Origin of the sequence: Methylobacterium dankookense, from assembly GCF_902141855.1 — a bacterium.
GTDB lineage: Bacteria > Pseudomonadota > Alphaproteobacteria > Rhizobiales > Beijerinckiaceae > Methylobacterium > Methylobacterium dankookense.
In genome coordinates this window covers 1-55,757 of sequence record NZ_CABFVH010000002.1, presented here as the reverse complement: position 1 = coordinate 55,757, position 55,757 = coordinate 1, and the positions used below count along the sequence as shown (strand labels likewise).

Annotated in this window: 49 protein-coding genes (1 of these 49 running past the window's edge); 22 read left to right on the top strand and 27 right to left on the bottom strand. The window is 72.2% G+C overall.

The window, feature by feature from the left end:
* Positions 1-826 carry the 3' portion of a prephenate dehydratase gene (locus MTDSW087_RS02390; protein ID WP_144759671.1) on the top strand. 29 nt of this gene lie to the left of the window's left edge, so the window shows 826 of its 855 coding nt (coding positions 30-855); its start codon lies beyond the left edge, outside the window; it ends in the stop codon at positions 824-826.
* A gap of 9 nt (positions 827-835) precedes the next feature.
* Here MTDSW087_RS02390 and MTDSW087_RS02385 read toward each other — a convergent pair whose 3' ends face one another.
* The 3 genes from MTDSW087_RS02385 to MTDSW087_RS02375 all read right to left on the bottom strand — a co-directional run bounded on the left by MTDSW087_RS02385 (position 836) and on the right by MTDSW087_RS02375 (position 4,364).
* The gene (locus MTDSW087_RS02385) at positions 836-1,876 is read right to left on the bottom strand and encodes an aldose epimerase family protein (RefSeq protein ID WP_144759668.1); all 1,041 of its coding nucleotides are present in this window, start codon (positions 1,874-1,876) and stop codon (positions 836-838) included.
* Between the two features lie 105 nt (positions 1,877-1,981).
* Positions 1,982-3,748: an ABC transporter ATP-binding protein gene (locus tag MTDSW087_RS02380; RefSeq protein WP_144759665.1), complete on the bottom strand. Its 1,767-nt coding sequence runs from the start codon at positions 3,746-3,748 to the stop codon at positions 1,982-1,984.
* 70 nt (positions 3,749-3,818) lie between these two features.
* The gene (locus tag MTDSW087_RS02375; RefSeq protein ID WP_144759663.1) at positions 3,819-4,364 is read right to left on the bottom strand and encodes a Spy/CpxP family protein refolding chaperone; all 546 of its coding nucleotides are present in this window, start codon (positions 4,362-4,364) and stop codon (positions 3,819-3,821) included.
* Positions 4,365-4,578: 214 nt separating this feature from the next.
* On the opposite strand from MTDSW087_RS02375, the gene MTDSW087_RS02370 reads away from it, so the two are divergent.
* Positions 4,579-5,520 carry a metal ABC transporter substrate-binding protein gene (locus tag MTDSW087_RS02370; RefSeq protein WP_144759660.1) on the top strand — a complete coding sequence of 314 codons (942 nt, stop codon included), beginning with the start codon at positions 4,579-4,581 and terminating at the stop codon, positions 5,518-5,520.
* Between the two features lie 16 nt (positions 5,521-5,536).
* On the opposite strand, the gene MTDSW087_RS02365 is transcribed toward MTDSW087_RS02370, so the two are convergent.
* From MTDSW087_RS02365 to MTDSW087_RS02355, 3 genes are all read right to left on the bottom strand, one after another.
* Positions 5,537-6,454, bottom strand: coding sequence for a DMT family transporter (locus MTDSW087_RS02365; protein ID WP_238179147.1), 918 nt, complete (start codon positions 6,452-6,454; stop codon positions 5,537-5,539).
* Between the two features lie 100 nt (positions 6,455-6,554).
* Positions 6,555-6,842, bottom strand: a complete 288-nt coding sequence (locus tag MTDSW087_RS02360; RefSeq protein WP_144759657.1) for a hypothetical protein — start codon at positions 6,840-6,842, stop codon at positions 6,555-6,557.
* 405 nt (positions 6,843-7,247) lie between these two features.
* Positions 7,248-8,681 (bottom strand): aminotransferase-like domain-containing protein, encoded by a 1,434-nt coding sequence (locus MTDSW087_RS02355; RefSeq protein WP_144759655.1) that lies wholly within the window; start codon positions 8,679-8,681, stop codon positions 7,248-7,250.
* A gap of 140 nt (positions 8,682-8,821) precedes the next feature.
* On the opposite strand from MTDSW087_RS02355, the gene MTDSW087_RS31165 reads away from it, so the two are divergent.
* The 3 genes from MTDSW087_RS31165 to MTDSW087_RS02345 all read left to right on the top strand — a co-directional run bounded on the left by MTDSW087_RS31165 (position 8,822) and on the right by MTDSW087_RS02345 (position 11,626).
* Positions 8,822-8,950: a hypothetical protein gene (locus tag MTDSW087_RS31165; protein WP_280525247.1), complete on the top strand. Its 129-nt coding sequence runs from the start codon at positions 8,822-8,824 to the stop codon at positions 8,948-8,950.
* A 4-nt stretch (positions 8,951-8,954) separates the two neighbouring features.
* Positions 8,955-9,848, top strand: a complete 894-nt coding sequence (locus tag MTDSW087_RS02350) for a DMT family transporter (RefSeq protein WP_144759653.1) — start codon at positions 8,955-8,957, stop codon at positions 9,846-9,848.
* A 218-nt stretch (positions 9,849-10,066) separates the two neighbouring features.
* Positions 10,067-11,626, top strand: coding sequence for a caspase family protein (locus MTDSW087_RS02345; RefSeq protein WP_186383709.1), 1,560 nt, complete (start codon positions 10,067-10,069; stop codon positions 11,624-11,626).
* 151 nt (positions 11,627-11,777) lie between these two features.
* Here the strand turns inward: MTDSW087_RS02345 and MTDSW087_RS02340 are convergent, their stop codons facing one another.
* A complete protein-coding gene (locus MTDSW087_RS02340; RefSeq protein ID WP_144759647.1) occupies positions 11,778-12,683 on the bottom strand; it encodes a hypothetical protein in 906 nt (301 codons plus the stop codon).
* Between the two features lie 167 nt (positions 12,684-12,850).
* Here MTDSW087_RS02340 and MTDSW087_RS02335 point away from each other — a divergent pair, with 167 nt between their 5' ends.
* Together MTDSW087_RS02335 and MTDSW087_RS02330 are read left to right on the top strand one after the other, a co-directional pair.
* Positions 12,851-13,414 (top strand): nitroreductase family protein, encoded by a 564-nt coding sequence (locus MTDSW087_RS02335; RefSeq protein ID WP_144759644.1) that lies wholly within the window; start codon positions 12,851-12,853, stop codon positions 13,412-13,414.
* A gap of 140 nt (positions 13,415-13,554) precedes the next feature.
* Positions 13,555-14,172, top strand: coding sequence for a flavin reductase family protein (locus tag MTDSW087_RS02330; protein WP_144759642.1), 618 nt, complete (start codon positions 13,555-13,557; stop codon positions 14,170-14,172).
* On the opposite strand, the gene MTDSW087_RS02325 is transcribed toward MTDSW087_RS02330, so the two are convergent.
* The gene (locus MTDSW087_RS02325; protein ID WP_144759639.1) at positions 14,157-14,747 is read right to left on the bottom strand and encodes an aldolase/citrate lyase family protein; all 591 of its coding nucleotides are present in this window, start codon (positions 14,745-14,747) and stop codon (positions 14,157-14,159) included. The two genes, MTDSW087_RS02330 and MTDSW087_RS02325, sit on opposite strands and share 16 nt — an antisense overlap.
* A 158-nt stretch (positions 14,748-14,905) precedes the next feature.
* On the opposite strand from MTDSW087_RS02325, the gene MTDSW087_RS02320 reads away from it, so the two are divergent.
* From MTDSW087_RS02320 to MTDSW087_RS02310, 3 genes are read left to right on the top strand one after another with little or no spacing between them, the layout of a single operon-like run.
* Positions 14,906-15,958, top strand: a complete 1,053-nt coding sequence (locus tag MTDSW087_RS02320) for a lytic transglycosylase domain-containing protein (protein WP_144759636.1) — start codon at positions 14,906-14,908, stop codon at positions 15,956-15,958.
* Complete coding sequence (locus MTDSW087_RS02315) at positions 15,955-17,382, top strand: DUF2336 domain-containing protein (RefSeq protein WP_144759633.1); 1,428 nt, start codon at positions 15,955-15,957, stop codon at positions 17,380-17,382. The genes MTDSW087_RS02320 and MTDSW087_RS02315 overlap by 4 nt, the downstream gene beginning before the upstream one ends.
* Positions 17,383-17,410: 28 nt before the next feature.
* On the top strand, positions 17,411-17,809 hold the full coding sequence (locus MTDSW087_RS02310) for a DUF1801 domain-containing protein (protein WP_144759630.1): 399 nt from the start codon (positions 17,411-17,413) through the stop codon (positions 17,807-17,809).
* A gap of 38 nt (positions 17,810-17,847) precedes the next feature.
* On the opposite strand, the gene MTDSW087_RS02305 is transcribed toward MTDSW087_RS02310, so the two are convergent.
* Positions 17,848-18,543: an RluA family pseudouridine synthase gene (locus MTDSW087_RS02305; protein WP_144759627.1), complete on the bottom strand. Its 696-nt coding sequence runs from the start codon at positions 18,541-18,543 to the stop codon at positions 17,848-17,850.
* 61 nt (positions 18,544-18,604) lie between these two features.
* Here MTDSW087_RS02305 and ftsY point away from each other — a divergent pair, with 61 nt between their 5' ends.
* Complete coding sequence (gene ftsY / locus MTDSW087_RS02300; protein WP_144759624.1) at positions 18,605-19,960, top strand: signal recognition particle-docking protein FtsY; 1,356 nt, start codon at positions 18,605-18,607, stop codon at positions 19,958-19,960.
* A 93-nt stretch (positions 19,961-20,053) separates the two neighbouring features.
* Positions 20,054-20,662, top strand: coding sequence for a septation protein A (locus tag MTDSW087_RS02295; protein ID WP_144759621.1), 609 nt, complete (start codon positions 20,054-20,056; stop codon positions 20,660-20,662).
* Positions 20,663-20,793: 131 nt separating this feature from the next.
* On the opposite strand, the gene pyk is transcribed toward MTDSW087_RS02295, so the two are convergent.
* Positions 20,794-22,230, bottom strand: a complete 1,437-nt coding sequence (gene pyk, locus MTDSW087_RS02290) for a pyruvate kinase (RefSeq protein ID WP_144759618.1) — start codon at positions 22,228-22,230, stop codon at positions 20,794-20,796.
* A gap of 199 nt (positions 22,231-22,429) precedes the next feature.
* Between pyk and MTDSW087_RS02285 the strand changes: the two genes are divergently transcribed.
* From MTDSW087_RS02285 to MTDSW087_RS02275, 3 genes are all read left to right on the top strand, one after another.
* Complete coding sequence (locus MTDSW087_RS02285; RefSeq protein WP_144759616.1) at positions 22,430-23,671, top strand: acyl-CoA dehydrogenase family protein; 1,242 nt, start codon at positions 22,430-22,432, stop codon at positions 23,669-23,671.
* 117 nt (positions 23,672-23,788) lie between these two features.
* Positions 23,789-24,043 (top strand): DUF4258 domain-containing protein, encoded by a 255-nt coding sequence (locus MTDSW087_RS02280; protein WP_144759613.1) that lies wholly within the window; start codon positions 23,789-23,791, stop codon positions 24,041-24,043.
* The gene (locus MTDSW087_RS02275) at positions 24,040-24,237 is read left to right on the top strand and encodes a DUF2283 domain-containing protein (protein ID WP_144759610.1); all 198 of its coding nucleotides are present in this window, start codon (positions 24,040-24,042) and stop codon (positions 24,235-24,237) included. Before MTDSW087_RS02280 ends, MTDSW087_RS02275 begins: the two co-directional genes overlap by 4 nt.
* Before the next feature lie 2 nt (positions 24,238-24,239).
* Here MTDSW087_RS02275 and coaBC read toward each other — a convergent pair whose 3' ends face one another.
* The 3 genes from coaBC to ubiE are packed head-to-tail and all read right to left on the bottom strand — an operon-like array spanning position 24,240 to position 27,831.
* On the bottom strand, positions 24,240-25,457 hold the full coding sequence (gene coaBC, locus MTDSW087_RS02270; RefSeq protein WP_144759607.1) for a bifunctional phosphopantothenoylcysteine decarboxylase/phosphopantothenate--cysteine ligase CoaBC: 1,218 nt from the start codon (positions 25,455-25,457) through the stop codon (positions 24,240-24,242).
* Between the two features lie 11 nt (positions 25,458-25,468).
* Complete coding sequence (gene ubiB, locus MTDSW087_RS02265) at positions 25,469-27,025, bottom strand: 2-polyprenylphenol 6-hydroxylase (protein WP_144759603.1); 1,557 nt, start codon at positions 27,023-27,025, stop codon at positions 25,469-25,471.
* A gap of 32 nt (positions 27,026-27,057) precedes the next feature.
* Entirely contained in the window at positions 27,058-27,831 is a 774-nt protein-coding gene (gene ubiE / locus MTDSW087_RS02260; protein ID WP_144759601.1) for a bifunctional demethylmenaquinone methyltransferase/2-methoxy-6-polyprenyl-1,4-benzoquinol methylase UbiE, read from the bottom strand.
* Between the two features lie 335 nt (positions 27,832-28,166).
* On the opposite strand from ubiE, the gene mutM reads away from it, so the two are divergent.
* The 3 genes from mutM to MTDSW087_RS02245 all read left to right on the top strand — a co-directional run bounded on the left by mutM (position 28,167) and on the right by MTDSW087_RS02245 (position 32,630).
* Entirely contained in the window at positions 28,167-29,066 is a 900-nt protein-coding gene (gene mutM, locus MTDSW087_RS02255; RefSeq protein WP_144759599.1) for a bifunctional DNA-formamidopyrimidine glycosylase/DNA-(apurinic or apyrimidinic site) lyase, read from the top strand.
* Positions 29,067-29,304: 238 nt separating this feature from the next.
* A complete protein-coding gene (gene rarD, locus MTDSW087_RS02250; RefSeq protein ID WP_144759596.1) occupies positions 29,305-30,159 on the top strand; it encodes an EamA family transporter RarD in 855 nt (284 codons plus the stop codon).
* An 83-nt stretch (positions 30,160-30,242) separates the two neighbouring features.
* Positions 30,243-32,630 (top strand): hybrid sensor histidine kinase/response regulator, encoded by a 2,388-nt coding sequence (locus MTDSW087_RS02245; protein ID WP_144759593.1) that lies wholly within the window; start codon positions 30,243-30,245, stop codon positions 32,628-32,630.
* 829 nt (positions 32,631-33,459) lie between these two features.
* Here the strand turns inward: MTDSW087_RS02245 and MTDSW087_RS02240 are convergent.
* Positions 33,460-33,675 (bottom strand): hypothetical protein, encoded by a 216-nt coding sequence (locus MTDSW087_RS02240; RefSeq protein ID WP_144759590.1) that lies wholly within the window; start codon positions 33,673-33,675, stop codon positions 33,460-33,462.
* 212 nt (positions 33,676-33,887) lie between these two features.
* Between MTDSW087_RS02240 and MTDSW087_RS02235 the strand changes: the two genes are divergently transcribed.
* Entirely contained in the window at positions 33,888-35,627 is a 1,740-nt protein-coding gene (locus tag MTDSW087_RS02235; RefSeq protein ID WP_144760205.1) for a heparinase II/III family protein, read from the top strand.
* 88 nt (positions 35,628-35,715) lie between these two features.
* The gene (gene purH / locus MTDSW087_RS02230) at positions 35,716-37,320 is read left to right on the top strand and encodes a bifunctional phosphoribosylaminoimidazolecarboxamide formyltransferase/IMP cyclohydrolase (RefSeq protein ID WP_144759587.1); all 1,605 of its coding nucleotides are present in this window, start codon (positions 35,716-35,718) and stop codon (positions 37,318-37,320) included.
* A gap of 137 nt (positions 37,321-37,457) precedes the next feature.
* On the opposite strand, the gene MTDSW087_RS02225 is transcribed toward purH, so the two are convergent.
* The 5 genes from MTDSW087_RS02225 to MTDSW087_RS02205 all read right to left on the bottom strand — a co-directional run bounded on the left by MTDSW087_RS02225 (position 37,458) and on the right by MTDSW087_RS02205 (position 45,068).
* Positions 37,458-39,194, bottom strand: a complete 1,737-nt coding sequence (locus tag MTDSW087_RS02225) for an MFS transporter (RefSeq protein ID WP_144759584.1) — start codon at positions 39,192-39,194, stop codon at positions 37,458-37,460.
* Positions 39,195-39,445: 251 nt separating this feature from the next.
* The gene (locus tag MTDSW087_RS02220) at positions 39,446-41,125 is read right to left on the bottom strand and encodes a cation acetate symporter (protein ID WP_144759581.1); all 1,680 of its coding nucleotides are present in this window, start codon (positions 41,123-41,125) and stop codon (positions 39,446-39,448) included.
* Positions 41,122-41,499 carry a DUF485 domain-containing protein gene (locus MTDSW087_RS02215; RefSeq protein WP_144759578.1) on the bottom strand — a complete coding sequence of 126 codons (378 nt, stop codon included), beginning with the start codon at positions 41,497-41,499 and terminating at the stop codon, positions 41,122-41,124. Before MTDSW087_RS02215 ends, MTDSW087_RS02220 begins: the two co-directional genes overlap by 4 nt.
* A gap of 373 nt (positions 41,500-41,872) precedes the next feature.
* On the bottom strand, positions 41,873-43,822 hold the full coding sequence (acs, locus tag MTDSW087_RS02210) for an acetate--CoA ligase (protein ID WP_144759576.1): 1,950 nt from the start codon (positions 43,820-43,822) through the stop codon (positions 41,873-41,875).
* 217 nt (positions 43,823-44,039) lie between these two features.
* The gene (locus MTDSW087_RS02205) at positions 44,040-45,068 is read right to left on the bottom strand and encodes a P1 family peptidase (RefSeq protein WP_144759573.1); all 1,029 of its coding nucleotides are present in this window, start codon (positions 45,066-45,068) and stop codon (positions 44,040-44,042) included.
* A gap of 148 nt (positions 45,069-45,216) precedes the next feature.
* Here MTDSW087_RS02205 and MTDSW087_RS02200 point away from each other — a divergent pair, with 148 nt between their 5' ends.
* A complete protein-coding gene (locus tag MTDSW087_RS02200; protein WP_144759570.1) occupies positions 45,217-45,579 on the top strand; it encodes a hypothetical protein in 363 nt (120 codons plus the stop codon).
* A gap of 141 nt (positions 45,580-45,720) precedes the next feature.
* Positions 45,721-47,289 (top strand): helicase HerA domain-containing protein, encoded by a 1,569-nt coding sequence (locus MTDSW087_RS02195; RefSeq protein WP_144759567.1) that lies wholly within the window; start codon positions 45,721-45,723, stop codon positions 47,287-47,289.
* Positions 47,290-47,316: 27 nt separating this feature from the next.
* On the opposite strand, the gene cysC is transcribed toward MTDSW087_RS02195, so the two are convergent.
* From cysC to miaB, 8 genes are all read right to left on the bottom strand, one after another.
* Entirely contained in the window at positions 47,317-47,943 is a 627-nt protein-coding gene (gene cysC, locus MTDSW087_RS02190; protein WP_144759564.1) for an adenylyl-sulfate kinase, read from the bottom strand.
* Positions 47,944-48,074: 131 nt separating this feature from the next.
* Positions 48,075-49,253: an MFS transporter gene (locus tag MTDSW087_RS02185; protein WP_144759561.1), complete on the bottom strand. Its 1,179-nt coding sequence runs from the start codon at positions 49,251-49,253 to the stop codon at positions 48,075-48,077.
* Positions 49,250-50,956, bottom strand: coding sequence for an apolipoprotein N-acyltransferase (gene lnt, locus MTDSW087_RS02180; RefSeq protein ID WP_144759558.1), 1,707 nt, complete (start codon positions 50,954-50,956; stop codon positions 49,250-49,252). Before lnt ends, MTDSW087_RS02185 begins: the two co-directional genes overlap by 4 nt.
* A gap of 117 nt (positions 50,957-51,073) precedes the next feature.
* Positions 51,074-51,253 (bottom strand): hypothetical protein, encoded by a 180-nt coding sequence (locus tag MTDSW087_RS02175; RefSeq protein WP_144759555.1) that lies wholly within the window; start codon positions 51,251-51,253, stop codon positions 51,074-51,076.
* A gap of 88 nt (positions 51,254-51,341) precedes the next feature.
* Positions 51,342-52,436 (bottom strand): hemolysin family protein, encoded by a 1,095-nt coding sequence (locus tag MTDSW087_RS02170; protein ID WP_144759552.1) that lies wholly within the window; start codon positions 52,434-52,436, stop codon positions 51,342-51,344.
* A gap of 30 nt (positions 52,437-52,466) precedes the next feature.
* On the bottom strand, positions 52,467-52,970 hold the full coding sequence (gene ybeY, locus MTDSW087_RS02165; protein ID WP_144759549.1) for an rRNA maturation RNase YbeY: 504 nt from the start codon (positions 52,968-52,970) through the stop codon (positions 52,467-52,469).
* Positions 52,971-52,972: 2 nt separating this feature from the next.
* Positions 52,973-54,076 (bottom strand): PhoH family protein, encoded by a 1,104-nt coding sequence (locus tag MTDSW087_RS02160; RefSeq protein WP_144759546.1) that lies wholly within the window; start codon positions 54,074-54,076, stop codon positions 52,973-52,975.
* Positions 54,077-54,151: 75 nt separating this feature from the next.
* Positions 54,152-55,489, bottom strand: a complete 1,338-nt coding sequence (gene miaB / locus MTDSW087_RS02155; RefSeq protein ID WP_144759544.1) for a tRNA (N6-isopentenyl adenosine(37)-C2)-methylthiotransferase MiaB — start codon at positions 55,487-55,489, stop codon at positions 54,152-54,154.
* Between the last annotated feature and the right edge of the window lie 268 nt (positions 55,490-55,757).

Below are 55,757 nucleotides of genomic sequence, written 5' to 3'. Positions count from 1 at the left end.
GCCCGGGGCCAACTCGCACATCATCTGCGCCGAGGCCTTTCCCGGCTGGACCTACCTGCCGTGCCCGACCTTCGAGGACGCCCTCACGGCGGTGACGGAGGGGCGGGCCGCGCGCGCCATGATCCCGATCGAGAACTCGATCGCGGGGCGGGTGGCCGACATCCATCACCTGATCCCGACCTCGCCGCTGCACATCGTGGCCGAGCACTTCCTGCCGATCCACTTCCAGCTCATGGCGCTGCCCGGCACCAAGGTGGAGGATCTCCGCAGCGTGCACAGCCACGTCCACGCGCTCGGCCAGTGCCGCCGCATCATCCGGCGCCTGGGCCTCAGGGCCGTGGTGGCGAGCGACACGGCGGGCGCCGCCCGCGAAGTGGCCGAGGGCGGCGATCCGAGCCGGGGCGCGCTGGCGCCGGCCATGGCGGCGGGCGTCTACGGCCTCGACATCCTGGCCCGGGACGTGGAGGACGAGGCCCACAACACCACCCGCTTCGTGGTGTTCGCGCCCCAGGCCGAGCCGGCCCCGCAATCCGACGGCCCCTTCGTCACGAGCTTCATCTTCAAGGTGCGCAACATCCCGGCCGCGCTCTACAAGGCGCTCGGCGGCTTCGCGACCAACGGCATCAACATGTCGAAGCTCGAGAGCTACATGGTCGAGGGCCAGTTCACCGCGACGCAGTTCTACGCCGAGGTGGACGGCCATCCGGACGACCCGGCGCTCGCCCGGGCGCTCGACGAGCTCGCCTATTTCTCGCGCGAGTTGAAGATCATCGGCACCTATCCGGCCCATCCCTTCCGCGAGGCGGCGCGGCCCCCGGCGGAGTGACCTGGCGCTTCAGCCCGCGCTGAAGCGCCAGGTCGTCACCGCGGCGAAACGCTCGTCCGGCCGCAGCACGGCGGAGGGGAAATCCGGCCGGTTCGGCGCGTTGGGGAAGCCCTGCGTCTCTAAGCAGACCCCGTCGCCCGAGCGGTAGGTCCGCCCCGAGGGGCCGACGAGCGTGCCGTCGAGGGTGTTGCCGGTATAGAGCTGCAGGCCCGGCTGCGTGGTCGCGACCTCCAGGACGCGCCCGCTGCCCGGGTCGCGGCAGACGGCGGCGGGCCGGAGCGTCCCGGCCGCGCCCCGCAGCACGAGATTGTGGTCGTAGCCCTTGGCCCGCACGAGTTGCGGATCGGCCTCGCGGATTCGCGCGCCCAGCGGCACGGCCTCGCGGAAGTCGAAGGGCGTGCCGGCGACCGGCCGGATCTCGCCAGTGGGGATCTGCACCGCGTCCGTCGGCGTGAAGGCGTCGGCGAAGAGCCGGACCTCGTGGCCGAGCACGTCGCCCGCCCCCTCGCCGGCGAGGTTGAAATAGCTGTGGTTCGTGAGGTTCAGCACCGTCGGCCGGTCGGTCCAGGCGGCGTAGTCGATCCGCACCATGCCGTCCTCGGGCAGGCTGTAGGTGACGCTCACGTCGAGATTGCCGGGAAATCCCATCTCGCCGTCGCAGGAGCGCCGGGCCAGGACGAGGCGGGTCTCCTCCACCGCTTCCGCCCGCCAGAGCTGCTTGGCGAAGCCCTCGGGGCCGCCGTGCAGCGTGTTCGGCGGGTCGTTGACGGGCAGCGCCACGACGCGCCCGTCGAGGGGGAAGCGCCCGCCCGCGATCCGGTTGGCGAAGCGGCCCGCCACGGCCCCGAAATGCGGGCTCACCGTCTCGTAGCCCTGGAGCGCGTCGAGGCCGAGCACGACGTTGGCGGCGCGGCCCGCCCGGTCCGGCACCTCGAGACGGGTGACGATCGCGCCGTAATCGATCACCTGCAGGCGCAGGGCGCCGCGGGCGAGGGTGTAGCGGGTGACCGGCTCGCCGTCCCGCGTCCGTCCGAAAGCCTCACCCGCCATCGCCGTCCCCTGCACGTCCGGGACGGATCTTAGGGCGCGCTCCGCCGAAGGGGATTCCGGTCCGGCGCGGGCGCGCGTCACGGACCGGAGACGGCGTGCACCCGGTCAGGCCCCCGTCAGGATCCCGGGCTCGTCGCGCTGGATGCGGTGCAGGTGGGCGTAGGTGCCGTCGGCCGCGAGCAGATCCTCGTGCCGGCCGATCTCGGCGACGCGGCCGGCCTCCATCACCACGATCCGGTCGGCGGCGCGGATGGTGGAGAGGCGGTGGGCGATGACGAGGGTGGTGCGCCCGCGCATCAGCCGGGTCAGCGCCTCCTGCACGAGGCGCTCGCTCTCGGCGTCGAGGGCCGAGGTCGCCTCGTCGAGGAGCAGGATCGGCGCGTCCTTGAGGAAGGCGCGGGCCAGCGCGATGCGCTGACGCTCACCCCCCGAGAGGCGCTGCCCGGCGGGACCGACGCGGAAATCGTAGCCCTCGGGCAGGCGGGCGACGAAGTCGTGCGCCGCCGCCGCGCGCGCCGCCGCCTCGATCTCGGCCTGCGTCGCGCCGGGCCGGCCGAAGCCGATATTGGCGGCGACCGTGTCGTCGAACAGGGTGACCTCCTGCGAGACCACGGCGACCGCGGCGCGCAGGGAGGCAAGCGTCACCGCGCGCACGTCCTGCCCGTCGATGGACACGGCGCCGCCGGTCACGTCGTAGAGGCGCGGCACGAGGTTGAGCAGGCTCGACTTGCCCGAGCCCGAGCGGCCGACCAGCGCCGTGGTGGTGCCGGCGGGCACGTCGAGGTCGATCCCTTCGAGGGCCGGCGCGTCGGCGCGGTAGCGGAAGCGCACGTCCGCGAAGCGGATCGCGCCGGCCGTGACCCGGAGCGGCACGGCGTCCGGCCGCTCCCGGATGGTCGGGGCCTCGTCCATCAGGTCGAAGTAGCGGTGGAGCGCGGCGGCCGCCTCCTGCAGGATCGCGTTGAGGGTGCCCAGCGCCCGGGCCGGCTGGGCGGCGAGCAGGAGGGCGGCCACGTAGCCGGTGAAGTCGCCGACCGTGCGCTCGCCCGACATCACCCGGTTGCCCACCAGCATCAGCACGCCGGCGACCGCGAGGCCGCCGCCGATCTCGAGCAGCGGGTCGAGCCGGCCGCGGGCATTGGCCGCCTTCATCTTGAGGCGGCGCACCTCGTCGAGCGAGGTCCGGGCGCGCTCCTTGAGGTAGCCCTCCATGGCGTAGGTCTTGGCGACGCGCACGCCCGTGAGGCTCTCCGAGATCAGGCTCGCGGTCGCGCCCATCTGCTCCTGCGTGGTGGTGGAGACGCGCCGCAGCTTGCGGCCGATCCGCCCGATCGGCCCGGCCACGAAGGGCACGGTGACGGCAGCCACCAGCGTCAGCACCGGATCCATCCAGATCAGCGCCGCCACGAGCCCGACCAGCATCGCCACGTCGCGCAGGAGCACGGTGGAGATGCGGGTCAGCGCCTCCTTGATGAAGGCGAAATCGGTGGTGAAGCGCTGGGTGAAGGCGGCCGGGCTCTCGCGGCCGAGCTGGGCGAGGTCGGCCTCGATCAGGTGGCCGTAGAGGGCGGCCTGCATGTCCGCCTCGACGCGGGTGACGACGCGGTTCGTCAGCACGGTCTGGCCGAGCAGGGCGAAGCCGCGCACGGCGGTGACCACGATGACGACGACCGGCCCGTAGGCGAGCGCCGCCTCGTCCTTGTGATCGAAGGCGTCGAAGGCCGCCTTGATCAGGGCCGGGTAGAGGCCGGTGGCGGCGCCGACCACGGCGATCAGCACCAGCACCACGCCAAGCGTGGCTCGGTGGGGCGAGAGCCACTCGCGCCAGAGGCGTGCGAGGAGCGGGATCGTGTCGCCCTTCAGGCGCGCCATGGCTGTCTTCCGAATCCGCGGAGGTGGGCGGGGTTAACCGCCGGGACCCCCGCGGATCAAGGGAGGCGGGTCAGTGCGGGCCGCCGGGGCCTCCATGCGGGCCCTCGTCCGGGCCGCCGTGCCGGCCATGCCCGCGATGCCAGAAGCCCGGCCCGCGCATGGGGCGCGACAGCATCATGGCGCGGCGCTTCTGGTCCTGGTCCAGGGTGGCGTAGAGCGGGCCCGAGGCGTCGGCGAGCTTGCGCAGGGCGTCCGCCCGGGCGCTCGCGGCATCCGCCATGGCGCGCAAAGCCGCCGGCGCGTCGTCGATCATGCGGCCGCGCTCGCGGCGCGCCTCGCGCTGCTCCTGGCGCAGGCGCGAGAGGTCGCGGATCGCGCCCTCGACCGGCGGCCACAGCTTCTCCTGGTCGGGGGTCAGGCGCAGGCCCGCATGGAGGGCCGCGATGCGGGCATCGGCGAAGGCGGCCCGGTCCTCCTTCGAGAAATGGCTCCAGCGCTTGGGGCCGAACGGGGCGCCGAACGGATCGGCCCGCTCGTCGCGCGCCGCGGCGACGCCCGCGAGCGAGAGGGCGGCCACGCCCGCCAGGATGACACCCGAGATGACGCGTCGGGACATGATGGTCTCCAATCGTGTGCGCCAGGGGGCCTGCGGAGGGTCCTGCGCGCGATGCCAGAATGGCCGCGCTCGCATGGCCCGGTCCTGTCCGGCGCATGACAACTCCGTCATGTGCGCGGGCTGTATCCCGCTTGTGTCTGCAACATTGTTACACTACCTCCACGCCGGACGGATCGATGCGAGCGGGGAGGCGGGTTTGCGGGCGAGGTTCTGGATGTCCCGGGCGGCGGGCGGCATCGGCGCGCTGCTGATCCTCGTCGGGCTCGCCCTGCCGGCGGCCGCCGCCGAGCCGCTTCGGGCGGTGGCGACCTTCTCGATCCTGGCCGACCTCGTGCGGCAGGTCGGGGGCCCGCATGTGAGCGTGACGAGCCTCGTGGCGCCCGGCGCGGACGCGCACGGCTTCAGCCCGGCCCCGGCCGATTCGCGGGCCCTGGCCCAGGCCCAGGTGATCGTGGTGAACGGGCTCGGCTTCGAGGGCTGGATCGACCGCCTGATCCGCGCCTCCGGGGCGAAGGCGCCGGTGGTCGTGGCCTCGGCGGGGGTGCGCACCATCGCGGGCAATCCCGAGCACGATCACGACCACGGCGAGAAGGACGGCCACGCGCACGGGGCGGAGCACGCCTCCGAGATCGACCCGCATGCCTGGCAGAGCGTGGCGAACGTGAAGACCTACATCGCCAATATCCGCGATGGGCTCGCCAAGGCGGACCCGGCCCATGCCGAGGATTATGCCCGCAACGCGACCGCCTACACGGCCGCCCTCGACCGGCTGGAGGGCGAGATCCGCCAGACCATCGCGGCGATCCCCACGGAGCACCGCCGCATCATCACCACGCACGATTCCTTCGGCTATTTCAGCGCCGCCTACGGCCTCGCCTTCCTCGCGCCGCAGGGCGTCTCGACGGCGAGCGAGGCGAGCCCCCGGGACGTGGCGCGGATCATCCGCCAGATCCGCCGCGACAAGGTCCCGGCCGTCTTCCTGGAGACCATCGCCGACCCGCGCCTGATGCAGCAGATCGCCCGCGAGAGCGGCGCCCGGATCGGCGGCAAGGTCTATTCCGACTCGCTCTCCCCGCCGGACGGCCCGGCGCCGACCTATCTCGACCTGATGCGGGCCAATCTCGGCGCGTTCCGGGGGGCGCTCGGGGCGGAGTGAGGCAGGCTCGCGGAGGCTACGCCGGACCGGCCCGCGGCCGGCGCCGGGCTTCCTGCGCGAGCAGGTAGAGGCCGGAGCCGATCACCACGAGCGCGCCGGCGAGCGTCCAGCCGCTCGGCACGTCGCCGAAGACGAGGAAGCCCAGGGTCACCGACCAGATCAGCTGCGTGTAGATGAAGGGCGCGAGCACGCTCGCCGGGGCCCGGGCATGGGCGAGGATCAGGAGCCAGTGCCCGAAGGTGCCGAGCAAGCCGATCCCGATCAGCAGCGCCCAGACCTGCCAGCTCTGCGGCGTCGTCCAGAGCCAGGGCATGGCCGGCGCCATCACCGCGAGGCCGGCGAGGCCCGAATAGAACATCGTCGTCGCGGTGGAATCGTAGGCCGCGAGCTTGCGCGTGAGGATCACGTAGAAGGCGTAGCAGGCCATGTTGCCGAGGCTGAGCAGCACGGCCGGATGCACGTCGCCGACGCCCGGCCGCACGATCACCAGCACCCCGAGGAAGCCCACCGCGATGGCCGCGAGCCGCTCGCGCGAGGAGCGCTCGCCGAGGAGCGGCCCCGCCAGCAGCGCCACGGCCAGCGGCGCCGCGAACTGGATCGAGACCGTCTCGGCCATCTGCAAGTAGCGCAGGGCCAGGAAGTTGAGGGCGGTGGTGCCGAACAGGAGGAGCGAGCGCACCACCTGCAGGCCCAGGCGCCGGCTCCTCACCACCTCCGGCCGGCGCACCGGGTTCAGCACGAGGGTGATCAGCGCCACGTTCACCGCGTAGCGCATGAAGGTGGCCACCAGCGGGTCGACGCCGAGCCGGGCCAGGGTCTTGCCGCAGGCGTCGAGGCTCGCGAAGGAGACCACCGCCCCGCACATCAGCGCGATGCCGAGGAGCCGCCGGCTGCGGGCCGCGCGGGTATCGGTCTCGGCGTCTGCCTGGCTCACGTCTGAAAGGTCTCTCGGGCGAAGGCGCGCGCACCCGCTACCCGAGGTTGACGGCACAGGCGAGGCGGCCCGGCGCAGGTCTCACCTGCGTCGGCTCCGGTCAGCGCTGCTTCGCGGTCGTCTTCTGCACCTTGGCCGCGCCGCTATGGCTGGCGATGAGCGCGCCGAGATGCTGCTGGTCGAGGCCGCGGGCCGGGCTCTCGGCCACGCTCGGTCGCTCGACCTTGCGCGGCTCGATCGAGCCCGTGGTGGTCGGCTCCGGCAGGGCCGGGGCCCGTGCGACGGTGGGGGCGGGCTCCCGCTGCACGCGGAGGGCCCAATGGGCTGCGGTGGAGAGGGCGGCGATCGCCAGGATCGCCTTGATGCCGCCCGTGAGGAGGCGTCGCATGGTCGTCAGGCCCGAGGAAACGCGGTGGCACGCGGGCCGTTCCCGGCCCCGCCATCATCCTTACCAGGGAGCGTGAACGAAGGGACAACACCCGCGGGGGCTGCCGTCCCGGAACGGGGCAGGGCAATCGTTGTGGGCCATGCGCCGGATCCACGGTTCCTGTTCCCCGCGCCTCCGACACTCCTGCAGCGGCCCGGCCCACTGGGTCTCACAGGAACGGTCCAGAGAACTGGTCCGGGCCGCCCCGTCACTGCCGACCCCGCTACCATGCCGGCCCGAGCGGGCTCGCGAAACCTTCAGGCGCATCGGCCGCGGGGACCGCCGATGTAGAGGCCGCGTGGCCGGCCGGCAACTGTCCGGAAGCGAGCACGTGGCGATCGGTCCAAGCCGAATGCCTCAGGCGGATCAGGCCGCCGCGGGGCCGCAGGCGCCGGCCATCGCCCGCTCCAGCGCGGCAAAGCCCCGCGGGTCGGCGCATTGGGCCACGTTGAAGCGCAGGAAGCCCGCCGCGCCCTGGCTCAGGCTGAACACGTTGCCGGGGGCGAGCACCACGCGCTCCGCGAGCGCCCGGCGCGAGATCTCGGCGGCGTCGAGCCCGTCCGGCAGGCGCGCCCACAGGAACATGCCGGCCGGCGGCGTGTGCGGAACGGAGAGGCCCGCCGCGCGCAGGCGCGTGAGCGTCCGCCCCCGCGCCTCGGCGAGCCGCCCGCGCACGGCGTCCATGTGGTGGCGGTAGCTGCCCTCGGTGAGCGCCTGCAGCACCACGCTGGCGGCGAGGTGCGGGTCGCCGAGGCTCACCGCCACCTTCAGGTCCACGAACTGGTCGACCCAGTCCGGCCGCATGGCGACGAAGCCGATGCGCGCGGCCGAGGACAGGGTCTTGGAGAAGCCGCCGACCTGGATCACCCGCTCCAGCCCGTCGAAGCCGGCGAGCCGAGGCCCCGGCTCCAGCTCGAAATCGGCGTAGACGTCGTCCTCGACGATCAGGGTCCCGTGCTGCTCGGCGAGGCGCAGCACGCGGTGGGCGACGGCCGGGGTGAGCGAGCCGCCGGTCGGGTTGTGGAGGCCGGAATTCGTCAGGTAGAGGCGCGGCCGGTGCGTCGCGAGCGTGGTCTCGAGAACGGCGAGGTCCGGCCCCAGCGGCCCGAAGGGCACGCCCACCACCTTCACCCGCTGCGCCCGCAACAGGGCGTGGAAGTTGAAGTAGCAGGGATCGTCCACCAGCACCGTGTCCCCGGGCCCGGTGAGGAAGCGGAGCACGAGATCGACGGCCTGGGTCGCCGATTCCGTGAGCACGATCTGGTCCGGATGGGCGTCGATGCCGCGCTCGGTCAGGCGCCGGGCCAGATGCGTGCGCAGCGGCGTCAGCCCGATCGGCCGGTCGTAGGCGGTGAGCGCCGGCCCGCCCTCGCGGGCGACGCGGCGCAGCGCCCGCGACAGGGTCTCTTCCGGCATCCAGTCCGGCGGCAGCCAGCCGCAGCCGGGCTTGAGGGCGTCGGGATAGGATTCGAGGGTCTGCCGGCTGATCCAGAGCGGGTCAACCGCCCGGTCGAGGCTCGGCCCGGCGGCCGCGAGGCAGAACGGGGCCGGGCGCCCGGCGACGTAGAAGCCCGAGCCCGGCCGCGAGACGATGGCGCCCTGCGCGGCCAGCCGATCGTAGGCCTCGACCACCGTCGATTTCGAGACGCCCTGCGCGAGGGCGAAGGCGCGCACCGAGGGCAGCCGCGCGCCGGGCGCCAGCAGGCGGCCGGCGATGCGCGCCTCGATCACCGCCATCACCGTCTCGACCCGGGTGAGGACCGGATCGGGGGTCACGTGCCCCGGAAGCGGCTGGTCCATGGCTGATACCTCACCATACCGTACCGGCCTTCGTACCGGACAGTTCGTCGAAATCGTACTGCAACCGTCCCTGTCGGAAAAGCTCGCATCGCGGGAGAACGCGCCGCATCGAGACGATCGCGAACCGATGGAGAGATCCCATGCGCAGACCGGAATCCGTCGAGGCCAAGCCGGGCCGGAACGGCTGGATCGCCCGCCGCCTGGACGACGCGATCGTCTTCGCCGCGGGGCTCGGCCTCGCCCTGCCGCTGATCCTGCCCTTCGCCTGAGCCGATGCGCGCCGCCTCCGTCGGCGAGTCCGGCCTCCGCCGGACCGCCCCGCTCCGCCCCCTCGTCGACGGGCTGATCGGCATCACCATCTTCGCCGGCTCGCTGGTGGCGACACGGCTCGCGCTCGCGGGCTTCGAGCCGGTGCCGCTCACCCTGGTGCGGGCGGCCGTCGCCGGGCTCGCGGCGGGGCTGCTGCTCGTCTGCCTCCGCCAGCCCCTGCCGCGGCGGGGCGACCTCGCCCTCCTGTTCCTCGTCGTGCTCGGCGTCGTCTTCGGCTTCCCGCTGCTGACGGCGCTGGCGCTGCGCCATGTCGGGGCGGGCCATGCCACCGTGTTCGTCGGCCTGCTGCCGCTGACCACCGCCCTGTTCGGGGCGCTGCTCGCGGGCGAGCGGCCCTCGCGGGCCTTCTGGCTGCTCTCGGGGGCCGGCAGCCTGGTCACCGCCGGCTACGCCGCCCGCGGCGCCGGGCCGGGCTCGGCCCTCGGCGATGGATTGATGCTCGCCGCGATCCTGGTCTGCGGGCTCGGCTACGCGGCGGGCGGGCGGCTCGCCCGGCATCTCGGCGGCTGGCAGGTGATCGCCTGGGCGACCGTGCTCGCGCTGCCCGTGACACTCCCCGTCGCCCTGCTCATCGGCCTGCCCGCCGCGCCGCCCGGCGCCTCCGCGCTCCTCGGCCTCGGCTACGTCTCGCTGTTCAGCATGCTGATCGGCTTCGTGTTCTGGTACCGCGCCCTCGCGGCCGGCGGAATCGCGGCGATCGGCCAGCTCCAGCTCCTGCAGCCCTTCCTCGGGCTCGCCCTCGCGGCGCTCGTCCTCGGCGAGGCGATCGAGCCGGGCATGCCGCTGGCCGCCGCGCTGGTGGCCGCCTGCGTCGCCGGGGCGCGCCGATTCGCCTGAGCGCATCGCGCCGCCGCGCCACCGCGGATGTTTGATTCGGCACAGCCAAGCTGAGCCCGGGATGGCATCGCGGCAACGGGTCCGCGCAACGGCCGCGTAACCCCGGCTCGGCTGCGGTCCGGATATTGAACACCGCCCAGCTTTCGCCGAAACATGGTCGCATGAACGCGTCGGGGCCTGGCGGCCTTGGCGGAAAACGACGGGGGGCTTACTGGACCATGAGGCAGGCTCTGTTTCGTGCGCGTGCCGCGCTGGCGCGCTTCACCCTCTCCGCCACGGCGGGCCTCGCGCTCGTGGTGGCGATCGTGCCGGGCAGCGAGGCGGCGGCCGAGCGCCGCGTCGCCCTGGTGATCGGCAACGGCGCCTATCAGAGCGTGCCGACCCTCGACAATCCGCTGGTCGATTCGAAAGCCATGGCCGCCGCGCTCAAGCGGATCGGCTTCGAGGTCGTCGAGGGCTACGACCTGAAGCTCGACGGCATGCGCAGCCTCGTCGGCGAGTACGCGGCCAAGCTCGACGGCGCCAAGGTGGCCTTCGTCTACTATGCCGGCCACGGCGTCGCGGTGGCGGGTGAGAACTATCTCCTGCCCACCGACACCGTGCTGAAGAACGAGGCCGACCTCGACTTCCGCACCATGAACATCAACCTCGTCCTGCGGCAGATGCAGCGCGAGGACCGGGTCAACGTGGTGGTGCTCGATGCCTGCCGCGACAACCCCTTCGCCAAGGAGCTCGCCCGCTCGCTCAAGACGCGGTCGGCCGCGGTCGGGGCCGGCCTCTCCGAGATCCAGATCAACGCGGCCGCGGGCACGATGATCGCCTTCGCCACCGACCCGGGCAAGACGGCGCTCGACGGGGCGGCGGGCCAGAACAGCCCCTTCACCACCGCGCTCCTGAAGCACATGGAGACGCCCGGCGTCTCGATCAGCACGGTGATGGACCGGGTCCGCGAGGACGTCTGGCGCTCGACCAACGAGAAGCAGCGCCCCTGGGTCAACACCTCGATCATCGGCGAGTTCTACCTCAACCCGGTCGCCCCGACCGTGAAGGTCGCCGCGGTCGATTCGCCCGGCGCCCCGCTGCCCTCGGCCGTGCCCGGCGTCGCCGCCGGCGCCCTGCCGAACCCGCAGGCGCTGGAGATGAAGCTGTGGGAGGCCGCCGAGCGCTCGGGCGCCACGGAGGACTACAAGGCCTATCTCGAGGCCCATCCCAACGGCTACTTCGCCCAGATCGCCCGCAACCGCATCGCCCGCGCCGCCGCCGCGTCGCCGAGCGCCCCCGCCCGCACGGCGGTGAGCGAGGCCGAGTTGAAGGCCGAGACCGGCAGCGCCGCGACCGAGGACGCGCTGAAGCTCGCACCGAAGGACCGGACCGAGGCTCAGCAGCGCCTCAAGGCGCTCGGCTTCGATCCCGGCGGCACCACGGGCAAGTTCGGCCCGGGCACGCGCCGGGCCATCACCAACTGGCAGAAGACCCGCGGCATCCCGGAATCGGGCTTCCTGTCGAAGCTGCAGCAGACCGCGCTCTGGGAGCAGAGCGAGGAGGATTTCCGCAAGCTCGCCGCGGCCAAGCCCGTCGAGCGGGTCCGCACCGTCGCCCCGCGGCCGCCGCGCCCCGCGCCGGTCCACGGCGAGGCCCGCAACGAGGCCTATGCCCGCCCGGCCCCGCAGCAGGCGCCGCCGCAGCGCGGGGGCGGAGGCGGGGGCGGCGCCTCCCTCGGCGAGGTCGGCAACTTCCTCGGCGGCGTCGGCAACCTCGTGGGCGCCATCCGGCGCTGACCTGAACCGCGCTCTACTCCCCCTTGCGGGGAGGAGCCGGAGGTGGGGTGGTTCAGGATGGAGCGGGGCGGTGTCGTCTGCCCCCTCTGCTGATCGCTTCGCCTGCGTAACGAAGCGTCGTGTGACAAAGAGAGGCTCGCGCGGCCGGCCGTCAGGACGGCTTGGCGACCACCTCGATGTCGCGGTCCATGCCGCTCTCGACCTTGAACTCGCGGGTGAAGACCTGCCCGTCATGGCGGGCGATGAGGACGTAGTCGCCCTCCGCGAGCGTCACCTGCGGGAAGGCGCCGATCGCCTCGCGGATCGTGTCGCCGCCGGGCGTCAGCACGCTGAAGGCGGTGCCCGCGAAGGCCTCGGCGCCGGGCGCCGCGACGAGCTTCAGGGTGACCGTGGCGGCGCGGTGGTTGAGCGTCGCGTCGGTGATCTTGCCGTTCTCGACCTTGAGGTCGGCGCGCTGGATCGCGTTCGATTCCCCGTAGGTCGAGACCACGTGGTAGGTGCCCTCGGGCAGGCGGAGCAGGTCGCCGGCCTTCACGCCGCTGCGCACCAGCCGCCCCTCCGAATTGGTCCCCACCGGCACGAAGACCGAGAAGGAGAGCTGGGCGGGGGCGATCCGCACGTCCCCGACCGCGCCGGAGAGGCGCAGAGCCCCCGCGCTCACCCGCAGGGTGTCGCTGACGGGCTGCCCGGACATGGTCACCCGCTTGAGGGCGCTGGCGAAGCCGTAGGTGACGGTGACGACGTAGTTGCCCGGGGCGAGCTTGAAGCTGGGTTCCGCATCGGTCGAGCGCGCGACGATGTTGGGGCGGGTCCCGTCGCCGCGATCGTCGTAGATGCGCCAGGCGAGGCCCGCCTTCAGCGGCGTGCCGATGCCGGCGAGCAGGGCGGAGAGGGAGAGATCCGCCTCGGTCTCGGCCGGGGCCTGCGGAAAGGACGGCGCGGTGATCGAGGGCGAGGGCACGCCGCCGCCGAGGCGGTTGGGGAAGGCGTCGTCCTGCGCCGCCGCCGTGCCCGTCAGCGCCGCCAGGATCAGCCAGGGCATGAGCGTTGCGCGCATTGGAAAAAAGCCGTCTCCGATCGTCCCGCATCGAGGATGTGCCGCGCGACAATGGCGCCCTCAAGGCCGACCCGCACGCCCGCCCTTGTTAACCCCGCGCGGGCCGTGCCAAGTCCCGCTCGGGCCATGTCACGTCGGCCCGTCCGAATGCGAGCCCCCGCGCGCCGATGAACGCCACCCTCGACATGCTCCGCACCCGCCGCTCCGTGCCGCCGATTCAGCTCGCCGAGCCGGGCCCGGACGGCCCGACGCTCGATGCGATCCTGACGCTGGCCGCGCGGGTGCCGGACCACGGCAAGCTCGCGCCCTGGCGCTTCATCGTGATCGAGGGTGCGGCGCGGGCCCGCATCGGCGAGACCATCGCGGCGGCCTACGCGGCGGACAACCCGGAGGCCGACGCCGCCCGGCTCGACCTGGAGCGCCGCCGCCTCGGCCACGCCCCGACCGTGGTGGCGGTGGTCTCCCGCGCCGGCCCGCACGTGAAGATCCCGGAATGGGAGCAGGTGCTCTCGGCGGGCGCGGCGGCGATGAACCTCGTCGTGGCCGCCAACGCCGCGGGCTTTTCCACATCCTGGCTTACCGAATGGTTCGCCTACGACCGCCGCGTGCTCGACGCGCTCGGGCTCGCGCCCACGGAGCGGCTGGCCGGCTTCGTGCATATCGGCCGCGCCGACGCGGTGCCGAGCGACCGGCCGCGGCCGGACCTCGCCGACATCGTCACGCGCCTGTGAGAATGTGCGAAAGGTCCGGTCCCCGGACCTTTCGATCCGCCGCCCGCCGCCAAGTCCACGCCGGCTGCGCGAGAAGAGAATGCGGCGACGCGCAGTAGCGCTTGCGCCGTGCCGCCGCACGGCGGGAAGAGAGGCAAGGCATGCATTACGGCCCCGACAACCGCACCCTGCCGCACAACCCGCTGAAGGCGATCGTGGCGCCGCGCCCGATCGGCTGGATCAGCGCCATGAGCCGCGACGGCCGGCTCAACCTCGCGCCCTACTCGTTCTTCAACGCGGTGGGCGACGACATGGTGGCCTTCTCCTCGACGGGGCGGAAGGACGCGATGACCTTCGCGGAAGAGGGGGGCGAGTTCGTCTGCAACCTCGCGAGCTGGGACCTGCGCGAGGCGATGAACGATTCCTCGGCGCCCCTGCCGCGGGGCGAGAGCGAGTTCGACTTCGCCGGGCTCGCCACCGCGCCCTCGCGCCTCGTGCGCCCGCCCCGAGTCGCGGATGCGGCGGCGGCGATCGAGTGCAAGTGGCTGCAGACCGTGGCGCTGACGCCGCTCGACGGCTCGGAGGCCAAGAACTTCCTCGTGGTCGGGCAGGTGGTCTCGATCTACGTCGACGACCGCTACGTGAAGGACGGGCTCGTCGACACCGCCGCCATGGTCCCGATCATGCGCGGCGGCTATTTCGACTACTTCGCCGTGCGGCCCGAGAACCGCTTCACCATGCGGCGCCCGAAGGGCGCGGGGGATTACAAGGGCGGCTGAGCCGCGATCAGGGCGGCCTCGGCCGGATCCCGCACCGCGATCCCCGCGAATCCGTCCAGACGCGCCGCCTCGGCCGTCCCGGCGAGGGACGCAGAATCGCGGCGCACCGTCTCGAAGGCCGGAACCCCGGCCACCCGCGCCGCGAGCACCACCTGCCCCCGTGCCTGCGCGAGCGGGGCCGGCCACGCCCCCGACAGATCGAGGTCGATCCCGAGATCGTCGGCAAGCGCCTCGGCATCCCAGGCGAGGCCCGCGAGCCGCGGGCTCGCCCCCGCGAGGCCCGCCGCCCCGAGCACGCCCGCGGCGCTGCCGATCAGCGCGACGATCCGCGTCGCGCCGTCCGGCAGTCCCGCCTCGGCCTCGTGCACCGCGAGCCGGTTGGCGAGGCGCGCGAGATCGCCGGCCCCCGCGACCACCGCCGCGACCCCGTCCTGGGCGAGGGTCAGCGCAGGGCCGGGCACCTCCGCCGCGTCGATCCGGAGATGGATCCGGAGGTCCGGCGCGCGCGCCCGCAGGGCGGCGAGCGAGGCCGCGTCGGGCAGGGCGTCGGGTTCGAGGACCAGGAGGCATTGCATCGCGGAACACCGGAGGGTCTCGCCGCGCCGCGGGACGGGCGCAAGCGGCGGCACTTCAAGCTTTCTTTACCATAACGGCGACAGGTTCGCGGACGGGAAGGGAGCTTCCCGGCGCCGGATTCCGAAGGCCGGCGCGGATCGCGGATGCGGCCTCGCGGATGTTCCTGTTCACCACGCCCTCCCCCCCCCGCGAGCCGGCCCCGCCGGCCGCCGCGGCGACGCGCACCGCGCCACCCGGCGTGGTCGACGCGATCCGCGACGGGGCCAAGGCCAGCGGCGTCGGCTTCGACTACCTGCTCGCCACCGCGCAGCGCGAATCCGCCCTCGACCCGGCCGCCAAGGCCGGGACCTCCAGCGCCACCGGCCTGTTCCAGTTCATCGAGCAGACCTGGCTCGGGGTGATGAAGAACGCCGGCACCCGCCTCGGCCTCTCCACCTATGCCGACGCCATCACCGCCCGGCCCGACGGCACCTATGCGGTGGCCGACCCGGCCGCGCGGCAGACGATCCTGGACCTGCGCCGCGACCCGAAGGTCTCCGCGGCGCTCGCCGGCGCGCTCACCCAGAAGAACGGCGAGGCGCTCGCCGCCGCCCTCGGGCGCGAGGCCTCCTCCGGCGACCTCTACGCTGCCCACGTGCTCGGCGCCCGCGGCGCCACGGCGCTGATCACCGCCGCCCGCGACACGCCGGACCGGCCGGCCGCCCTCGACCTGCCGGAGGCGGCCGCCGCCAACCGCGCCCTGTTCTTCGACAAGGCCGGGCGCCCGCGCAGCGTCTCGGAACTCTACGCCAACCTTTCGGCCACGGCGCGGGGCGTCGCGGATGCCGCGCTCCAGAGCCAGGCGAGCGGCCTGCCCCAGGCCACCACCTCCTACGCGGCCTCCGCCTATGCCGCGGGGGCCGACCTGCGCAGCCTGTTCCAGACAGACCGGCGCGCCGGCCCCGTGGCGCAGGGGCTCACCCGCCTCTGGCAGGGCCGCCCGGACGGCGCGCCCGCACAGGCGCCCGCCGCCCGCTACTTCCCGCGCTCGGAGCCCGGGGCGGATTCGATCGTCGCGGCCGTGGCCGAGCCAGTCGCAGAGGGCGTGGCGGCGGCCGGCGCCGTCATCGTGAACCCGCCGCTGCCGCCCCGCCGACCGGCCGAGCTCGCCGCGGCGGCGACGGCCGCGAGCCTCAGGACCTCCCTCTATCTGACCCGGAGCGGCCCATGATCATCCGCCAGTTCCTGGCCTCGACCCAGCATTCCTCGGCCGGGCACCGGGCGGAGGCCGCCTCGGCCCTGGCGCGGGCCTATCTCTACGGCAACCTCGCCCCGGAGGCCGCCTGGGAGGCCAAGACCGCGCTCCTCGCCCTTCTGGACGACTCAGCCCCTATCGTGCGCCGGGCGCTCGCCGAGGCCTGCGCCGCCTCCACGCGGGCGCCGCGTCCCCTCGTCGTCGCCCTGGCCTGCGACCAGACCGAGGTCGCCTGCCTCGTCCTCGCGCGCTCGCCGGTCCTCACCGATGCCGACCTCGTCGACGCCGCCGCGATGGGCTGCGAGGCTGTGCGCGCGGCGATCGCCGGCCGCCACCATCTCTCGCATGCGGTGGCCGGGGCGCTCGCCGAGATCGCCGCGCCGGACACGCTCGCGGTGCTCGCCCGCAACCCGACCGCCCGCATCACCACGGGGCGCATGCTGCGCATGGTCGAACGGCACGGGGCCGATGCGACCCTGCGCGAGGCCCTGCTGGCCCGGGCCGAGCTGCCGATCGAAGTGCGCCATGCGCTGGGCGTGCGCCTCGCCGAGACCCTGTCGCACTTCGTCACCGGCTGCGGCTGGCTGAGCCCGGAGCGCGGCGCCCGCATGACCCGCGAGGCGGGCGAGCGCGGCGTGCTCGACCTCTGCGCCGGCGCGGGCCCCGCGGCCGTCGCGCGCGTGGTGCGCCACCTGCGCGGCACCGGCCAGCTCAATGCCGGCCTGATCCTGCGGGCGATCCTGTCCGGCCAGATGGGCTTCGCCGAGGCGGCCTTCGCCGATCTCAGCGGCCTCGACCATGTCCGCGTGGCGAACCTGATGCGCGAGCCGCGCGGCATCGCCGACCTGCACCGCCGCGCCGGCCTCGCCGAGGCCCTGCTTCCGGCGATCGCCGCCGCCCTCTCCGCCTGGCGCGAGGCGCAGGATGGGGCCACCAGCTTGCGCGGGGCTGGCCTCTCCCGCCGCATGATCGAGCGGGCGATCACCGCCTGCGAGGACATGCCCTTCGGCGAGATGCAGGCTGTGATGGCCCTGCTCGCCCGCTATGAGGCCGAGGCCGCCCGCGACGAGGCCCGCGAGGTCGCCCGCGCCATCGCCGAGGAGGCGCTGGCCCGCGAGGCCGCCCACCGCGCGGTGCGCGACGAGGACGTCGCCTGGCGCGAGGCCCAGAAGCGCGCGGTCGCGGCGCGGCCCGAAGAGCCGGCCGTGGCGGAGGCGCCGGCCGGCGCGGACGCGATCGACGCCGTGCTCGACGCCCTTCCGGACGCGATCCTGGCGAGCTTCCGCGAGGAGCAGGAGCGCCTGCGCCAGGAGGCTCATTTCGCCGCGGAGATCGCAGCGGAGATCGCCGAGCGGCGCGCGGTGCCGCCGATCGAGGAGGCGCCGCGCCTCGCGGCCTGAAAGGGCCGAGCGGACGGAGAGGGATGCCATGGGCGAGGACGCGCCCGCGGAGGGGAAGTCGCCCGCGCAGCACATCGACGACCGGATCGCCGAGCTGGCCGACTGGCGGGGCGACATGCTCGCCCGGCTCCGCGGCCTCGTGCGGCAGGCCGACCCGGACATGGTCGAGGAATGGAAATGGCGCGGCGTGCCGACCTGGTGCCATGACGGGATCGTCTGCACCGGCGAGACCTACCAGGCCGTGGTCAAGATGACCTTCGCCAAAGGCGCCGCGCTCGCGGATCCCGCGGGCCTCTTCAACGCCAGCCTCACGGGCAATACGCGGCGCGCCATCGATCTTCGCGAGGGCGACGCGATCGACGCGGAGGCCCTGATGGATCTGGTGCGCGCCGCCGTGGCGCTGAACCGGGGCCGCACCCGCGCCTGACCGGACGCCGCGGTCGCGCCGGGGCAGGGCCCGAAGGCTCACATCGAATCGGGAAGCCCGCAGGCCGAGAGCGCCGCACGCATATGCGCCGGCGCGGGCGCCTCCGCCCGCACGGGATCGCGCTTCGGATAAAGCGGGATCGACAGCGCGCGGGCGTGCAGGTGCAGGACACCCCCGCGCGGGCCGCCGCCATAGATCGGGTCGCCGAGGATCGGCCAGCCGGATTCCGCGCAATGCACGCGCAACTGGTGCGTCCGCCCGGTGACGGGACTCAGCTCCAGCCAGGTGCGGCCATCGCCGCGGCCGAGGACGCGCCAATGCGTCAGGGCCGGGTCGCCGGCCGGATCGGCCTTCATCCACCACGAGCGCGGATCGGGCGAGCGCCGGGCGAGCGGCATGTCGATGCTGCCGCTCTCGGCCGCGGGACCGCCCTCCACCACCGCCCAGTAGGTCTTCCGCACGGAGGAGCCGGCGAAGAGCTTGCCGAGCCGCGCGAGCGCCTTGGCGTGGCGGCCGAGGGCGAGGCAGCCCGAGGTGTCGCGGTCGAGCCGGTGCACGGCCTCGGGGCGCCGGGGCAGGCCGAAGCGCAGGGCGTCGAGATGGTCGGTGAGCGTCTCGCCGCCCTTCGGGCCCGGATGGACCGGCAAACCCGCCGGCTTGTCGATGACGAGCAGCAGGGCATCGCGGTAGAGGAGGCGCGCGCCTATGTCAGGCAGCAGGGTCGGGGCGGACATCCGCTCCGGCTAGATTATTTCTGCGCCTCAGGGAACGGGCGCGGCGAGCAGGGACCACACGATGAGCGAGGACAAGCCGGGCTGGTTCGGGCGCCTGTTCGGGCGCAAGGGATCGCACCCCGCGGATCAGCCGGCCGACCAGCCCGTCGAGCCGCCGATCGACTCGCCGGCCTCGCCCGCCGAAGGCCAGCCCGACTTCGCCACTGGCGCCGATGCGGTCGAGCAGGTGCCGCTGCCGCCGAGCGAGCCGGACCCGGACGAGTCCGATCGCAACGCGGTCCCCGACGCGATCGAGGGCGCCGACCTGCAACCGATCGCGGGCGAGCCCGAGCGCCCGCCGGCCGGCACCGCGGGCGACGACCCCGCGCGCGGCGCCGAGCCCGCGGACGAGACGGAACTCGCCCGCGAGCCCGTGATCGAGCCGCCGCCGGTCCAGCCCGTCGACGTGGCCGCCGCGCTCGCCCACGACGCCGCGGCCGAGCCGCAGCGCGAGGCGAAGGGCTGGTGGGGCCGCCTGACCTCGGGGATGAAGCGCACCTCCTCGGCCCTGTCCGAGCGGGTGACTGGGCTCTTCACCAAGCGCAAGCTCGACGCCAACACCCTGGAGGACCTTGAGGACGCGCTGATCCAGGCCGATTTCGGCGTCGAGACCGCGACGCGGATTTCGGAGGCCGTCGGCAAGGGCCGCTACGAGAAGGGCATCTCGCCGGACGAGGTCCGCGCCATCCTCGCCACCGAGGTGGAGCGCGCCCTCGACCCGGTGGCGCATCCACTGGTGATCGACACCGCGCGGAAGCCCTTCGTGATCCTCTGCGTCGGCGTGAACGGGGCGGGCAAGACCACGACGCTCGGCAAGCTCTCGCTGAAGTTCAAGGCGGAAGGCCGCAGCGTGATGCTGGCGGCGGGCGACACCTTCCGCGCCGCGGCCATCGACCAGCTCAAGGTCTGGGGCGCCCGCACCGGCACGCCGGTGATCAGCGGCGCGCAGGGAGCGGACGCGGCCGGCCTCGCCTTCGACGCCCTCAAGCAGGCGCAGGCAGCCGGCACCGACGTGCTCCTCATCGACACCGCCGGCCGCCTCCAGAACAAGGCCGGGCTGATGGCGGAGCTGGAGAAGATCATCCGCGTCATCCGCAAGGTCGACCCCGAGGCGCCCCACGCCACGCTCCTCGTGCTCGACGCGACGGTGGGCCAGAACGCGCTGAGCCAGGTGGAGCTGTTCTCGCAGGCGGCGCCGGTCTCCGGCCTCGTGATGACCAAGCTCGACGGCACGGCGCGCGGCGGCATCCTCGTGGCGCTCGCCGCGAAGTTCGGCCTGCCGGTGCACTTCATCGGCGTCGGCGAGAGCGTGGAGGATCTGGAGCCCTTCGCGGCCCGCGACTTCGCCCGCGCCATCGCCGGGCTGGAGAAGGGTTAGGGCGCCCTTCGCCGAAGCGGGCCGGGCGGTTCTGCCCGGCACCCGCGCGCCGCGCTCGATACAGACATGCCAGGAACGCTTATATCACGCCCCATGCAGATCGAATCCGTCCCCCCGCACCGCCACCTGCCGCCGCTCCTGAAGCTCGTCCTGGAGATGGGGCCGCTGGTGCTGTTCTTCCTCGGCAACGCCTATGCCGAGCGCTTCGGGGTGAGCCCCGACCAGAAGCTCTTCGTGGCGACCGGGCTGTTCGTGGCGGCGACCGTGGTCGCGCTGGCCATCCACTACGCCCTGGTGCGGCGCCTTCCGATCATGCCCCTGGTCTCGGGGGTCGTGGTGGTGGTGTTCGGCGGGCTGACCCTGCTCCTGCAGGACAAGACCTTCATCATGGTGAAGCCCACCATCGTGAACACCCTGTTCGGCGTGGTGCTGCTCGGCGGCCTCGCCTTCGGCAAGTCGCTGCTCTCGGTGGTGCTCGATTCGATGTTCGCGCTCACCGAGGAGGGCTGGCGCAAGCTCACCTTCCGCTGGGGCCTGTTCTTCCTGGCGCTCGCCGTCCTCAACGAGGTGGTCTGGCGCACGCAGACCGAGGATTTCTGGGTGAACTTCAAGGTGTTCGGCATCATGCCGCTCACCGTGGTGTTCGCGCTGGCCCAGACGCCGCTGCTCACGCGCTACGAGCGCAAGGACGCGGAGGCGTAGCACCCCGGTCCACTCCTCCCCCTTGCGGGGAGGAGCCGGAGGTGGGGGTGGGACCGAACAACGCTCGGCGCCCCATCCTGAGCCACCCCCACCCCTGACCCCTCCCCGCAAGGGGGAGGGGAATCGTGTCCTTAAGCCCGCTCGGCGTGCTCGCGGGTGATGAAGGCGATGCGCACGAGGTTCGTCGCGCCCGGCGTCCCGAAGGGCACGCCCGCCACCACGATGACCCGGTCGCCGATCTCGGCGAAGCGCTCGCGCACCGCGAACTTGCAGGCGCGGAAGGCCATGTCGTCCACGTCGCTCGCGTCCTTCGTCACGATCGGGTGCGTGCCCCAGGCCATGGCCAGCCGCCGCGCCGTCTCGCGCTTCGGCGTCAGGGCGATCACCGAGGCGTTCGGGCGCTCGCGGGAGAGGCGGAGCGCCGTCGAGCCCGAATGCGTCCAGGCCATGATCGTGTCGAGCTCCAGCGCGTCGACCATCTGGTGGGCGGCCGCCGCGATGGCGTCGGACGCGGTGTGCTCGGGCTTCGAGGATTGCGCGCGGATGATCGACCAGTAGAGCACGTCCCGCTCCACCTGCTCGGCGATGCGGCTCATCGTGGTGATCGCCTCCACGGGGAAGGCGCCGGACGCGCTCTCGGCCGAGAGCATCACCGCATCCGCGCCCTCGTAGACGGCGGTCGCCACGTCCGAGACCTCGGCGCGGGTGGGCACGGGGGCCGAGATCATCGATTCGAGCATCTGGGTCGCCACCACCACCGGCTTGCCGAGGCGGCGCGAGGCCCGGGTGATGCGCTTCTGCACGCCTGGCACCTGCTCCAGGGGCATCTCCACGCCGAGGTCGCCGCGGGCGACCATCAGGCCGTCCGAGATCTCGACGATCTCCTCCAGGCGGGTGAGCGCCTGCGGCTTCTCGATCTTGGCCATCACCAGGGCGCGGCCGGCGCAGACCGTCTTCACCTCGGCCACGTCCTCGGGCCGCTGCACGAAGGAGACCGCGATCCAGTCGGCGCCGGCGGCGAGGCCGGCCTCAAGGTCGGCGCGGTCCTTGTCGGTCATGGCCGGCAGCGGGATCACGGTGTGGGGCAGGGACACGCCCTTGCGGTTCGAGATGCGGCCGCCGACCTCGACGCGGGTCACGGCGCGCGCCTCCCCGACCTCGACCACCGTGAGGCGCAGCTTGCCGTCATCCACCAGGATGGCGTGGCCCGGCTCCAGCGCCTGCAGGATCTCGGGATGGGGCAGGTAGACGCGGTCGGCATTGCCGGGCGTCGGGTCGCCGTCGAGGACGAAATTCGCCCCGTTCTGAATCATCGCGGCACCCTCGGCGAAGGTGCCGAGGCGCAGCTTCGGCCCCTGCAGGTCGACGAGGATGGCGATCGGGCGCTTGGCCTCGCGCTCGACGGCGCGGATGACCTCGACCTTCTCCGGCAGCTTCTCGCGCGGCAGGTGGCTCATGTTGAGCCGGAATACGTCGGCGCCCGCGTGGAAGAGCTTCGCGATCATCTCGGGCGAGTCGGAGGCCGGCCCGAGGGTGGCGACGATCTTCGTGCGGCGGGAGCGTTTCAAAGGGGCCTCCTAGGCGCTCAATTTCCCGGCCGCTCCCTTGACGCGGCGGCCGTTCCTGGCGTCGCCGGCCAATGAGCCCGCACCCGGCCCGCCGTCAAGGCTGGCCCGCGGATTGGCCCCGGATTTGGCGGGGCGCGGGGCATGCGCCGCATCCGGAAAGGGTCAAGCTGCGCCCTATCTCCCCGGCCAGGAGGAGACCATGCCCAAACCCGAGACGAAGCCCGAGACCATCGCGCCGGCCCCGCCCGAGTTGCTCGCGCCCTGGCGCAGCGCGGCGCGCGCCGCGCTCCAGGCCGAGGCCCGCGCCTTCGCACGCGACGTGGTGCTGCCGCTCGCCGACGAACTCGACCCGCAGAAGGGCGAGATGCCCCGCTCCCTCATCGACGCCATGGCGGAGAAGGGCTGGTTCGGCATCACCATCCCCGCCGAGCATGGCGGGATGGGCCTCGGCGTGTTCGAGTACTGCCTCGTCTCGGAGGAGCTCGCCCGGTCCTGGCTCTCGGTCGGCAGCATCCTGGCCCGCGGCCAGGGCCTCGGCACCCAGACCCTCGACGACGCGCGCCGCCTCGACCTGCTGCGCAAGTCGGCCAGGGGCCGGTGGATCGGCAGCATCTCGCTCTCCGAGCCCACGGCCGGCTCCGACCTCGCCGGCGTGCAGACGCGGGCCGTGCGCGAGGGCAATGCCTGGCGCCTCACCGGTACCAAGCGCTGGGCCGGCTTCGCGCTCGCCGCCGACTTCATCGAGGTGCTGGCCCGCACCCGCGACCCCGAGCCCGGCGAGCCGCGCTCGGCGGGGCTGGAGCCCTTCCTCGTGGTGAAGGAGCCCGGCACCTTCCCCGCGGGCATGACGGGGCACGCCATCGACAAGGTCGGCTATCACGGCTTCCAGACCTACCAGCTCGAGCTCGACGGCGTGCGCGTGCCCGAGAGCGACCGCCTCACCGGCCTCTACGGCGATGTCGGGGCCGACGCCGATTCCGGCGGCTTCGCCGCCGTGCAGCGCGGCCTCAACATCGCCCGCGTCCACACCGCAGCCCGCGCGGTCGGCGTCGCCCGCGCCGCAGTGGAGGACACCCAGGCCTATCTCCAGGAGCGCGAGCAGTTCGGCCAGCCGATCGGCGCGTTCCAGGCGCTGCGCTTCGCCCTCGCCGACATGGCGGCGGAGGTGGCCCAAGCCCGCGCTTTCTGGTGCCAGGTGGCCCATCTCCTCGACCAGGGCGAGCCGGCCGAGAGCGAATCGGCGATGGTGAAGCTGCTCGCCACCGAGATGGCGGTGCGGGTGACGAACCAGGCGATGCAGCTCCATGGCGGCAACGGCTACACCACCGAGCGCCGCGTCGAGCGCTACTGGCGCGACGCCCGCCTGACCACGATCTTCGAGGGCACCAGCGAGATCCAGCGCCGGATCATCAGCGACCGGATGCTGCCGCGGGAGGGGTGAGAGCCGGCGTCTGATCGTCTCGCTGATCTATCCCGCGACGACGTCATTCCGAGACGTGCATCGGCACGAGATCGCGTATGAGATCTCGGCTCGATCGCAAGCGTCGCAGACTATCGGATGACGAGATTCAGCTATGGGCGTCATGCACTCGATGCCCTCGCCGAGAGAGGGATCGAACGTGCCTGGGTCGAACGCACGGTGCTGGAGGCAGAGAGTACCGAACCAGATCCGAAGCATCCCGAACGGATGCGGGCTTATCGGAGCGTCCCGGAGCGCGACGGCCGCGTGTTGCGCGTGGTATATGTTCCCGGACATGGAGCCTGTCACATCGTGACGGCTTTCCTCGACCGTGGTCGGAGGCGCAAGACGTGAAAAGCCGCTATGATGCCGAAGCGGACGCGCTCTATCTCCGCTTTGCGGATGTCGCCATCGTAGAGAGCGAAGAGGTGCGACCCGGTGTCGTGCTCGACTTCGACGCGGAAGGCCGGATCGTCGCCGTCGAGATCCTCGACGTGAGCGAGCACGTCGCACAGGGGGCTGATCTTCAGCGTCTGACGGCGGCCTGAACTCAGCCCGCGTCCAGGATCTGCGCGAACCGCGCCACCAGGCGGCGACCGACCTCGTCCTTGGCGAGCGTCGGCCAGGTCTCCACGGCGCCGTCGCGCGCGAGCAGGTGGACGGTGTTGGCCGCCCCGCCCATCACCCCGCCCGCGGGCGAGACGTCGTTGGCCACCAGGAGGTCGCAGCCCTTGCGGGCGAGCTTGGCGCGGGCATGGTCGAGCACCGCGTCGGTCTCGGCCGCGAAGCCGACCACGAGGCGCGGCCGGCCCTCGGACATCCTCGAGACCGTCGCCAGGATGTCGGGATTCTCGACGAGGGCGAGGGGCGGCGGCTCGGCGCCGTCCTTCTTGATCTTCGAGCCCTGCTCGGCGGCCGGGCGCCAGTCGCCGACCGCGGCAGCGAAGATCGCGAGGTCGGCGGGCAAGGCCGCCTGCACGGCGGCCAGCATCGCGCGGGCGGTCTCGATGCGCACCACAGCGACGCCGGGCGGATCCGGGATCGCGACCGGGCCCGAGACCAGCGTCACCTGCGCCCCGGCCTCGGCGGCGGCGGCGGCGATGGCGTGGCCCTGGCGGCCCGAGGAGCGGTTGGCGAGGTAGCGCACCGGGTCGATCGGCTCGTGGGTCGGGCCGGAGGTGACGAGGACGCGCCGTCCCGCGAGCGGCCCCGCCTTCGCGCCGAGCATCGCTTCGAGCGCGTCGGCGATCTCCTCCGGCTCGGCGAGGCGCCCCGGCCCGGTCTCGGCCTCGGCCATCCGGCCCACATTCGGGCCGACCACGCGCACGCCGTCGCGCTTCAGCGTCTCGAGGTTGCGCTGCGTCGCCGGATGCTCCCACATCCGCACGTTCATGGCGGGCGCGATCAGGATCGGCAGGGTGGTGGCGAGCAGTACCGTCGCGGCGAGGTCCGGCGCCTGCCCGGTCGCCATCTTCGCCATGAGGTTGGCGGTGGCCGGCGCCACCACCACCGCATCCGCCTGCCGCGCGAGCTTGATATGGCCGATATCGGCCTCCTCGGCGCGGTCGAACAGGTCGGTATGGGCCCGCTCGCCCGCGAGCGCCGCGGCGGCGAGCGGCGTCACGAATTCCTGCGCGCCCTGCGTCAGCACCGGGCAGACGCTCGCACCGCGCTCGCGCAGGCGCCGGATCAGGTCGAGCACCTTGTAGGCCGCGATGCCCCCGCCGATGACGAGGAGGATGCGGCGGTCGGCGAGCGGCAGGGTCATGGAGAGATCTTCTACCGGAAGGCCAGCACCAGCGCACCGACGGCGATGGCCCAGAGCGCGGCCGTCTGCAGGACGGCGCGGCGGCGCTCGTCGCGGGCGAAGCGCTCCAGGCGCCGCGCGTCGCCGGTCCCGGCCTCGTCGAGGCGGACCAGCACGCGCTTGAGGCGCTGGGCGAGGTCCGGCACCTCGGCCACCACGTCGGCGATGGTGCGCAAGGCCTCCGCGCCCTGCTCCAGGCGGCCGACGGGGCCGAGATTGCGGGCGATCCAGCTCCGCACCACCGGCTCGGCGGTGGTCCACATGTCGAGGCGGGGATCGAGGGAGCGGGCGACGCCCTCGACCACCACCATGGTCTTCTGCAGCATCACCAGCTCGGTCCGCGTGCTCATGTCGAACAGGGCGGTCACGTCGAACAGCAGGGTGAGCACCTTGGCCATCGAGATCTCGTCGGCCCGGCGCTGGTGGATCGGCTCGCCGATGGCACGGATGGCCTGCGCGAAATCGTCCACCGAGTGGTGCGCCGGCACGTAGCCGGCCTCGAAATGCACCTGCGCGACGCGGCGGTAGTCGCGCATGATGAAGCCGAGCAGGATCTCGGCGAGGAAGCGCCGCTCGTTCGGGCCGAGCCGGCCCATGATGCCGAAATCGACCGCCACCAGCAGGCCCTGCGCGTCCACGAACAGGTTCCCCTGGTGCATGTCGGCGTGGAAGAAGCCGTCGCGGATGGCGTGGCGCAGGAAGCTCTGGATCACCGCGCGGCCGACCGCCTGCGGGTCGTGGCCGGCGGCCACGATGTCGGCCTTGCTGTGCAGCTTGGTGCCGTCGATCCATTCGGAGGAGAGCACGTCGCGCGCGGTCAGCTCCCAATCGGGCTTCGGCACGCGGAAATCGGGGTCGTCCTTGGTGTTCTGCGCGAGCTCGGAGGCGGCCGCGGCCTCGAGCCGGAAATCCATCTCCATCATCACCGAGCGGGCGAGGATCTCCACCACCTCGCGCGGGCGCAGGCGCTCGGCCTGGGGCGAGAGGGCGTGCACCACCCGGGCGATGAAGCGCATCACCTGGAGGTCGCGCTGGAAGCGCTCGCGCACGCCGGGCCGCATGACCTTGACGGCAAGCGTGCGCTGGGTGCCGTCGGCATCCTGCACCACGGCCTTGTGGACCTGGGCGATCGAGGCCGCGGCGATCGGCTCGCTGAAGGCGACGAAGAGGGCCGAGAGCGGCTTGGCGAAGGCGGTCTCGATCACCCGGATCGCCTGTCCCTGCGGAAAGGGGGGCACCCGGTCCTGCAGCTTCTCCAAGTCGCGGGCGGCGGCCATGCCGACGATGTCGGGGCGCGTCGCCAGGAACTGGCCGAACTTGACGTAGCTCGGCCCGAGCCGGGTCATCGCCGCCGAGAGCCGCGCCGCGCCCTCGCCGAGCCCCGGCCGCTCCAGCCAGCGCCCGACCCTGAGGGCGAGCCGCAGATGCGGCGGCAGCTCCGCGGCGTCCACGAAGGACAGGGCGCCCTCGCGCGCCAGCACGAAGCCGACATGCGCACCGCGCGCCAGATGGAAGATCGCGCCGATCACCGCTCAGCGGCCCTGGCCGGTCCGGGACACGCTCACGAGACCTTCCAGCCGGAATGGATCGCCACGATGCCGCCGGACAGCGGCCGGTCGCTGACATGGCGGAAGCCGGCCTGCTCGATCAGCCCGGCGAAGGCGCCCCGCGTCGGGAACTTGCGGATCGATTCCACGAGGTAGCGGTAGGATTCGGCGTCGCCCGCCACCCGCGCGCCGATGCGCGGGATCACGTGGAAGGAATAGGCCTCGTAGATCTTGTCGAGCACCGGCAGGTCGACCTGCGAGAATTCGAGGCAGAGGAAGCGCCCGCCGGGCTTCAGCACGCGCTTGGCCTCCGCCAGCGCCGCCTCGATGCGCGGCACGTTCCGGATGCCGAAGGCGATGGTGTAGCCGTCGAAGCTCTCGTCCGGCAGGGGCAGGCTCTCGGCATTGGCGGTGACGAAGTCGACCTGGCCCTCGAAGCGCTGGGGCGCCCGCTCGGCGCCGACGCGCAGCATCGATTCGTTGATGTCGAGAACCGTCACGGAGGTCCGCGGGCCGCCCGCATCGAGCACCCGGAAGGCCACGTCGCCGGTGCCGCCGGCCACGTCGAGATGGCGGAAGGGGCGGCTCTTCGGCGGGCGCAGCATCGAGACGAGCTGCGTCTTCCAGGCCCGGTGCAGGCCGCCCGACATCAGGTCGTTCATCAGGTCGTAACGGCGGGCGACCGAGTGGAACACCGCGTCCACGCGCCCCTGCTTCGACCCCAGCGCCACGCGCTCGAAGCCGAAATCGGTGGTCTCGTCGTCCCGCGTCCGGTCTCCGCCCGCCATCGATCACCTGCTTTCGAGCGCTCTCCACCGCAGTGGGCACCGGTTCGGTGCATGAGAGCGCATCACGACGAAGGCTTGGAGCCATGCCTGATCGCAACGCGATCGGGCATGGCTCCAGAGCCCTGGCGCCTCATAGCGAAGGCTGCCGCAAACCGCCATGCGTCGAATCCCCAGGTCCCCCGCGAAGGCACCGCGTCCCCGCGCGGATCGCCGCGGGCCGGCGGGCAAACGGGCGGATGGGCAAACCGGCGGATGGGCAAACCGGCGGATGGGATTGTGCGCCGGGGCGGGGAAGCCGATATCGGCGTCAGACAGAACCGCCAGCCCGAAGAGACATGCCCGAGCTTCCCGAGGTCGAGACCGTGCGCCGCGGCCTCGCGCCGGCCATGGTCGGTGCCCGCTTCAGCCGCGTGACGCTCCGCCGGCCGGACCTGCGCTTTCCGTTCCCCGAGCGCTTCGCCGAGCGTCTGGAAGGTCGCACCGTCATCGATCTGGCGCGCCGGGCGAAGTACCTCACCGCCCATCTCGATTCCGGCGAGACCCTGGTCATGCATCTCGGCATGAGCGGGCGCTTCGACGTGGCCATGCCGGACGGTCGCAACCTCTCGCCGGGCGACTTCTACCTGGAGGGCGCCGCCGGCGTGCCGAAGCACGACCACGTGGTGATGGCGATGGGGACAGGGGCCACCGTCACCTACAACGACGTGCGCCGCTTCGGCTTCATGGACCTCGTGCCGACGGAGGGGCTCGCCGCCTGCCGCCACTTCGCGGGGATGGGGGTCGAGCCCCTGGAGCCGGGGCTCGACGGGGCCCTGATCGCCCGGCTGTTCCGCCACCGGTTCACGCCCCTCAAGGCCGCGCTCCTCGACCAGCGCCTGATCGCGGGGCTCGGCAACATCTATGTCTGCGAGGCCCTGCACCGGGCGGGGCTCCACCCCGAGACGCCGGCCGGGGCGCTCGCCGGGCCCGACGGCAAGCCGACCCCGAGGGCGAAGCTGCTCGCCAAGGCGATCAAAGCCGTGCTGACCGAGGCGGTGGCCGCAGGCGGCTCCACCTTGCGCGACTATGCCCACACGGACGGGACCTCGGGTGCGTTCCAGCACGCCTTCCGGGTCTACGACCGCTTCGGCGAGCCCTGCCGCAGCCCGGGCTGCGGCGGCAGCGTCGCCCGCATCGTGCAATCCGGCCGCTCCACCTTCTTCTGCGCCACCTGCCAGCCGGCGGAGCGGGGCTGAGGGTCCGGGCGCGCCGCGGGCCTCTCCTCCCCCTTGCGGGGAGGAGTTGGAGGTGGGGGTGGTACCGAACAACGCTCGGCGCTCCATCCTGAACCACCCCCACCCCTGGCCCCTCCCCGCAAGGGGGAGGGGGATGCCTGCCCCGCAGCGTGCGCCCGCGCACCTGACGGCGCTCCGGTCCCGGGTCTATGCCGCCCCGGCACGCGCGCAAATTGCGCGGGCGGGGAGGATGCACGTCGTGGGCTTCGTCTACGCACTCGGGGCCTATCTGAGCTGGGGCCTCCTGGTGCCGGTGCATTTCCGGCTGCTCGGCGCCTTCAGCCCGAGCTACATCCTCGCCGAGCGCATCCTCTGGTCGATCCTGTTCGTGGGCGGGCTCGTCCTGATCTGGCGCAAGCGCGTCCGCATGCCGTTCCCGCTCACGCGCCGGCACGGGCTCCTCGTGGTCTCGGCGCTGCTGATCGGCGTCAACTGGCTCCTGTATCTGCGCGCCGTCGACCAGGGCCACCTGCTCGATGCGAGCCTCGGCTACTACATCAACCCGCTGATGAGCGTCGGCCTCGGCGCCGTGGTGCTCGGCGAGCGGCTGCGCCCGGCGCAGTTGGTGGCGGTCGGCATCGCCACGGCGAGCGTCTGCCTCGCCGTGGCCTGGGCCGGGGACCTGCCCGCCGTGTCGCTGGCGCTGGCGCTCACCTTCGCCCTCTACGGGCTGGTGCGGAAGGTGGTCGGCGTCGATCCGATGATCGGCTTCCTGGCCGAGACGCTGGTCCTGGCCCCGGCCGCCATGGCCTTCCTCTGGCTCACCCCCGATCCGATCTTTCCCCCGGATTCGCGCAGCCTGCTGCTGCTGGCGCTGACCGGCATCACCACGGCGGTGCCGCTGATCTGGTTCGCGGCGGCCGCCGAGCGCCTGCGCCTCGCGACGCTCGGGCTGATGCAGTACCTCGCCCCGACCTGCCTGCTCGCCCTCAGCGTGCTGGCCTATGGCGAGCACGTGGAGCCGCACCGGCTCGCGATGTTCGTGCTGATCTGGCTGGCACTCGCCCTCTACGCCGTGGACGCCTTCCGCGCGGGCCGGGCGGCGCGGGGCTGAAGGCTTTCCCTCGGCCCGCCCGCGCTATCTATGCCGGTCTCGCGGCGCGTCGCGCCGTGCATCCAACCGGGCCCGAACCTCCGATGCGTGAGTCCCCACCCCGCGAAGGCGCCGGCGCCACGGATACGGGGCGCGCCACCCAGACCGATTACGAGAACCTCGCGGAGGCGCTGCCGCAGCTCGCCTGGATGGCCGACGGGGACGGCGCCATCTTCTGGTACAATCGCCGCTGGTACGACTACACCGGCACCACCCTCGACCAGATGCGCGGCTGGGGCTGGCGCGGCGTGCACCATCCCGACCACGTTGCCCGAGTCGAGGCGCGCTTCCGGGAGGCGATCGCGGCGGGCACCCCCTGGGAGGATACCTTCCCGCTGCGGGGCGCGGACGGGCAGTTCCGCTGGTTCCTGTCTCAGGCCATGCCGCACCGGGACGCGCAGGGCCGGATCCTGCGCTGGTACGGCACCAACACCGACATCTCCCGCCGCCGCGCCGCCGAGGAGCGCCTGCGCCATTCCGAGGAGCGCTTCCGGGCGCTGATCGACGCCTCCGCGGCCGTCGTCTGGAACACCACCGCCGCGGGCGAGCTGATGCCGCCGCAGCCGCGCTGGAGCGCCTATACCGGCCAGGGCGAGGAGGCCTATCAGGGTTGGGGCTGGGTCGACGCGGTCCATCCGGACGACCGGGCGCATGCCGCCGAGGAATGGGCGCGCTGCGTCGAGGCGCGCAAGGTCTACGAGGTGGAGTACCGCCTGCGCCGCCGCGACGGGCAGTGGCGCCACATGGAGGTGCGCGGCGTGCCGGTGCTCGATCCGGACGGCGCCTTGCGCGAATGGGTCGGCACCAATGTCGACATCACCGAGCGCAAGGAGGCCGAGGCCGAGATCGAGCGGTCGCGGGCGGCGGCCGAGGCGGCCAACCGCGCCAAGAGCCAGTTCATCGCCAACATGAGCCACGAATTGCGCACGCCGCTCTCGGCGGTGATCGGCTATTCCGAGATGCTCGGCGAGGAGCTGGAGGATGCCGGCCAGGCGGGCCTGTTGCCGGACCTGCGCAAGATCGAGGCGAATGCGCGCCACCTGCTCTCGCTCATCAACGACGTGCTCGACATCTCGAAGATCGAGGCCGGCCGCGTCACCGCGGTGCCCGAGACCTTCGCGGTCGCCGACCTCGTCGCCGACGTCGCGGACGCGACGGGGGCGCTCGTCGAGAAGAAGCGCAACGCGTTCCGGGCCGAGCTCGCGCCCGGCCTCGGCCGGATGCACCAGGACCAGACCAAGATCCGCCAGTGCCTCCTCAACCTCATCGGCAACGCCGCCAAGTTCACCGAGGCGGGCGAGATCGTGCTCACCGTGGACCGCCACCGGGAGGAGGGCGCCGACTGGCTCGCCTTCGCGGTGCGCGACACCGGTATCGGTCTCGACGCGGAGCAGATCGGGCGGCTGTTCCAGCGCTTCTCGCAGGCCGACGACTCGACCACGCGCAAGTTCGGCGGCTCCGGCCTCGGCCTCTCGATCACCCGCGCCTTCTGCCGGGCCATGGGCGGCGACGTCTCGGTCGAGAGCGAGCCCGGGCGCGGCTCGACCTTCACCATCCGCCTGCCCGCGACGCTCGCCCCAGAGGACGCCACCGTGGCGCCGGAGGCGCCCGAGCCCACCCCCGCCCAGGCCGAGGAGGAGGGCGACGCCGTCCTCATCGTGGACGACGACCCGGCCGCGCGCGAGCTCCTCGGGCGCTTCCTGGAGCGCGAGGGCTTCCACGTGCGCACAGCCAATGACGGGCGGGCCGGGCTCACCCTGGCGCGGGCGCTGAAGCCGCGGGCGATCCTCCTCGACGTGGAGATGCCGCGCATGGACGGCTGGGCCGTTCTCCACGCCGTGCGCAGCGATCCGGATCTCGCCGGCATCCCGGTCATCATGACCTCGGTGGTGGCCGAGGAGGGCCTCGGCCAGGCGCTCGGGGCCACCGACTATTTCGTCAAGCCGATCGACTGGGACCGGCTGAAGGGCCTGATGGAGCGCTACCGGCCGCAGGGGCACGAGGCCCGAGTCCTCGTGGTGGACGACGACGCCGACGCCCGCGCCCGCCTCCACCGCACGCTCTCCCGCGACAGCTGGACTGTCGACGAGGCCGAGAACGGCCGCGCCGCCCTCGCCCGCATCGACCTCGCGCGCCCGAACCTGATCCTCCTCGACCTGATGATGCCGGAGATGGACGGCTTCGGCTTCCTGCGGGCGCTGCGCGCGCGGCCGGACGGCGACATCCCCGTGGTGGTGCTCACCGCCAAGGAGATCACCGCCAGCGAGAAGGCGGCCCTGGCGCACTCCGCCGACCGGGTCATCGTGAAGGGCTCGCTGAGCCTCGCCGAGATCGGCCGGCAATTGCGCACCCTCTACGCCAAGGCCGCCGCCGAGCCGGTGCCGAGCGGCATGCAGGGGCTGATCGACCGGCTGGCGGAGCGGGAGCGATAGGGGGCTCGGTATCGCGTTCGGGGGAGGGGACCTGCGCCTGATCCGGCATCGCCGCTGGCCGCTCCCCAGCCATTGTCCGGAAGAGGCTCTTCCCCGCCCCCTTGCGGGGAGGGGTCAGGGGTGGGGGTGGCCCAGGATGAGGCGTGACGGTGCCTCCTGCCCCACCCCCACCCCTGGCCCCTCCCCGCAAAGGGAGAGGAGAACGAGCCCAGATTATGACAATAAGCTTGACATGCGAGAACAAAACACGTACGCACCTGCCCATGCGCTGTCCCGCGGCGCGACGGGTCCTGCAACCCGGCGCGCCGTGAGCAGGGAGCCCGAGCCGGATGACCGCCGGCAAGGACCAGGACAGCGCGGCGGTTCCCGCGTCGCCGGCGGGTCAGCCGGTGCCCCGGGCGCCTCTGCGCGACACAGGGCCGTTCTCGGCGCCAGCCCGGACGAACACGGGACAGCGCCGACAGTCCGGCCTGCAGGTCGAGGAACCGATGCCGGGCCCAATACGAGGCCGGGTGCAGGACACGTTACGTCTGCCGAGGACGAGGCTGGGATGGGGGACGCACCGCGTCGCGGGACCAACCCCGATACCAGGCCATCCGAGGTCGGGGTCGATGCAGGCGGGTATCCAAGAAACCGCGACGCTCAAATCGGGTGAGACCGGGCAGCCTGCCTCTCTCATCCGCGGGACGCCGGGGGACCGGTGTTTGCGCATATCGTTCAGGGTTCCGCGGCGTCCCGCGTCTCCCTCTCCGGCCAAGCCTCCGGCGTCACCAGACGCGCGGAGCCGAAGACGCGTGCGGATGCGGAGACCGTTCGGACCGGTTGTCCCTCAGGCGTGGCCGCAGGCGTCGGCGTCCTCCGCCTGCCGGACCAGCTCCGACATCTCTGTCGGCGCCCGGAAGACGCGGCCGTCGCTCGTCTCGACATAAACGTTCGCGGCACCGAGATTCGCGAAGGTCATGGCCCGCTCGGCGGCGCGCAGGCCGATCGCGTGCGCTTCCGAGGTCGGGCCCGACGGGGTCGTCCAGTGCACGGTATACGACATGGCGGCTCTCCTTGGGGACCCAGCATAAGCCGGGACCGCGCAGAATGCGACGGCACGGCCGCAGACCGCCCATGACACAGCGTAAACCGATGGTTAAGAGGCCCGCTCTAGCTTGATCAGGGAGGCCGCTCGGGCCCTCGATCGCATGCCCCCCTGAACCATGGGGGCGCTTCGGCGGATGAGGCTGAGGAGAGTCCGTGGCTGGGGGCCTGATGGCTTGGGGGCCTGATCGCTGGCGCTTCTACCGGCTCGTCGGGCGCGAGGCCGCGCGGGTGGCGCGCGCCACGAGCGCGCGGCTGACCGCGCCGCCGGACCTCCTGGCGCGGGTCAAGGTCACCGGTCTCGTCATCGCGCCCCACGACCTGCGCACCGCCGACGCCACCTTCGCCGACGACATCTATGCCGGGCTCTTCGTCTTCGCCGGGCGCTCGCTGGCGGCCAGCGGCGGCTCGCCCTTCGACTACGCGCCGCCCTCGGCCGAGTGGGCCGAGATGCTCTACGGCTTCGGCTGGCTGCGCCACCTGCGCGCCGCCGACACGGCGCTCGCCCGGGCCAATGCCCGCGCCTTCCTCGCCGACTTCATGGCCGGCCGGGGCGACCCCACCCTGGCCCGGCGCACGCCGGTGGCGGCGCGGCGGCTGATCTCCTTCCTGTGCCAGTCGCCCCTGGTGCTGGAGGGGGCCGACCACGGCTTCTACCAGGCCTTCCTCAAGGCGGTCGCCCGCGGCGCGCAGCAGCTCGAGCGGGATCTGCGCCGCGGCGTGCCGCCACAATGGCGCCTCGTGGCCGCGGTGGCCCTCTGCTATGCGGGCCTCTGCTGCGAGGGCATCCAGCCGATCCTAAGGCGGGCGACCCGGATCCTGTCGCGCGAGCTCGACCGGCAGGTCCTGGCCGATGGCGGACACCGCTCCCGCGACCCGCATTTCGCGATGGAGCTGCTGCTCGACCTGCTGCCGCTGCGCCAGAGCTATCTCAGCCGCAACGTCGAGCCGCCCGCCGCCCTGATCGGCGCCATCGACCGGATGCTGCCGCTGCTCCGGCTGCTCCGCCACGCCGACGCCTCGCTCAGCCATTTCAACGGCATGGGCGCCACCGCCGCCGACCAGCTCGCCACGCTCCTCGTCTATGACGGGGCGCTCGCCCGGCCGCTCATGCACGCGCCGAATTCCGGCTACGAGCGCCTCGAGGCGGGCCGCGTCGTGGTGGTGGCCGATGTCGGCCCGAGCCCCCCGCTGCCCTACTCGCTGAATGCCGGGGCGGGCTGCCTCTCCTTCGAGATGTCGAGCGGGCCCCAGCGCATCGTGGTCAATTGCGGCCTGCCCGCGAGCGGGCCGGAGCTGCGCCGGATCGCCCGCTCCACCGCCGCCCATTCCACCGCCACCGTCGCCGAGGCCTCCTCCTGCCGCTTCCTCGGGCCGAGCGGCTGGTGGGCCGAGGACCTCGCCGCCGACTGGCTGATGCGGCGCCTCGGGCCCGCCGTGCTGCGCGGCCCCCGCACGGTGAAGAGCCAGCGCACCGAGACGGAGGAGGCCCTCGTCCTCGCCGGCCGGCACGACGGCTACGGGCCGGATTTCGGCATCGTGCACGAGCGCCGCTGGACGCTGCGGGCGGACGGGGCCCGACTCGACGGGCTCGACAACTTCCTGCGCAGCCCCGGCCGCGAGGGCACGCGCCTGCGTCCCCAGGAGGTCGCCGTGCGCTTCCACCTGCATCCGGCCATCGCCGTGCGCACGGTCCCCGAGGGTCTGGAGCTCGCGAGCCCGCTGGGCGAGGTCTGGCTCTTCGCCGCCGAGGGCGCCACCACCGCGATCGAGGAGAGCGTCTACTTCGCCGGGCTCACCGGCGCGCGCCGCACGGACCAGATCGCCCTGCATCTCCGGGTCGGTGCCGACACCGCGGTGACGTGGTCCTTCACGCGGCTCGCCGCGGCGCCCGGCCGCCCAGCCGCGTAGGCCCGGGCTCACGCTGGCCGGGCAGGCCCGATCCGTGCTACCGGCCCGGAAAAGCCACCTCTCTCAAGACGATCCCATAGACGATCACATGGCGCACGATCAGGTGCGGGTCTCCCGCGCACTCCTCTCGGTCTCGGACAAGACCGGCCTCGTCGACTTCGCCCGGGCGCTCGCCGCCCGCGGCATCGACCTCGTCTCGACCGGGGGCACCCACAAGGCGCTCAAGGAGGCGGGCCTGCCCGTGACCGAGGTCGCCGACCTGACGGGCTTCCCCGAGATGATGGACGGGCGGGTGAAGACCCTGCACCCGGCGGTCCATGGCGGCCTGCTCGCCGTGCGCGACAATCCCGAGCATCAGGCCGCGCTCGCCGCCCACGGCATCGGTGCGATCGACCTGCTCGTGGTCAACCTCTACCCCTTCGAGGCGACGATCGGCGCCGGCCGCGCCTACGACGACTGCATCGAGAACATCGATGTCGGCGGCCCGGCCATGATCCGCGCGGCGGCCAAGAACCACCGCGACGTGGCCGTCGTCACCGACGTCTCCGACTACGCGAGCGTGCTCGACGCGCTGGAGGCCGGCAACGGTCACCTGAGCACGGCTTTGCGCCGCAGCCTCGCGCAGAAGGCCTATGCCCGCACCGCCGCCTACGACGCGGCCATCGCCAACTGGCTCGCAGGGCAGCTCGCGGCGCAGGAATCCGCGCCCGCCCCGTTCCGCGCCTTTGGCGGCAGCCTCGGCCAGCCCCTGCGCTACGGCGAGAATCCGCACCAGACGGCCGCCTTCTACCGCGCGCCCGGCCTGCTCCGCCGCGGCGTCGCCACGGCGCGCCAGCTCCAGGGCAAGGAGCTGTCCTTCAACAATTTCAACGATACCGACGCGGCCTACGAATGCGTGGCCGAGTTCGACCCCGCCCGCGCCGCGGCGGTGGCGATCATCAAGCACGCCAATCCCTGCGGCGTGGCCGAGGGCGCCTCGCTGATCGAGGCCTACGAGCGGGCGCTCGCCTGCGACCCCACCTCCGCCTTCGGCGGCATCGTGGCGCTGAACCGGACCCTCGACGCCGAGGCCGCCGCCAGGATCGTCGAGATCTTCACCGAGGTGATCATCGCTCCCGACGCCACGGAGGAGGCCGTCGCGATCGTCGCCGCCAAGAAGAACCTGCGCCTGCTGCTGGCCGGCGGCCTGCCCGACCCGCGCGAGGCCGGCGAGACCGTGCGCACGCTCTCGGGCGGCCTCCTCGTGCAGGGCCGGGACGCTGCCGTCGTCGACGACATGGCGCTCAAGGTGGTGACGCAGCGGCAACCGACCGAAGCCGAGTTCGCCGACATGCGCTTCGCCTACCGGGTGGCCAAGCATGTGAAGTCGAACGCCATCGTCTACGCCAAGGACGGCGCCACGGTCGGCATCGGCGCCGGCCAGATGTCGCGGGTCGATTCCTCGCGCATCGCCGCCTGGAAGGCCGCGGAGAACGCCGAGCGCCTCGGCCTGCCCGAGACGCTGGCCAAGGGCGCGGCAGTCGCCTCCGATGCCTTCTTCCCCTTCGCCGACGGCCTGCTGGCAGCGGCGGAAGCCGGCGCCACCGCGGTGATCCAGCCGGGCGGCTCGATGCGCGACGCCGAGGTGATCGCCGCCGCGGACGCCGCCGGGCTCGCCATGGTGTTCACGGGCGTGCGCCACTTCCGGCACTGAGGGCGGCGCCCACAATCTTCAGCGGAGCGCACTCCGGCTTCCTGCACAGCGCAAAAACGAAAGGGGCGGTCCCGGCGGGGCCGCCCCTTCGCTCTTCGACATCGTGAGCCCGGCGCGCGAGCGCCGGGCGTCTTCGATCAGGCCAGGATGTCCCGGTCCTTGGTCTCGGGGATGAAGATCAGGCCCACCACGAAGGTGAAGAGCGCGATCACGATCGGGTACCAGAGGCCGTAATAGATATCGCCGGTCTGGGCCACCATCGCGAAGGAGGTCGCCGGCAGCAGGCCGCCGAACCAGCCGTTGCCGATATGGTAGGGCAGCGACATCGAGGTGTAGCGGATCCGGGTCGGGAACAGCTCCACCAGCGCCGCCGCGATCGGGCCGTAGACCATCGTCACGTAGACGACGAGGATCGTCAGGATGCCGATCACCGCGAGCTTCTGGCCCGTGAAGATATCGACCGGGTTGTTGGCCTTGACCACGGTCGGGTTCGCCGTGGCGGAGGGATAGCCCGCCTCGGTGAGCGCGGCGGGGACCGCCTTGGCGAAGGTCGGGTCGGCGACCGCGAAGTCCTTGCCGTTGACGCTCACCACGGTGGGCGAGCCCGCCGGCAGGTTCTCGGTGCGGTAGCTCACGGCGGAGCGGGCGAGCAGCGCCTTGGCGATGTCGCACTCCTTCGTGAACTTGGCCGTGCCGACCGGATTGAACTGGAACGAGCAGTCGTCCGTGTTCGTCTTCACCACCACCGGCACGCTGGCCTGGGCTGCGTGCAGAGCCGGGTTGGCGTTGGCGGTGAGCATGTTGAACAGCGGGAAGTAGGTGAGCGCCGCGATCAGGCAGCCGCCGAGGATGATCGGCTTGCGGCCGATCCGGTCCGAGAGGCTGCCGAAGATCAGGAAGCCCGCCGTGCCGAGGATCAGCGACCAGGCGATCAGGACGTTGGCCGTGAACTGATCGACCTTCAGGATGCTCTGCAGGAAGAACAGCGCGTAGAACTGGCCGGTGTACCAGACCACCGCCTGACCGGCAGTGAGGCCAAGCAGCGCCAGAAGCGCCCACTTGGCGTTCTTCCACTGGCCGAAGGCCTCGGAGAGCGGCGCCTTGGAGTGGGTGCCCTCTTCCTTCATCTTCTTGAAGGCTGGGCTCTCCTGCATCTGCAGACGGATCCAGACCGAGATGGCGAGCAGCGCCACCGAGACGAGGAACGGGATGCGCCAGCCCCAGACCTGGAAGGCCGTGAGCGTGGTGGTGGTGCCATCCGCGTTGGTGACCGTGGTCGCCGGGTAGGCGCTGTTCACGTAGCCTTGCGTCGACAGGATGATGATCAGCGAGAGCAGGAGGCCGAGCGTCGCCGTCGTCTGGATGAAGGCGGTGTAGAAGCCGCGCCGGCCCGCGGGGGCGTGCTCGGCCACGTAGACCGCGGCGCCGCCATACTCGCCGCCGAGCGCCAGGCCCTGAAGCATGCGCAGGATCAGCAGCGTCGCCGGCGCGACCCAGCCGATGCCGTAGGCGTTCAGCGTCGTGTAGGAGGGCAGCAGGCCGACCGCGAAGGTCGAGATGCCCATGATCAGGATGGTGACGAGGAAGGTGTACTTGCGGCCGACCATGTCGCCGAGCCGGCCGAAGACCAGGGCGCCGAAGGGGCGCACCAGGAAGCCCGCCGCGAAGGCGAGCAGGGCGAAGATGTTGCGCGTTGCCTCAGGATAGGCCGAGAAGAACTGCGCGCCGATGATCGCCGCGAGCGATCCGTAGAGATAGAAGTCGTACCACTCGAAGACGGTGCCCAGTGAGGAGGCCAGGATGACCTTCTTCTCACCAGCGGTCATCGGCCTGACCGCCTCGCCCGACCGCGGTACTGCGGTTGCCACAGCCATTTCTCTCGATCCTCCAAATTGTTCTTGAGGGCCCGTTCTAGGGTCCCATTTTCGCGGCGCCGCGCGGGCGCAGGCACGCACGAAATCGTTACCGCATGCCCCAATGCGGCCCAATAGGTAAAACGCCGCGATTTACAGAGATTTGGCCTCTGTCATCGGGATCGTTGCTTTGCCGCGGCGGATCCCACGCATGAGAAAGGGCGCGGGCTCGTGGGAGCTCGCGCCCTTCGGCGATCCGTACCGATGAAGCGTCAGTGCGCGTGGGCGACGGACGCGCCGATGCCGGTCTCCGAGCGCACGTACTGCGCCTCGAACGCGGCGCGCTCGCGGGCCGCCCGCCGCGTGCGGTCGAGGAGCGAGACGACCCAGATCGTCGCGAAGGCCAGCGGCATCGAGAACAGGGCCGGGTTGTCGTAGGGGAAGATCGCCGCAGAGTTGCCCAGCGTCGTCACCCACACGGCCTTGGACAGAACCACCATGACGACCGCCGCCAGGAGGCCGACGAGGCCGCCCGCGAGCGCGCCCCAGGTGGTGGTCCCGCGCCACAGGATCGACATGGCCAGCACCGGGAAGTTGCAGGACGCCGCCACGGAGAAGGCGAGACCCACCATGAAGGCGACGTTCTGGTTCTCGAAGATGTAACCGAGCGCGATCGCCACGATGCCGATCGCCACCGCGGAGAGTTTCGAGAGGCGAACCTCGGCGGCCTCGGTGGTCCGCCCGCGGGCGATAACCTGGGCGTAGAGGTCGTGGCTGACCGCCGAGGCGCCCGCGAGCGTCAGGCCAGCCACCACCGCGAGGATGGTCGCGAAGGCCACCGCCGAGATGAAGCCGAGGAAGTACGGCCCGGCCACCGCGTTGGCGAGGTTCACGGCGACCATGTTGGTGCCGCCGATCATGTCCTTCAGCTTATCGAAGGTGCCACCCGCGCCGAGCTTGAAGTAGTCCGGATCGGCCATCAGCAGGGCGATGCCGCCGAAGCCGATGATGAAGGTGAGAATGTAGAAATAGCCGATCAGGCCGGTGGCGTAGAACACGGATTTGCGCGCGGCCTGGGCATCCGAGACCGTGAAGAAGCGCATCAGGATGTGCGGCAGGCCCGCCGTGCCGAACATCAACCCGACGCCGAGCGAGATCGCCTCGATCGGGTTCGAGACGAGGCCGCCCGGCGCCATGATGGCGTCGCCCTTCGGATGGACCTCGACGGCCTTCGCGAACAGGGTCTCCGGATTGAAGCCGTAGCGGTAGAGCACGGCGCCGGCCATGAAGGTGGCGCCGCCGAGCAGCAGGCAGGCCTTGATCACCTGCACCCAGGTCGTCGCTTTCATGCCGCCGAAGGCGACGTAGACGATCATCAGGATGCCGACGAGCACCACGGCGTAGAGATAGGGCAGGCCGAACAGGAGCTGGATCAGCTTGCCGGCCCCCACCATCTGCGCGATCAGGTAGAAGGCCACCACGACGAGCGTGCCGACCGCCGAGATAATGCGGATCGAGGTCTGGTCGAGGCGGAAGCTCGCCACATCGGCGAAGGTGAACTTGCCGAGGTTGCGCAGGCGCTCGGCGATCAGGAACAGCACGATCGGCCAGCCGACGAGGAAGCCCGTCGAGTAGATCAGCCCGTCGAAGCCCGAGGTGTAGACGAGGCCCGAAATGCCGAGGAAGGAGGCCGCCGACATGTAGTCGCCGGCGATCGCCAGCGAGTTGGTGCCGGCCGAGATGCCGCCGCCCGCGGCGTAGAAGTCGGCCGCGGACTTCGAGCCCATGGCCGCCTTGTAGGTGATGCCGAGGGTGAAGAGGACGAAGAACAGGAACATGCCGATGGCCGGCCAGTTCGTGGCCTGCTGCTGAACGGCACCGAGATCGGGGCCGGCGGCGAGAGCCGGACCGGCCGCGAGAAGGGCGGCGAGGAGGAGGAACGGGCGGATCATTGGCCGAGGCTCCGCTTCAGCTCGGCGCTCAGCGCGTCGTAACGGGTATTGGCGCGAGCGACGTAGATTCCGGTGAGGATGAAGGCGAACAGGATCACGCCGACGCCGAGGACGAGGCCGAGGGAACTCGTGGTGCCGACCTTCACGGCGAGCAGCGCCTTGTCGAAGGCGATGAGGCCGATGAAGCCGAAATAGACCACCAGCATCAGCCCGGTGAGGATCCAGCCGAAGCGGGTGCGCTCGGCGACGAGCTGCCGGAACTGGGGGCTGTGGGCGATGCGTTCGATGGACGAGCCGGCTTCGGCCCGAGCGGGACGCGGAGCAGCGGGCGCAGGGTGCGTCTCGGCGGTGCCGAGCGTAGTACCTCTACTCATGGGACGTTCCTCCACGAGGACGCGCAACGACGCGGCCCTCCGGTCGATGACTTGGATCGTTCTTCTTCTTCGGCAGTTCGGCGCGGGCACCGCACCGGCACCCGTCTGCCCATTCCAGCGGGCGGGGAGCGGCCGATCCAGGTCGAGCCAGCTCCGCAGACTTCGCGAGGCTGTTCTGCCGCGGCTCACGCAAAAGCGATAATCACGTCAGCGCGAGAATTACAGAATCGTTCCAGTCTCACGCCATAGGGAGCGGCCTCCTCTATTTCGGAGAACCTTTGGAACAAACACAGATCGCCGGCTCCGGATCATCTCCGGAGCCGGGTCAACTGTATCAGGCCTTTCGGCTTCAGGGTTCCGAAGAACCGGCCGCTCAATGCGGCCGGTTCTGGCGGTGCTCGATCAGGTCGTCGACGACGGCCGGATCGGCCAGGGTCGAGGTGTCGCCGAGCGAGGAGAAATCATCCTCGGCGATCTTGCGCAGGATGCGACGCATGATCTTGCCCGAGCGGGTCTTGGGCAGGCCCGGCGCGAACTGGATCAGGTCCGGCGAGGCGATCGGGCCGATATCCTTGCGGACCCAGCCGACGAGCTCCTTGCGCAGCGCGTCGTCGCCCTCCTCGCCCTCGTTGAGGGTGACGTAGGCGTAGATGCCCTGGCCCTTGAGGTTGTGCGGATACCCCACCACGGCGGCCTCCGCGACCTTCGGATGGGCGACGAGGGAGGACTCGACCTCGGCCGTGCCCATGCGGTGGCCGGAGACGTTGATCACGTCGTCGACGCGGCCGGTGATCCAGTAATAGCCGTCCGCATCGCGGCGGGCGCCGTCACCGGTGAAGTACAGGTTCTTGTAGGTCGAGAAATAGGTCTGCTCGAAGCGCTCGTGGTCGCCGTAGACCGTGCGCATCTGGCCGGGCCAGGAATCCTTGATGCAGAGGTTGCCCTCGCAGGGGCCGTCCAGTTCCTTGCCCTCGGCATCGACCATCACCGGCTGCACGCCGAAGAAGGGGCGCGTGGCCGAGCCGGGCTTCAGCGCGGTGGCGCCGGGCAGGGGGGTGATCAGGATGCCGCCGGTCTCGGTCTGCCACCACGTATCGACGATGGCGCAGCGCGAGTCGCCGACGACGCGGTAGTACCATTCCCAGGCTTCCGGATTGATCGGCTCGCCGACCGAGCCGAGCACGCGGAGTGAGGCGCGCGAGGTCTTCTTCACGGGGCCCTCGCCGCCGCCCATGAGCGAGCGGATCGCGGTCGGCGCAGTGTAGAAGATGTTGACCTTGTGCTTGTCCACCACATCCCAGAAGCGGGAATTGGACGGATAGGTCGGGATGCCCTCGAACATCAGCGTGGTCGCGCCGTTGGCGAGCGGCCCGTAGACGATGTAGCTGTGGCCGGTGACCCAGCCGACATCCGCCGTGCACCAGTAGACCTCGCCCTCGCGGTAATCGAAGACGTATTCGTGGGTCATCGAGGCGTAGACGAGGTAGCCGCCCGTCGTGTGGACGACGCCCTTGGGCTGGCCGGTCGAGCCCGAGGTGTAGAGGATGAAGAGCGGGTGCTCGGCCTCCACCGCCTCGGCGGGGCACTCGTCGGTCACCTGATCGGCGGCCTCGTCGTAATAGACGTCGCGGCCGGGCTCCATCGCGACCTGGCCGCCGGTGCGGCGCACCACGACGACGTGGTCGACCGCGTCCTTGCCGAGCCGGCCGATGGCGGCATCGACATTCGCCTTGAGCGGCACCTTGCGCCCGCCGCGCAGGCCCTCGTCGGCCGTGATCACCAGCTTGGCGCCGCAGCCCTCGATGCGCTGGGCGAGGGAGTCGGGCGAGAAGCCGCCGAAGACGATGGCGTGGATGGCGCCGAGCCGGGCGCAGGCCAGCATGGCGTAGGCGGCCTCGGGGATCATCGGCAGGTAGAGGATGACCCGGTCGCCCTTGCCCACGCCGCGGTTGCGCAGGACGTTCGCCATGCGACAGACCTGAGCATGCAGCTCCTTGTAGCTGATATGCTTGGACTCGTTCGGGTCGTCGCCTTCCCAGATGATCGCGGTCTGGTCGCCGCGGCGCTCGAGATGACGGTCGATGCAGTTGTAGGCGACGTTGGTCTTGCCGTCCTCGTACCACTTGATCGAGACGTTGCCCGGGGCGAAGCTGGTATTCTTGACCTTGGAGAACGGCGTCATCCAGTCGATGCGCTTGCCGTGCTCGGCCCAGAAAGCATCCGGATTCGAGACGGACGCCTTGTACATCTCCTGGTACTTGGCGTCGTCAACGTGAGCGCCCTGGCGCCACGCGTCCTGCACTGCGACGACCTTCTCGTCCATAACGCTTCATCCCTGACTGCGCCCGATCGTCGGCACGGTCCATCCGCGCATGCGACGGGCTTTTCCCAGTGTCATGCCTCGCCGGCGCACCCGCCGCAAGCGCCCGCCGGGGCGCCATTTAGATTGAGCACAATACAAACCGGGTTAAGTGTCGCAGTTCATGCGTCTAAGTCGAACCAGCATTGGACCAAGGTCGAAGGGTGATTCACGGCAGAGATCAATCGCCGGCTGTTCCGAACCGCTCGCGCCAGGCCGGCGGCAGGCCCGCGATTGAATCGGGGGCCGCCGGCCTTGTTCCCGGCAGGCTCGACGCGGCGTGGACGCCGACTGCGACGGCGCGGGCGAGCACATGCGCCGCGGCATCGCCGAGGCGGGCGAGGTCGACGACGGGGTCGCCGAGCGGAACCGCGCCGGTCGCGACGGCGAAGACCACGTCGCCGTCGAGCGGGGTGTGCACCGGCTGGATCGAGCGGGCGAGGCCGACCTGGGCGGTGGCGGCGAGACGCTTCGCCTGAGCCTTGGTGAGACGGGCATCGGTCGCCACCACGGCGAGCGTGGTCGCGGCCCCCGGGAGCCCGCGGGCCGGAAAGGCGAGGGCGTCCGCCGGCATGCGGGCCGGCCAGCCGAAGCCGCCGAACTCGGTTCCCTGCTCGAACGGCGCCGCCCAGAAATGCGGCCCGTCGCCGACCGTGACGCGGCCGAAGGCGTTCACCGCGGCGAGCGCACCGACCGTGAGGCCGGTCCCGGCGACGGCCGACGAAGCCGAGCCCACGCCGCCCTTGAGGTTGCCGGTCCGCGCGCCCGTGCCGGCGCCGACAGAGCCGAGCGCGAAGTCGCGGGCGGCTTCCTGTGCCGCGGCGTAGCCGAGGTCGCGGTACTGGGGAAAGCGGCCCCAATCCTTGTCGCCGCCGTTGAGCAGGTCGAACAGGATCGCGCCGGGCACGATCGGCACCCGCATGCCGCCGACGGGAAAGCCCCGCCCGTTCTCCGCGAGCCAGGCGACGACGCCCGCGGCCGCGTCGAGCCCGTAGGCGGAGCCGCCCGAGAGGACGAGCGCGTCGATCCCTTCCACCGTGCGCTCGGGATCGAGCAGGTCGGTCTCCCGGGTGCCCGGCCCACCGCCGCGCACATCGACCGCGGCGGTGACGGGCCGGTCGAAGATCAGGGCCGTCACGCCGCTCGCGACGTGCAGGTCCGTGGCGTGGCCGACGCGGATCCCCGGGATGTCGGTGATGCGACTCGTCATGGCGCGAGCATGCCACGGAAGCTGTGGGAAGCGAACGCTCGATCAACTCCGCCGGACGCCTGGTCGTTGTCGGTGGTGGAGCGGCCTGCGACCCTCCCGGTGCCGGAACGAGATCCGCCCGAACCGGCCGGGCAGGGGGTTCGCGACGATGAAGATGTTCCTTCGGCTGGCCCTGGTCGGCCTCGGCCTCGGCTTCAGCCTGCCGACGCTGGCGGGCGGGGCCGGCACCTATGCCGTCAAGGGCAATAACGGCGAGGCCGGCACCGACTATGCGGGCACCGTGGTGATCACCCAGACCAGCAAGGACACCTTCAAGCTCGCCTGGAACATCAACGGCGACAAGTATACCGGCCACGGCATCGGCGACGCCCGCATCATGGCCGTGAGCTTCACCAGCGACGGCACCGCCGGCACCGCGCTGCTCGTGGACGACGATGCGGGCGGCTACAAGAGCATCTGGGGCTTCGTCGGCGAGACCAAGATCGGCTGGGAGCTGATGAAGCCGAAATAGGCCCGCTCCCGAGCCGGATGCCGGTTCGCCGAGGAGCGCTCCGCCCCCCCGAACCCTGTGGACGGGTGGCGCCGCGGCGGCACCCGTGCCCGGCCGCCCGTGTTAGCCAGGGCGTTCCTTGAGGCGGCAACCGGACCAGCGATGGCGCTCGGCAGCGACGGCACGATCGAGATGGGCGTGGGCCTCGACGGCCCCGGGCAGGGCAGGCCGGTCGGGCTCGACCTGGAGGAGTTGCTCGCCACCCGTCTGCTCGTCCAGGGCAATTCCGGCTCCGGCAAGTCGCACTTGCTGCGCCGTCTCCTGGAGCAGAGCGGCGCCCTGGTGCAGCAGGTGGTGATCGACCCCGAGGGCGACTTCGTCACCTTGAGCGAGGCGCACGGCCATCTCGTGGTCGACGGCGCCCATGGTGATACGGATCTCCAGGCCATCGCCGCCCGGGTGAGGGCGCACCGCGTCTCGGTGGTGCTCAACCTCGAGAGCCTCGACATGGAGGCGCAGATGCGCGCCGCCGCCGCCTTCCTCGGCGGCCTGTTCGAGGCCGAGCGGGCGCACTGGTATCCCTGCCTCGTCGTGGTGGACGAGGCGCAGGTCTTCGCACCCGCCGCGGCCGGGGACGTCTCCGACGAGGCGCGCAAGATCTCGCTCGGCGCCATGACGAACCTGATGTGTCGCGGGCGCAAGCGGGGCCTCGCCGGCGTGATCGCGACGCAGCGGCTCGCCAAGCTCGCCAAGAACGTGGCGGCCGAGGCCACCAACTTCCTGATGGGCCGCACCTTCCTCGACATCGACATGGCGCGCGCCGCCGACCTGCTCGGCCTCGACCGGCGCGGCGCCGAGCGCTTCCGCGATCTCGGCCGCGGCGAGTTCGTGGCGCTCGGGCCGGCGCTGAGCCGCCGGCCGCTCGCGCTGCGGATCGGCACCGTGACCACCGGCTCGCGCGCGGTGACGCCGGGCCTGATCCCGCTGCCGCAGGCCGCCGACGACGACCTTCGGGCCCGAATTCTGGCCCCTGCCGCCGAGGACGGCTTCGTGCTGCCGCCGCGCAGTCGCCCCGCCTCGACCCCGCGCGTGACGCCGGCCGATCTGCTGCGCGAGCTCGCCGCCCACCGCCCGGAGCCGGCCTCTGCGGCGCCCGCCCTCGATCCGGCCGAGAACCGGGCCGGCTGCGAGACGGTGCTGCAGGGTCTCGTGGCGGATGCCGATGCCGGGCGCCAGCCGGTGGCGGTGATCTACCAGGACTTCCTCGTGCGCTGCCGGATGCGCGGCCTCGACGGCGAGAGCTTCGGCCTGCCGGCCTTCCGCCGGGCGCTGAGCGTCGCCCGGGCCGGGATCGAGACGGCGCCCGAAGCCGGGGCGGGGGGCGAGAGCTGGTCGGAGGCTCAGCAGATCGCAGCCACCATGCCCGAAGAGGTGCAGGGCGTGTTCCTGCTCCTCGCCCGTGCGGCGCTCGCCGGCGAGGCCTGCCCGGGCGACGCGGCCCTCGCCAAGGCCATCGGTAGCCGGTCGCCGGGCCGCGCCCGCCGGCTCCTCGGCTACATGGAGAGCCGGGGCGCCGTGGTCTGCCGCACGGATTTCCGCGGCAACCGGGTCATCGCCCTGCCGGGCCTCTCCTGCGAGACGGCGCCGGGCGATCCGAAGGCCGAGGCCCCGGCCGCGCCGGACGCGGCGGCAGAGGGGGAAACGGGCTGGCAGCTCTTCGCCGCGGAGTGATCCCGCCGGGTTGGGATTCCGAAGGGGTCAGTCCTGCGCGCTGAGGCGCAGGAGCTCCGCGGTCAGGCCGCCGGCCGAATCCTCCACCGTCAGCCCCTGCGTGCGGATCACGAGGTCGGGCGCATCGGGCGCCTCGTAGGGGGCGGAGATGCCGGTGAAGTCCGGGATCTTGCCCGCCCGCGCCCGGTCGTAGAGCCCCTTCGGGTCGCGCGCCTCGCAGACCGCGAGCGGCGTGTCGATGAAGACCTCGCGGAACGGCACGTCGCCCGCGATGCGCCGGGCCATGGCGCGCTCCTCGCGGAAGGGCGAGATCAGCGAGACGATCACCACGAGGCCGGCCTCGGCCATCAGCCGGGCGGTCTCGGCGGCGCGGCGGATGTTCTCGGTGCGATCGGCGGCGCTGAAGCCGAGGTCGCGGTTGAGCCCGTGGCGCAGGTTGTCGCCGTCGAGCACCATGGTGTGGCGGCCGGCCCGCATCAGCGCGCGGTCAACAGCGTTGGCGATGCTCGACTTGCCGGCGCCCGACAGGCCGGTGAACCAGGCGATGGCCGGCCGCTGGCCGAGCGCGCGCCAGCGCTCCTCGCGCGGCTGCAGCGTCTGCCACGTCAGGTTGCGGGAGCGGGGCGCCCCCTCGGCGGCTGAGGACTGGGACAACGGGACGACCCCTCCGCGGGCTTCGGGCGACGGCCCCTTCTAGAGCGGGGCCCGACGATGCCGCAAATATTGCGATCGAGCGCCGCCACGGACCCATTCTACCGTGCTTGCTTGCGCCGGACTGATCTCCGTCACAGGTGACGGTCGCGCCCGGCACCGAGGCTGAACCCGGCCGCCCCGAGGCTCAGCGCGCAGAACAGGGCCGAGGGCAGCACCCAGCCGCCGCCGATCTCGTGCGCGAGGCCGAACCCGAGGGGGCCGAGGGAGGCGATGGTGTAGCCGACGCCCTGGGCCATCGCCGAAAGGGCCGCGGCGCCGGCCGCGTCGCGAACCCGCAGCACGATGATGGTGAGGCCGAGCCCGAAGCAGCCGCCGAGGCCGAAACCGTGCCCCAGCGTCGCCGGCACGACGAGCCAGAGCGGCCCGAAGACGACGAGGAGATAGGTCGCGAGCGTCAGCCCGACAATGGCGAGGGCCGCCCCGCGCTGGTCCTTGAGGCGCGCGGCGAAGGTCGGGACGAGCAGGGCGGCGGGGGCTTGCCCGACGCTCATCAGGGCGGCGACGAAGCCGGCATCGACGGTGCTGAGCCCGCGGTCGTGCAGGACGAGGGGAACCCAGCCGAACATGATGTAGGCGAGCGAGGACTGCAGCCCCATGAATCCGGTGACCTGCCAGGCGAGCGGCGAGCGCCAGACCGCCGGGCGCAGGCCCCCAGAACTCGCCGTGGCCGGAGCCAGGCTCGGCCGCGCGAAGGGCGCCCAGGCGAGGGTGGCGAGCGCGGCGGGCAGCGCCCAGGCGGCGAGCGCCAGCGCCCAGCTCCCGCCGAACAGGTCCTGCAGCGGCACGGTGAGGCCGGCCCCCGCCGCCGCTCCGAGGCAGAGCGTCATGGTGTAGAGGCCGGTCATCAGGCCGGCCTGGCCCGGAAACTCGCGCTTCACGAGGCCCGGGATCAGCACGCCCGCGAGCCCGATCCCGAGCGCGGCGACGCAGGCTCCGCCGAAAAGTGGCACCAGCCCTCCGATGGCGCGGAGCGACAGGCCGGCGGCGACCACGGCGCTCGCGAGCAGGATGCCGCGGTCGGGCCCGATCCACCGGCTGACGCGCGGCCCGAGCACGCTGGCGATGCCGAGGAACAGGACCGGCAGCATGGTCAGCACCGCCGCGCCGGTGGTGCCGAGGCCGGTGCCCTCGCGGATCGCGGCGAGGAGCGGCCCCACCGTGGTGAGCGCCGGGCGCAGGTTGAAGGCGACCAGCATCAGGCCGGCGCCGAGCAGGAGCGGGCTCGGCATGCGCGCGCTTGCGGCTGTCATCCTCGGATCCTGATCGATGACTGCCTGGTGGACCGGATCCGCGCGCGCAGCGCCCCGCCGAGGCAGGCGGCGAGCATCAGCGCGAAGGGCCAGTCGCCGAGCTTGGCGTAGGGCGTGCCGCCGACGATGCGGCTCGGCAGGTCGGCGTCGAGGATGCGCTCCTTGTCGAGGGGGAGACTCGCGGTGACGCGGCCATGGGCGTCGATCACCGCCGAGATCCCGGTATTGGCGTCGCGCACCAGCGGCAGCCCCTCCTCGACGGCACGCAGCCGCGCCTGGGCGAGGTGCTGGCGCGGGCCCGGCGTGTCGCCGAACCACGCGTCGTTGGTCAGGTTCAGGATCAGGCCGGGCGGCTCGCTCGCGACGTCCGCCGCGCCCGCGGGCAGGATCGCGCCGGGGAAGATCGCCTCGTAGCAGATGGTCGCGGCGACCGGCGGCAGGCCGGCCACGGTGAGGATGCGTTGCGCCGCCCGGTTGCCGGGGGTGAAGCCGCCGGGAATCGCCACGAACTGGCGCAGGCCCACCGCGCGCAGGGCCCAGTCGAGGGGCGCCGGCAGGTACTCGCCGAAGGGGACGAGGTGGACCTTGTCGTAGGTGTCCGCGATCCGGCCGCCCGGCTCGATCGCCATGATCGCGTTGTAGTAGCGCAGGCGCTCGCCCGGCAGCGGCTCCTCGGCCCGGGCGGCTCCGGTGAGCAGGAGCTGGCCCGGCTTGAGCCCGGCCCCGACCTTGGCGAGGGAGGCCGGATCGCGCTGGATCAGGAACGGGAAGGCTGATTCCGGCCAGATGATATGGGTCGGGCGGGGCTCGCCGGGCTCGGGGTCGCGCCGGGTCAGCTCGACGTAGCGGTCGACGATGTCGTCGCGGTTCTCGGGCCGGAACTTGGCGTCCTGGGGCAGGTTCGGCTGGACGAGGCGCAGGCGGACGCCGGCCACCACGGGATCCGGCGCCGGGCCGGCGCGGGAGGAGCCGTAGAAGGCTAGGGCCGCGAGCACGATCAGTGCGGCCGCGCTCGGCCCGAAACGGCTGCGCGGGTTCGAGCCGGTGAGGAGCGTGGCCGGCGCCGCGCAGACCAGCACCGCGAGCAGAGTCAGCCCATAGAGGCCGACGACCGAAGCCGCCTGCATCAGCCAGAGGTTCTGGCCGAGCGCCATGCCGAGGGTGTTCCAGGGAAAGCCGGTGAACAGGTGCCCGCGCAGCCACTCGGCCCCGGCGATGCCGAAGGCGAAGGCCGCGATGCGTCCCGGACCCCGCAGCCAGAGCAGGCCGGCGGCGGCGAAGCCGGCCCCGTAGAACAGCCCGAGGGCGAAGGGCAGGCCGACGACGCCGAGCGGCAGCGCCCAGGCGAATTCCTCGGCCTCGACCAGGAAGGCCGAGCCCAGCCACCACAGGCCGGCCGTGAGATAGCCGAAGCCCCAGGCCCAGCCGACGAGGAGGCAGGGCAGGAGGCGGCGCAGGGTCGGACGGTCCGCGACCGTGCCGTCCATGAGCCAGACCGCCAGCGAGAGCGAGACCGCGAGCGCCGGAAGCCAGCCGAAGGGCGGCATGGCGAGCGCTCCGAGGGCGCCCGCGAGCCAGGCCAGCCCGAGCCGGCGCCAGCCGGAGAGGCGCAGGATGGGGGCGGCGCCGCCGGCCGCGCCGCGCGGGGGCTCGCCCGGATGGGCGGCGCTGCGGGCGTGAGGGAGAGGAAGGCTGAGTTGCATCGGTCCGGGACCCCGTAGCGGGATCCCATGACCGGGGGAAGGCGTCGAAACCGTGACGCCCGGGACGTTCGGCCCGCGATGACGCGGCCTATCCCCGGGCGTTCCGGGAAACCAGACCTACTGGCCGGCCGGCTTGTTGGCGGGCGCCGGGTTGGGATTGGCCGGGGGCGGCGCCGGGGCCGTCGGCGCGGTGGTGCTCGGCGCAGGTGGCGGCGGGGGAGCCTCGGCCTTCTTCTCGTCCTTGCAGGCCGTCAGTGCGAGCAGGCCGAGAAGCGGCACGAGGGTGCGCATGCGCATGAGTGTTGCTCCGGGTTGCCTATTGTGCAGGCAAGAACGCCGGAGCGGCCCGAAGGGTTCATGCGCCAATTCATGCGCCAAGCCGATCTCACGCCGCGGGCGGCGTCGCCGGCGGGGGCAGGGCGAGCGGCACCACCGCCTCGATCCGGGCGGGGCCGCGCTGGACGCGCAGGCGCTTGAGGCGGCGGGGATCGGCGTCGAGCACCTCGAAGGCGAGCTCGCCCGGGCCTTCGATCATCTCGCCGCGGGCGGGCACGCGGCCGGCCAGCGTCACCACCATGCCGCCCAGCGTGTCGATCTCCTCGGCCATCTCGCCGACAGCCGCCACGAGGTCGACGCCGGTCGCCTCCGAGACCTCGGCGAGCGGCGCGCGGGCATCGGCGACGAAGACCTCCGGCTCGCCGTCGACCCGCTGGACGAGCTGGCCCTCGGCCACGTCGTGCTCGTCCTCGATGTCGCCGACCACCATCTCGATCAGGTCCTCGATCGAGATCAGGCCGTCGGTGCCGCCGTACTCGTCGATGACGAGGGCCATGTGGGTGCGCGTCGCCTGCATCCGCACCAGCAGGTCGATGGCCGGCATGGAGGGCGGCACGAACAGGACCGGGCGCAGGATCTTGGTGGAGGCGAGCGAGGCCGAGAGGTCCACGTTGCCGAGGTTGAACGCGCGCAGCGCCCGGGCGGGGCTGCGCCGGATGCGCGGCACCGGCCGCTCGGGATCGGCGCCGTTCGCGGGCGCGGGCCGGCGCTGCGCCGGCTCGGCCCGGGAGGCGATGTGGTCCACGAAGTCGCGGATGTGGACCATGCCCCGGGGGTTGTCGAGCGTGTCGTCGTAGACCGGCAGGCGCGAATGGCCGGCGGTGCGGAACACCCGGAGCAGGTCGTCGAGGCTCGTCTCGCTCGACACCGCGACGATGTCGGCACGCGGGATCATCACGTCGTCCACGCGGACCTTGTGCAGGCCGAGCACGTTCTTGAGCATCGCCCGCTCGTAGGCCGAGAAGCCGTTCTCGCCGGTATCGGGCTCGGCCAGCGCCTCCTCGATCTCGCCGCGCAGCGATTCGCGCGGCTTGAGGTGCAGGGCCTGCAGGAGGCGGTCGTACCAGGGCTCGCGCGGCTGGCTCGTCTCGCCTTCGGGAAAGGGCGCGGCCTGGGCCGCGCCGCGACTTCGGTCGTTGGTCATGTCGTCCGGTTTCGGGGTGGGAAAAGCCGCTCAGCCCTGCGCGGGCCCTGGCTCGTCGGCGTAGGGGTTCGGGATGCCGAGCCCGGCCAGCGCCGCGATCTCCAGCGCTTCCATGGCGTCGGCCTCGGCCTCGCCGGTCTCGTGGTCCTGGCCAAGCAGGTGCAGGGTGCCATGAACGAGGAGGTGGGCGAGGTGGTGGTCGAGGGGCTTCGACTGCTCCTCACTCTCGCGCACCAACGTGTCATACGCAAGAACGAGGTCGCCGAGGGGCTTCGCGACCCCCGCATGGCTCGGCTGCGGGGCGGCCGGGAAGGAGAGCACGTTGGTGGGCTTGTCCTTCGCGCGCCAGGTGCGGTTGAGGTCGCGCACCGTCTCGTCGTCGGCGAGCAGCACGCTGATCTCGACGGCGCCCTCGGGCGGCTCGGGCGCGGCGGCGAGCCCGGCCTCGACGGCGCGAATCACCAGGGCCTCCAGATCCGCGACCGAATCCTCCCAGCGCGGGTCCTCGACGGCGATGTCGATCTCGAGCGTCATGATCAGGCGAGCGGTCGGCGCCGCGGATTCGGGTTGCGGTCCGCCTCCGATTCGCCGTGGGCGGCGCGCTCGTAGGCCGTGACGATGCGGCGGACGAGGTCGTGGCGGACCACGTCCACGTCCTTGAAGGTGACGCGGCCGATGCCCTCGACCCCGTCGAGCACCTGCACCGCCTCCACGAGGCCGGATTTCTGCCCCGGCGGCAGGTCGATCTGGCTCGGATCGCCGGTGATGATCATGCGCGAGCCCTCGCCGAGGCGGGTGAGGAACATCTTCATCTGCATGGAGGTGGTGTTCTGCGCCTCGTCCAGCAGCACCACGGCGTTGGTGAGGGTGCGCCCGCGCATGAAGGCCAGCGGCGCGATCTCGATGATGCCGGTCTGCAGCCCGCGGTCGACGTGGCGCGCCTCCATGAAGTCGTAGAGGGCGTCGTAGATCGGCCGCAGATAGGGATCGACCTTCTCGCGCATGTCGCCCGGCAGGAAGCCGAGGCGCTCGCCGGCCTCGACGGCGGGGCGCGACAGGATCAGCCGCTCGGCATGGCCCTGCTCCAGCAGCGAGACCGCGTGGCCGACGGCGAGCCAGGTCTTGCCGGTGCCGGCGGGCCCCTCCGCGAAGACCAGCTCGTTGGTGCGCAGGAGCTTGATGTAGGCGTCCTGCGCGGCGTTGCGGGCGCGGACCGCGCCGCGGCGGCGGGTGGCGATCTGCTCGAAGCGCTGGCCGCCATTGCTCTCGGCCGGGATCTCGGCCTGCGGGAACAGGTTGCCCTGGAGCGTCGCCTCCTGGATCGCCCCGTCCACCTCGCCGAGGGTCAGCGGGCCGCCCTCGCGGGCGCGGTCGTAGAGCTTCTCGAAGACGCGGCGCGCCAGCTCGGCACCATCCGGCGGGCCCTTGACCACGAGATGGTTGCCGAGCGCCGTCGCGGTCACGCCGAGCTTGCGCTCGATATGGGCGACGTTCTGGTCGTACTGGCCGAAGACGAGGCTCGCGAGGCGGTTGTCGTCGAAGGTCAGCGAGATCTCGGCGGTCTCGTAGGGGCCGCTGCGGGGATTGCCGCCCCGCGGGCGCGGCGTGCCGCGACCGGCCGATCCGTCAGCTGGCGTCACGAACGATGTCCTCTGGTGATGGGACGCGGACCGCTCCTCCCCCGCAGAGCGGGGAGGGGGTGATGCTGCATCGATTCACGCGGCCTCGGCCCGGGTCGCCAGCTCGCCGTAGAGGCTGTTCGCCCCCGCCTCGCGGATGCGCACGGACACCACGCTGCCGATGGTCGATGTGGGGGCCTCGAAATGCACCGCCAGCATGTGCGGCGTCTTGCCCGCGACCTGGCCGGGATGGCGCCCGGCCTTCTCGACCAGAACCTCGACCACCTGCCCCTCGGCGGCGCGCTGGTAGGCATGGCGCTGGGCATCGAGCAGGGCCTGGAGCGCGGCGAGGCGCTCGGACTTCACCGGCTCCGGCACCGCGTCGGCCCGCTCGGCCGCGGGCGTGCCGGGACGGGAGCTGTACTTGAAGGAGAAGGCGCTCTCGAAGCCGACCTCCTCCACGAGCCGCATCGTCTCGGCGAAGTCCGCATCGGTCTCGCCGGGGAAGCCGACGATGAAGTCGGAGGAGAGGGCGATGTCCGGCCGGCTCGCCCGCACCCGCTCGATCAGGCGGCGGTACTGGTCGCCCGTGTGCTTGCGGTTCATCGCCTTGAGGATCCGGTCCGAGCCGGACTGCACCGGCAGGTGCAGATAGGGCATCAGGGCCGGGATCTCGGCATGGGCCCGGATCAGGTCGTCGGCCATGTCGTTGGGATGGCTCGTGGTGTAGCGGATCCGGGCGACGCCCGGGATCGCGGCTACGGCGCGCATCAGGTCGGGCAGGCTCGCCGCCGCGCCGTCCGCGCCCGCCCCGTGATAGGCGTTCACGTTCTGGCCGATCAGGGTGATCTCGCGCACCCCCTCGGCCACGAGCCTCTCCGCCTCGGCCAGCACGGCGGCGACGGAGCGCGAGACCTCGGCGCCGCGGGTATAGGGCACCACGCAGAAGGCGCAGAACTTGTCGCAGCCCTCCTGCACGGTGAGGAAGGCGGTCACCCCGCGGTTGCGGCGCGCGGGCAGGTGGTCGAACTTGTCCTCGGCCGGGAACTCGGTGTCGACGACGCGGCGCTCGCGCGAGCGGGCCAGCAGCTCCGGCAGGCGGTGGTAGCTCTGGGGGCCGACCACCACGTCGACCGCGGGCTGGCGCGCGACGATCTCCGCCCCTTCCGCCTGCGCCACGCAGCCGGCCACCACGATGCGGGTGTCGAGGCCGGCCCGCTTGCGCTCGCCCTTCAGCTCGCGCAGGCGCCCGAGCTCGGAATAGACCTTCTCGGCCGCCTTCTCGCGGATGTGGCAGGTGTTGAGGACGACGACGTCGGCCTCCTCCACGGACTCGGTCGGGGCGAAGCCCTCGGCGCCGAGGACGTCCGCCATGCGGGCGGCGTCGTAGGCGTTCATCTGGCAGCCGTAGGATTTGACGAAGGCTTTCTTCAACGCGTCCCGTCCCGCTTGTCCGTCCACCGGCCGCTCAATTCCTCATCCAGGGCCGGGCGGCGGCCTCTACCACAGATTTCGCCCCGCGTCGCGGCGGGGTCCCGCGGCCCGATCGGGCGCGAACCGCATCGTCCGCTCGACCGCTGCGGGGAGGAAGGGCACATGCGCTTTCGGCCCCGCGCGGATTGTCCGCCGGGGGCATGGCTGGCGCGGTCGGGGTGACGCGGGACGCCGCGGAGCCCTGAACGCAACGTTGCAAAGCCGGCTC

Bases quoted from the DNA above. Each gene is read 5' to 3' on its own strand.
- MTDSW087_RS02310 (WP_144759630.1), top strand. From the start codon at position 17,411: ATGGGCGAGGACGCGCCCGCGGAGGGGAAGTCGCCCGCGCAGCACATC.
- mutM (WP_144759599.1), top strand. From the start codon at position 28,167: ATGCCCGAGCTTCCCGAGGTCGAGACCGTGCGCCGCGGCCTCGCGCCG.
- MTDSW087_RS02320 (WP_144759636.1), top strand. From the start codon at position 14,906: ATGTTCCTGTTCACCACGCCCTCCCCCCCCCGCGAGCCGGCCCCGCCG.
- MTDSW087_RS02185 (WP_144759561.1), bottom strand. From the start codon at position 49,253: ATGACAGCCGCAAGCGCGCGCATGCCGAGCCCGCTCCTGCTCGGCGCC.
- MTDSW087_RS02280 (WP_144759613.1), top strand. From the start codon at position 23,789: ATGACGAGATTCAGCTATGGGCGTCATGCACTCGATGCCCTCGCCGAG.
- MTDSW087_RS02295 (WP_144759621.1), top strand. From the start codon at position 20,054: ATGCAGATCGAATCCGTCCCCCCGCACCGCCACCTGCCGCCGCTCCTG.
- MTDSW087_RS02175 (WP_144759555.1), bottom strand. From the start codon at position 51,253: ATGCGCATGCGCACCCTCGTGCCGCTTCTCGGCCTGCTCGCACTGACG.
- lnt (WP_144759558.1), bottom strand. From the start codon at position 50,956: ATGCAACTCAGCCTTCCTCTCCCTCACGCCCGCAGCGCCGCCCATCCG.
- purH (WP_144759587.1), top strand. From the start codon at position 35,716: ATGGCGCACGATCAGGTGCGGGTCTCCCGCGCACTCCTCTCGGTCTCG.
- ubiE (WP_144759601.1), bottom strand. From the start codon at position 27,831: ATGGCGGGCGGAGACCGGACGCGGGACGACGAGACCACCGATTTCGGC.
- MTDSW087_RS02170 (WP_144759552.1), bottom strand. From the start codon at position 52,436: ATGACCAACGACCGAAGTCGCGGCGCGGCCCAGGCCGCGCCCTTTCCC.
- MTDSW087_RS02325 (WP_144759639.1), bottom strand. From the start codon at position 14,747: ATGCAATGCCTCCTGGTCCTCGAACCCGACGCCCTGCCCGACGCGGCC.
- MTDSW087_RS02380 (WP_144759665.1), bottom strand. From the start codon at position 3,748: ATGGCGCGCCTGAAGGGCGACACGATCCCGCTCCTCGCACGCCTCTGG.
- MTDSW087_RS02350 (WP_144759653.1), top strand. From the start codon at position 8,955: ATGCGCGCCGCCTCCGTCGGCGAGTCCGGCCTCCGCCGGACCGCCCCG.
- ftsY (WP_144759624.1), top strand. From the start codon at position 18,605: ATGAGCGAGGACAAGCCGGGCTGGTTCGGGCGCCTGTTCGGGCGCAAG.
- MTDSW087_RS02285 (WP_144759616.1), top strand. From the start codon at position 22,430: ATGCCCAAACCCGAGACGAAGCCCGAGACCATCGCGCCGGCCCCGCCC.
- MTDSW087_RS02305 (WP_144759627.1), bottom strand. From the start codon at position 18,543: ATGTCCGCCCCGACCCTGCTGCCTGACATAGGCGCGCGCCTCCTCTAC.
- MTDSW087_RS02225 (WP_144759584.1), bottom strand. From the start codon at position 39,194: ATGGCTGTGGCAACCGCAGTACCGCGGTCGGGCGAGGCGGTCAGGCCG.
- MTDSW087_RS02360 (WP_144759657.1), bottom strand. From the start codon at position 6,842: ATGCGACGCCTCCTCACGGGCGGCATCAAGGCGATCCTGGCGATCGCC.
- acs (WP_144759576.1), bottom strand. From the start codon at position 43,822: ATGGACGAGAAGGTCGTCGCAGTGCAGGACGCGTGGCGCCAGGGCGCT.
- MTDSW087_RS02335 (WP_144759644.1), top strand. From the start codon at position 12,851: ATGAACGCCACCCTCGACATGCTCCGCACCCGCCGCTCCGTGCCGCCG.
- ybeY (WP_144759549.1), bottom strand. From the start codon at position 52,970: ATGACGCTCGAGATCGACATCGCCGTCGAGGACCCGCGCTGGGAGGAT.
- MTDSW087_RS02355 (WP_144759655.1), bottom strand. From the start codon at position 8,681: ATGGACCAGCCGCTTCCGGGGCACGTGACCCCCGATCCGGTCCTCACC.
- MTDSW087_RS02340 (WP_144759647.1), bottom strand. From the start codon at position 12,683: ATGCGCGCAACGCTCATGCCCTGGCTGATCCTGGCGGCGCTGACGGGC.
- MTDSW087_RS02220 (WP_144759581.1), bottom strand. From the start codon at position 41,125: ATGATCCGCCCGTTCCTCCTCCTCGCCGCCCTTCTCGCGGCCGGTCCG.
- MTDSW087_RS02235 (WP_144760205.1), top strand. From the start codon at position 33,888: ATGGCTTGGGGGCCTGATCGCTGGCGCTTCTACCGGCTCGTCGGGCGC.
- MTDSW087_RS02345 (WP_186383709.1), top strand. From the start codon at position 10,067: ATGAGGCAGGCTCTGTTTCGTGCGCGTGCCGCGCTGGCGCGCTTCACC.
- MTDSW087_RS02200 (WP_144759570.1), top strand. From the start codon at position 45,217: ATGAAGATGTTCCTTCGGCTGGCCCTGGTCGGCCTCGGCCTCGGCTTC.
- MTDSW087_RS02240 (WP_144759590.1), bottom strand. From the start codon at position 33,675: ATGTCGTATACCGTGCACTGGACGACCCCGTCGGGCCCGACCTCGGAA.
- MTDSW087_RS02385 (WP_144759668.1), bottom strand. From the start codon at position 1,876: ATGGCGGGTGAGGCTTTCGGACGGACGCGGGACGGCGAGCCGGTCACC.
- MTDSW087_RS02245 (WP_144759593.1), top strand. From the start codon at position 30,243: ATGCGTGAGTCCCCACCCCGCGAAGGCGCCGGCGCCACGGATACGGGG.
- MTDSW087_RS02215 (WP_144759578.1), bottom strand. From the start codon at position 41,499: ATGAGTAGAGGTACTACGCTCGGCACCGCCGAGACGCACCCTGCGCCC.
- MTDSW087_RS31165 (WP_280525247.1), top strand. From the start codon at position 8,822: ATGCGCAGACCGGAATCCGTCGAGGCCAAGCCGGGCCGGAACGGCTGG.
- MTDSW087_RS02315 (WP_144759633.1), top strand. From the start codon at position 15,955: ATGATCATCCGCCAGTTCCTGGCCTCGACCCAGCATTCCTCGGCCGGG.
- coaBC (WP_144759607.1), bottom strand. From the start codon at position 25,457: ATGACCCTGCCGCTCGCCGACCGCCGCATCCTCCTCGTCATCGGCGGG.
- MTDSW087_RS02375 (WP_144759663.1), bottom strand. From the start codon at position 4,364: ATGTCCCGACGCGTCATCTCGGGTGTCATCCTGGCGGGCGTGGCCGCC.
- MTDSW087_RS02205 (WP_144759573.1), bottom strand. From the start codon at position 45,068: ATGACGAGTCGCATCACCGACATCCCGGGGATCCGCGTCGGCCACGCC.
- MTDSW087_RS02195 (WP_144759567.1), top strand. From the start codon at position 45,721: ATGGCGCTCGGCAGCGACGGCACGATCGAGATGGGCGTGGGCCTCGAC.
- MTDSW087_RS02330 (WP_144759642.1), top strand. From the start codon at position 13,555: ATGCATTACGGCCCCGACAACCGCACCCTGCCGCACAACCCGCTGAAG.
- MTDSW087_RS02370 (WP_144759660.1), top strand. From the start codon at position 4,579: ATGTCCCGGGCGGCGGGCGGCATCGGCGCGCTGCTGATCCTCGTCGGG.